Source organism: Blastomonas sp. 34TW (genome assembly GCF_059803595.1).
Window position 1 is genome coordinate 112,759 of record NZ_JAPFGW010000011.1, and the last position, 47,545, is coordinate 160,303.

Genomic DNA, 47,545 nt, shown 5'->3' on the forward strand with positions numbered 1-47,545 from the left:
CCCTATAGCGAGCTGCGCAGCGATGCGCTCGAGCATGCCCGGCGGCTGATCGCGCGCGGCGTCAAGCCCGAGGACCGGATCGCCATCGTCGCCGAAACCGGCGCGGAATTCGCCTCGCTGTTCTTCGGCGCGGTCTATGCCGGGGCCTGGCCTGTGCCGCTTCCCCTGCCCACCAGCTTCGGCGGCAAGGAAAGCTATGTCGAGCAATTGAGCGTCCAGCTGCGCTCGAGCGACCCCAAATTCCTGTTCTACCCCGCAGAACTCGCCGAAATGGGCGGCGAGGCGGCCAAGCGTTGCGGCGTCGAGGGGATCGATTGGGAGAGCTTCGCTGCCGAAGCTGCACCCGAAGCCGAGCTGCCCGCTGCGAGCCCCGAGGATATCTGCTATCTGCAATATTCGAGCGGATCGACCCGCTTCCCGCATGGCGTCGCGGTCACGCACGCCGCGCTGCTGAGCAATCTCGCCGCGCATTCGCACGGCATGCATGTGTGCGAGACCGACCGCTGCATCTCGTGGCTGCCCTGGTATCACGACATGGGCCTGGTCGGCTGCATGCTGTCGATGGTCGCGAATCAGGTGTCGACCGATTATCTCAAGACCGAGGATTTCGCGCGGCGTCCGCTCGCCTGGCTTGACCTGATCAGCCGCAATCCCGGCACCTCGTGCAGCTATTCGCCGACCTTCGGCTATGACATCTGCGCGCGCCGCATCGGCAGCCAGTCGCGCGTCGAGGAACGCTTCGACCTGTCGCGCTGGCGGCTCGCGGGCAATGGCGCGGACATGATTCGCCCTGACGTGATGCAGGCCTTTGTGAATGCGTTCGCACCGGCGGGCTTCAAGGCGAGCGCCTTCCTGCCCAGCTATGGCCTCGCCGAAGCGACGCTCGCCGTCACGCTGATGCCGCCGGGCGAGGGCATTGTCGTCGATCTGGTCGAGGAACAGCGCCTGTCGGGCGCGCCGGTCGATCCGTCCAAGCCCAAGCGCTACCGCTCGATCGTCAATTGCGGCAAGGCCTGCCGTGACATGAGCATCGAGATCCGCGACGCCGACGGCACGGTTCTGCCCGACCGCGAGATCGGCAAGGTCTGGACCGCAGGCCCGTCGATCATGCACAGCTATTTCCGCGATCCCGAAGCGACCGAGGCGTGCCTGGTCGATGGCTGGCTCGATACCGGCGACATGGGTTATATGGTCGATGGCTATCTCTATATCGTCGGCCGCGCCAAGGACATGATCATCATCAACGGCAAGAACCACTGGCCGCAGGATATAGAATGGGCAGTCGAACAGCTGCCCGGTTTCAAGTCCGGCGACATTGCCGCCTTTTCGATCACCACGCCTGCGGGCGAAGAGGCCCCGGCGGTGCTGGTCCAGTGCCGCACCACCGACGAGGCCGAACGCCGCCGCCTGCGCGACGAGATTCGCGAAAAGGTCCGCTCGATCACTGGCATGAACTGCGTGATCGAACTGGTGCCGCCGCGCACGCTGCCGCGCACCTCGTCGGGCAAATTGAGCCGCGCCAAGGCACGCAACCTGTATCTGTCGGGCGAGATCCAGCCTTACGAACTGGCGGCTTGAGCCGAAAACACCGCGCTGGGTGTTTCATTTTGAAACACCGGCTTTTGCCGATCGATCCCTAGCGAAGCAAGACCGGGCCGATGCCCGGCATGGCTGCATTGCGCTTGCATTCCCCGGCTGTATTGTTATCTTAACACAGTAACACTTATCACTTGCCCTTGGGGGCAAGTCGCCTCATTTTGAGGGTCGGGCCGAAACGGGAGCTGGAAAAGCCATGGCAACGCAAACTGCGATTGCGGACAAGAAACTGACGCTGGAGGCACCCGAGCCGGTGCCGATCGTCACCGCAGCCGAGGCGACGGGGCTCGTTCCGGTGTCCGAAGAGGTGCGCTCGAAGCTCGATGAGAAGGTCGACGGCTTCATCAGCGATCTCGTCGCGCAGGACGTCAACTCGCCCGAATTCGGCAAGCGCGTCGACCAGATCACCAATATGGGCCGCAAGGAAATCACCGATGCGGCGGGCCAGTCGAACCGCTTTCTCGACCGCCCCGTGCGCGCGATGGACAACGACAATTCGGTCGGCGCGAACCTGGCCCAGTTGCGTCGCACGGTCGAGGATCTCGACCCCGGCAAGAAGGGCGACCTGTTCACCCGCAAGAAGATTTTCGGCATCATCCCCTTCGGCAACAAGATGCGCGACTATTTCGACAGCTACAAGTCGAGCCAGGGACACATCCAGTCGATCCTCGCCAGTCTGCAGAGCGGCAAGGACGAGTTGCTGATGGACAATGCCGCGATCGATGTGGAGCGGCAGAATCTGTGGGCCGCCATGGGCAAGCTCGAGCAGATGATCCATGTGTCGAAGACGCTCGACGCGCGGCTCGAGGCCAAGGCGGCGGAACTGGAGATGACCGACCCGGCCAAGGCCAAGGCGATCAAGGAAACCGCGCTCTTCTATGTCCGCCAGCGCACGCAGGACCTGCTGACGCAGATGGCGGTGACGGTGCAGGGCTATCTCGCGCTCGACCTCGTCAAGAAGAACAATGTCGAACTGGTCAAGGGCGTGGATCGTGCCAGCACCACAACGGTCGCCGCGCTTCGCACCGCGGTGACCGTCGCGCAGGCTTTGGTCGGGCAGAAGCTGGTGCTCGATCAGATTACCGCGCTCAACACCACCACCGCGAACATCATCGATTCGACCGGCACGATGCTCAAGGACCAGACCGCCAAAATCCACGAACAGGCGGCATCGGCGACCATCCCGGTCGAAACGCTGCAGCGCGCCTTCCAGAACATCTACGACACGATGGACAATATCGACACGTTCAAGGTCAAGGCCTTGGACAGCATGAAGACTACGGTCGACACGCTGAGCAAGGAAGTCGAGAAATCCAAGGGCTATATCGCGCGCGCCGAAGGTGCATCGCAGGGCGGTGGCGGCACGACGTCCGGCCCCTCGCTGCTGAGCTCGCTGGAGGCTTGAGCCAGGCTTGCCCATGTCCAAATCGCTGACCAGCCAGTCCGACCAGATCATCGCCGATGCCGCTGCGGTCAAGCGCCGCGTCCAGATGGGCCCTTCGATCGGCAGCAAGTCGCGCGCGCTCAAGCGCGAGCATATGTGGAAGAAGATCGCGGCGATCGCGATCAGCATCGGCGTCATCCTGGTGGCGGCGGGCATTGTCGGCGCGATCATCGACGGCATCGGCTTTTATGGCGTGCTGCTCACGGTGCTCGCCGCCGTGGTCGCCACGGTGGTGCTGGGCAGCGGCATGAAGCTCAAGGTTCCGACGCCCGAACGGCTGGCCAAGGAACCCTTGAAGGTGCTCGCCGGGAAGACCGAAATCTGGCTGGAAAGCCAGCGCCCAGCCCTTCCCGCACCCGCCGTGACGCTGGTCGACCAGATCGGCGTGCAGCTCGACATGCTTGCGCCGCAATTGCAGACGCTGGAGGAAAACAGTGAGCCCGCGCGCGAAATCCGAAAGCTGGTGGGCGAGCATCTGCCGGAGCTGATCACCGGCTATCGCAAGATCCCGGCGAGCATGCGCCAGGAAAAGCGCGGCGAGCGCACGCCCGACGAGCAACTCATCCACGGCCTCGGCGTCATCGAACGCGAGATCGCCAGCGCCACCCGCACCATTGCCGAGGGCGATGCCGACAAGCTCGCGATCCGGGGCCGCTATCTCGAACTCAAATATGATGGTGTTGCCGACAGCAAGTGATCAGGCGCGTAGCCAGTCGCCGTCCGATATCCGTTCCAGCCCGCCTGTCGGCAGGTTCCAGACATAGACCATAGCGTCCACCGCGCCGGATGCTGTCATGACGCTCGCGATTTCGCGACGATAGTCGTGCGGGGGCGGGTCATCGGGGCCGCAGCTTTCGAAACTGTCGAGCCAGGGGAGGCTCGCGGCGGGATCGGTCAGGCGCAGCAGGTCGCCGGTCACGACATCGTCGCCCTCCAGCACCAGTGCCGGATGCCAGGTGACGCGAAAGAGCGTGCCGACCAGCGTGGCTGTGCCCAGCCATTCGCTTTCCGCAGCTATCCGCGCTGCATTGGCATGGTCACTGCCCCGGCGCAGCGTGCCGTAGACGAAGAGAAGCTCGGTATGGATCGCGGGCATGATCTGTGGCTATCATGGCGGCGGGAGACAATCGAGATGCAGCGTTACACGAGCTTCGCCGAATTTTGGCCCTATTACCTGTCCGAGCATAGCCGCCCGCTCACCCGCGCCTGGCATTATGTCGGCACGTCACTGGTTGTGCTGCTGGCGCTCGCGGCGCTTGTCACCGGCCATCTCCTGCTGTTCGCGATGATGCCGGTGGCGGGCTATTTCTTCGCCTGGATCAGCCATTGGCGGATCGAGCGCAACCGGCCGGCCACCTTTACCTATCCGCTCTGGTCGCTGGCGGCGGATTTCCGCATGTGGGCGCTGTGGCTGACCGGACGTCTGGGACCGGAACTCAAGCGCGCCGGCGTCGCCTGAGGGGAACCGCCTCGCGCGCCCCGGCGTAGTCCGGGCAGCAAGGAGAGTTCCCCGATGACCGAGACCCAGACCCCCAAGCCGACCGAACCCGTCGACTGCACCGAAGAGACCGCGCAGCGCGCAGGCGCCAAGACATCGAGCCTGGGCGCGCAGGCCGGGAGCGAAGACGACAAGCCCACCGAGCCCGATGTCGACAAGGACAATGTCAGCGAAGCCGAGCTGGACGACGCGCTCGACGATTCGATGGATGCCTCGGACCCGCCGTCGTTCACTCAGCCCTGATCGCCGCGCGCCCGACGAGCAGCGGAAGACAACCAAACACAATCTGACCCGCCAGTCCCGCTGCCCCCGGCGGGCTGGCAAGATCAGCCAGCCATTGGCGCGGCGATGTGCCCAGTGCCATGCCCAGTACAAACTCGCAAAACAACAAGAGCGTGAACCCGGTCACGCCCATGATCGCGCGCGCACCGACCAACATCACCTCTCGCGATCGCGCGACGATGCGATGCGCGCGCCAGGCCATCACGAACAGCATGACCGGAAGCTCGATCGCCACGGCGGTGAGAGCGCCGGTTACGGGCGCCACCAGCATGACCCTGAGCGTACCCAGCAGGAACCCCAGCGCAAAGGCCTCTGCCCCGTAACGCAGCCCCGCGCGGATCGCCGGGCCGCGCATCGCGTCAAACTGTAATCAGCAACCCGGCGAGCGCCGCGCTCATCAGGTTGGCGAGGCTGCCTGCGGCGAGCGCCTTGAGCCCCAGCCGCGCGATCATCGGTCGCTGGCTAGGCGCGAGGCCGCCGGTCACCGCCATCTGGATGGCGATCGACGAGAAATTGGCAAAGCCGCACAGGGCAAAGGTGATGATTGCGACCGTCCGCGCCGAAAGCCCTGCCTCGGGCTTGCTCAGTTCGATGAATGCGACGAATTCGTTGAGCACGATCTTCGTGCCGAACAGCCCGCCCGCGCGCAGCGCCTCGTCCCAGGGCACGCCGATGAGATACATGATCGGTGCGAAGACATAGCCGACGACCTGCTGGAACGAGAGATCGGGCTGGCCGAACCAGCCGCCGATACCGCCGAAAATGCCGTTGGCGAGCGCGACCAGCGCCACGAACGCCAACACCATCGCGCCCACGGCAACCGCGAGCTTCACGCCGGTCTGCGCGCCCATCGCGGCGGCCATGATGACATTGGCGGGGCGCTCTTCCTCATATTCGACATCGAGCGGCATCACCGCCTCGCTGCTGATATCCGCAGGATCATCGGGCATGATGATCTTCGCCATCAGGATGCCGCCCGGCGCGGACATGAAGGCCGCGGCGAGCAGATAGTCGATGCGGATGCCCATCGCGGCATAGGCGGCGAGGATCGTGCCGGCAACGCCCGCCATGCCGACGCTCATCACCGTGAACAGCTGCGCAGGCTTCAACGCGGCAAGATAGGGGCGGATGACCAGCGGCGATTCGCTCTGCCCGACAAAGATGTTTGCCGCCGCGCACAGGCTTTCGACCTTGGAAATGCCGATCAGCTTCTCGATGCCGCCGCCGACCCACTGGATCACGCGCTGCATGATGCCGAGATAATAGAGGATCGACACGAGCGCCGAGAAGAAGATGATCACCGGCAGCGCGGCGATGGCAAAGCTGTTGCCGCCGACTTCCGGGCTTGCGAGCGGCCCGAAGATGAAGTTGGTGCCCGCCTGCGCATAGCCGAGCAGGTTGGAAACGCCGCGCGACATCGCCTGGATGGCGGTGCGACCGGCGGGCACATAGAGCACCAGCACCGCGATGCCCGCCTGCAGCGCGAAGGCGGCGCCGACCACGCGCAGCCGGATGGCGCGGCGGTTGTTCGAGAGCAGCAATGCGATCGACAGGATCAGCGCAATGCCTGCCACCCCCAGCAAAATCCGTGTCATGCCCTGCGCCCGTGTCCCGTCTATCGAATTTGAAGATTGTCCCCGATTCTGCCTAGCCAGAATGGCGTGGCGGGGAAAGCGCGAACTGTCGCGTGCTGCGACGGGCCGTCAACTGGCCTGGCTCCGCGCGACCTGCCAGCAGCCGGTGACGATCAGCGCCGCGCCCGCCAGCGTGGTCCAGCCGATCGTCTCGTCGAAGATCAGCCAGCCGAACAGCGCACCCCAGATGAACATCGAATATTCGAGCGGCACCAGCGCCTGTGCCTCCGCGCGGGCATAGGCCCAGGAGAGCAGCGAGAGCGACAGGATCGCGAGCATCGCCGCGAGCGTGAGCAGCCCCCAGCCGATCGGCGCGGCCATGACGGCATCGCCCGGCATCGCTCCGGAAAAGGGCATGGCCAGGCCGAACCAGAAGCCCATGATGACATTCTGTACCAGAACGATTTCCTGCGGGCTGGCGATCTGTGCCTGCTGGCGCTGCAGGATCAGGTTCCACGCATAGAGTACCGCCGAGGCCATGATCGCCGCGATGCCCTGCCACCCGGCCTCGCCCTGGTCGGCGACCGCATCTCCGCCCAGCCAGCCGAGCCGGCCGGCTGCGATCACCAGCACGCCGCCAAAGCCCAGCACCGAAGCCAGCACCGCGCCGCGCCCGATCTTCTCCTTGAGCAGCACCGCGGCGAGGAACAGTGCGATGATCGGCGCGATGAAGGTGATCGCCACCGCTTCGGCCATCGGGGTGCGCGCAAGGCCCCAGAAGAACAGGACCGCCATCGCTGCCACCACCGTGCCGCGCAGCAGGTGCAGTCGCAGCGCCGCACCGCGCGGCAGCCTCCGGTTGCCCTTGATCAGGAACAACGCACCGGCGAGCGCCGACCCGATCAGGCAGCGCCAGAACAGGGCCGCGATCACGCCGATATCGATCGTCACCGCCTTCATCGCGCTGTCCATGGCGCCGAAGAACATCATGCCGCCCGCGCAGGCGACAAAGGCCAGCAGCGATGCGCGGGGCTGTTCGGTCAGGGGTGCGGGGGCAGAAGCCATGCCCCGCTATCGGGATGCAGGGCCGTGCTGTCCAGTCCCGTCAGCGATCCATCTGCGCGAGCGCGGCACGCGTCGCGTCGCGATAGGCGGTGCCGTCATGGCGGTGCGCGCCGACAAAATGCATGAACCGGCAATCGGCGTCCCAAGGCTCGGCCCAGTAATTGCCGTACTGCTTGTAGGGCAGCAACACGGGATCGGGATCGTTGGCGACGACGAAGCTCGAGGTCACCTGTTCGCTGCCCCATTCGGCCATCGCCTGATGGCCCAGCAGCCGCGCCATCTCGTCATGGAAGAAGCGCGCAGTCTCGCGCCCGTTGCCCCCCCGCGCAAAGCCGGCAAAGCCCGCGCAGCCGCGAATATAGCCATGGTGCCCGGCCCCTTCGATCTGGGCAAGCGCGCGTTCCATCCGCGACTGGATGTGCCGTGCCTCGCCCGGATTGTCGGGCGTGGGCGGGATATAGTCGGTGCAGGTCCTGACGCCGATGTCCCACTCGGGACCGCCAAGCAGGGTGAAGCTGCGATTGGCAGCAATGGCATCGGCCACGACATCGGGACGCCCCAGGGTCACCGTGTCGCTGTCGAGCTGGATGACATAGTCGTCAGACCGCCTGTCGAGAATCGACAGGAACCGCTCCCACGCACCGCCCGCCGGAAAGCCGTTGTGATCGACATCGGCGATATCGATGATCTCGGGGTTGCCGCAATGCCAGGCGAGCACTGCGCGGTCCTCGGTGGTCAGCGTACCATCGGACAGGATGACGATGCGCCCCCGCCGCAACTGCCCCCAGAAGGACTTGACCGCCACCAGATAGGGCAGCAGCACCGCCGTGCCCATCATCGAGAAGATGATGAGACCGTCCTGCTGCGGACGGATCGGCGCGGTTTCCAGCACCGGGCGACACGCACGATCGTGACGCCAGTTGTCCAGGCGCGTTTGCAGGCGATAGGGCAGGAAGCGGGTCAGCATGGCGGCAGGGCCTAGCACAGGCCGGTTAACCGGTGGCAAACAGGGTAGGAGCATCGCCCGGCTGCCACGGAGGCAGGCGCAGCATCGCAGACACGAACAGGTCCGACGCGATCAGCCCGGCCAGCCAGGCCTGCACATAAGGCAGCGACTGCGCATCGAACCAGGCCTGATCGGTCGCGGCGAACTGGCGGACGAAGGGGAAGAGCGCGATATCCGCGAGCGTGCGCGCGGGGCCGCACAGGAACGCGCTTGCAGCAAGACGCTGTTCGAGCAGCTGCAGATGCTCCAGACCCGCCGTGCGATGCTCGATCGCGTCGCTCCCATGCCGATTGGGATATTTGTACCGGTCGAGATGCTGCTTGAACGGGCCGTCGAAGCGCTCGATCAGCCCCGCGTCGTCGCCCTGTAGCCAGGTTTCGGGATCGTGCCGCGCGAGCGCCCAGCGCATGATGTCAAGGCTCTGGTCGATCACGCGGCCATCGGAAAGCACGAGCACAGGCACTGTGCCCTTGGGCGAGGCGTCGAGCATCGCCTGAGGCTTGGTGCGCAGCACGATCTCGCGCAGTTCGACCGTCTGGCCGCTGACCAGCAGCGCCATGCGCGCGCGCATCGCGAACGGGCAGCGGCGAAAGCTGTAGAGGATCGGCAGCGCCGCCATGGCTGCGGCTCAATCGAGCGAGCGGCCCGCGCGGCCCGCCAGTTCGGTGACATAATGCCAGGCGATCCGGCCAGAGCGCGCGCCACGCTGCCGCGCCCAGAGCAGCGCGTCCTCGGGGTCGAAATCGAGCCCATGCGCTTCGGCATAGCCGCCGATGATCGACAGATAGGCATTCTGATCGCAGGCGGGAAAGCCGAGGCTGAGCCCGAACCGGTCGGCGAGCGCCAGACGGTCGTCGACCGCGTCGCGCGGATTGATCGGATCGTCCTGCTCGCTCATGCTGCGCTCGATGATGGCGCGGCGGTTCGAGGTGACCGCGAGCCGCACATTGGCCGGTCGCGCCATCGCCCCGCCTTCGAGCAGCGAGCGCAGCGAACGCGCGGCGCTGGCGGCTTCGGGGCCGTCAAAGCCGATATCGTCGATGAACACCAGAAATCGGCGGTCCACCGCGCCCAGTTCGGCAAACAATTTGGGCAAATGGGTCAGCGCACCGGGCTCGCCCCCGGTCTGCACCAGCGCGAGCGGCGCGCCGACACCTTGCGCATCGGCCACCGCCGCCTTGACCAGAGCCGACTTGCCCATGCCGCGCGAGCCCCAGAGCAGCACGTCATGCGCGGGCACGCCTGCGGCATGGCGGCGGACGTTCTCGGTGAAGCTCGCCTTTTGCGCGTCGATGCCGCGCAGCCGGTCGAGCGGAACGGCCCTGAGCGTGGGCACCACCTGCGCGCCGAGCGCGCTCCAGACATAGGCCGGGTGCGCGCTCCAGTCCGCGACCTGCACCGGGGGTGGCGCGAGGCGCTCAAGCGCGGCCGCGATGCGGGCTAGCAGGTCAGTTTCGTCCATCACCTAGGCACCCCTACCCGTTTGTCCAGAGCGAAGCCGAGGACCGTGATCGGTACCGTTCGGACATACGTCCCTCGGCTTGAGTTTACCCTGAGCGGCTGGCTTGCCAACCAGTCGAAGGGCTCGGGACAAACGGAGGTGGAGGCTGCGCTCACCAACCGCTCAAGCCGCCAGCGCCTCGGCGTCGAGCGCGTAGAGCAGGTCCGCTCCCGCCATCGCGGCCGCCTTGAGGCCGCTCGCCTCGGGCACCATGCGCTCGAGATAGAAGCGCGTCGTCACCAGCTTGGCTTTCAGGAACTCGGCATTCCCCTCTCCGGCATCGAGCATCGCCTGCGCGGCGTGGCTCTGCTTGAGCATCAGCCAGCCTGCGGTCATCACCGCCATCATCGTGCAATAGGGATAGCTGCCCGCGAGCCGGTCGTCGACGCTTGCGCCGACCATATATTCGGTGACCTCTGCGACATCGCCGGCAAGCGCCGCCAGCGCGGGGTGGTTGCCCGCATCGGCCTGCACCTCGGCGATCAGGCCGCGCACGACATCGCCGCCTGCCATGCCGAGCTTGCGCCCGACCAGGTCCGCCGCCTGGATGCCGTTGGTGCCCTCATAGATCTGCGCGATGCGGATATCGCGATAATATTGCGCCGCGCCGGTCTCCTCGACATAGCCCATGCCGCCGTGAATCTGCACGCCCAATGAGGCGATCTCACTGCCGAGATCGGTGCCATAGGTCTTGGCGAGCGGGGTCAGCAGATCGACCATCTCGCGCGCGCCGGGCACGCCGAGGTTCGCGCGATCGACCTGACCCGAGGCAAAATAGAGCAGCGCGCGGATCGCCTCGGTCCCCGCCTTCATGCGCAGCAGCATGCGGCGCACGTCGGGATGCTCGATGATCGCGACCGGATCGCGGCCTGCGCCTGCGCGCGCCGACTGGACGCGTTCGCGCGCGAACCACAAGGCCTTTTGCGTCGCACCCTCGGCAATCTGCACGCCCTGCAGCCCGACATTGAGCCGCGCATTGTTCATCATCGTGAACATCGCGCGCATGCCGCCGAATTCGGGGCCGATCAGTTCGCCTATGCTCTCGCCTTCCTCGCCGAACTGCAGCACGCAGGTGGGCGAGGCGTTGATGCCCATCTTGTGCTCGATCGACACCGTCTTGATGCCGTTCGCCTCGCCCGGATTGCCGTCCGCATCGAGCCGGTATTTGGGCACTAGGAACAGCGAGATGCCCTTGGTTCCCGCAGGTGCATCGGGGGTGCGCGCCAGCACGAGGTGGATGATATTGTCGGCCATGTCATGGTCGCCGAACGAGATGTAGATCTTCTGCCCGCGGATCGCATAGGTGCCGTCGCCGCGCGGGGTGGCAGTGGCGCGGAGCGCGCCGACATCGCTGCCCGCCTGCGGTTCGGTGAGGTTCATCGTGCCGGTCCATTCGCCGGTGGAGAGCTTGGGCAGGTACAGTGCCTTCTGCTGGTCGCTGCCATGATGGTGCAGCGCCTCGATCGCACCAACGGTCAGGATCGGGCAAAGCGCGAAGGCCATGTTGGCTGCACCCAGCGAATCGAGCGCGACGGTGGCGAGCGAGAACGGCAGCCCCTGGCCGCCATGATCGGCGGGCGCGCTCAAGGCACTCCAGCCGGCTTCTACATAATGCTGATAAGCCTCGCGGTAGCCTTCGGGCATCTTGACCGATCCGTCGATCAGCCGCGCACCGACCGTGTCGCCGATGCGGTACAGCGGCGCGAATGCCCCGGCGGCAAATTCACCCACGCCCTCGACGATCGCCTCGACCAGATCGGGCGTCGCCTCGGCAAAGCGCTCATGCCCTGCGAGTTCTTCGATGCCGGTGATCGTCTTCAAGACAAACAGCTGTTCGGTGGTCGGTGCGGTGAAGGTCATGGTCTATTCCCTGCTGTCCCTTGCGTTCGAGCGCTGTATAGGCAGCAACATGCCAGCTTCCAAGCCTTCTGACCCGAGGATTGCGCCCGCCGACGCCGCCGGGATCGCGCGCGCGGCGGCGATGCTGCGCGAGGGCAGGCCCGTCGCACTGCCAACCGAAACGGTCTATGGCCTGGCCGCCGATGCCGCGCGCGCGGATGCCGTAGCGGCCATCTATCGCACCAAGGGCCGGCCTGATTTCAACCCGCTGATCGTGCATGTGCCCGACCTGGACGGCGCACGGGCGATTGCGATTTTTGATGCGCGCGCAGAAAAATTGGCCGCCGCCTTCTGGCCGGGTCCGCTGACACTCGTTCTGCCGCTGAAAGACGGGGCGGGAATCGCGCCTGCGGTGACCGCGGGGCTTTCGACCATCGCGCTGCGCTGTCCCGCGCACCCGGTGATGCGCGCGGTGCTGGAGGCAAGCGGCCTCAAGCTCGCCGCGCCGTCCGCCAACCGCTCGGGTGCGATCAGCCCGACCCGCGCCGAGCATGTCGCGGCGAGCCTGGGCGAGGGACTCGATCTCATCCTCGACGGCGGCGCAGCTCGGGCCGGGCTCGAATCGACCATAGTTGCGCTGCGCAACTTTGACGGCGCCCTGGCGGGCTGGCAGCTGCTGCGCCCCGGGCCGATCGATCCGGAGGCGATCGCCGCGCTGCTCGGCGAACCGCCGATCCCGCTCGCCGATCAGCGGATCGAGGCGCCGGGCCAGCTCGCCAGCCATTATGCGCCGGGCAAACCGCTGCGGCTTGGGGCGGTGTCCGCGCAACCTGACGAATGGCTGATCGGCTTTGGCGATGTGATGGGTGATGACACGCTCTCGGCCTCGGGCGATCTCGCCGAGGCGGCGGCGAACCTCTATGCCGCGCTCCACCGCGCCGATGCGAGCGACCGCGCGCGAATCGCCATCGCGCCGGTGCCGCTGGGCGGCATGGGCGATGCGATCAACGACCGGCTGGAGCGCGCGGCGGCCTAGAAGATTTCCCCTGCTTCACCCGTCCCCCCCGCGAAGGCGGGGGTCCCGCTTCTGCATGACGATTGCCAGGAAAGCGGGATTCCCGCGTTCGCGGGAATGACGAAAACCGGACGTCAGGATGCGCTGCCGAACCCCGCGCCGACCGGCCAGCCGGGGCCGCGATAGGCGATCACCTTGAACAGCGTCCCCATCTGCTCAGGCGAGACCAGCCGGTCGAGCGCGGTCATGACCTCCTGCGCCTTGGCGGGCTGACCCTTGGCGAGCACCGCCGCGCGCTGCGCGATGCCCAAAGCCATCAGCCAGTCGCCCTGCCCCACCGGGCCATGGCAATCGACATCGCCCGCCAGCGCGATGCGCTTCAGCTGCGGGAAATCGACCAGAGCGGTGAGATCGGCAAGGCCGGGATCGGCGAACGGATCGACCTTCCGGTGTGCGCGCACCGCCTGCAGCGTGCTGCCCGTCCGGGGCTCGGCATAGCCGTAATCGATAAACAGGGCCGCGCCGCCCTGCGCCTTCAGCCGCGCGGCGATCTCGTACGCCATGCCGGCGGCCGCCGGGCTGCTTTCCAGGATCGTACCCTCGGGGCTGTCGGCAAGCTCCGCCGGGACCGCCGAATCCATCGGCCGCGCGCCGGCGACCGGCAGGAAGCGCTCGCCATTGTGCACCACCACCCGCTCGCGCCAGCCGCTTTCGGTGCGCACGATCTGCCGCACTGGCAGTGCATCGAGAAATTCGTTGGCGACGATCAGCAGCGGCCCCTCGCGCGGGACGCTGTCGAGCCCGTCATGCCAGGTCGCGCCGGGCACGCTCAGCTTCTGCGCCATGCGCAGCGCGGTGCTGCCCTCGATCAGGTGCACCTTGGGACGAAAGCCGAACTGCTCCATCGCGCGCAGCGCATCGGCGGCGAGCGTGCCCCTGCCGGGTCCGAATTCGACATAATGGCACAGCGCAGGCTTGCCCGCCTGCTGCCATTGATCGGCCAGCCACAGCCCGATCATCTCGCCGAACATCTGGCTGATCTCGGGCGCGGTGATGAAATCGCCGGTGGTGCCGAGCGGATCGGCGCGGTTGTAATAATACGCGTTGGCCTCGGCCATGTAATGCGCCACGCTGATCGGCCCGGTCGCGCCGATCAGCCGCTTGAACACCGCCTCGAGCCCCTGCGGCGCGCCCCCCTCGCCCCCAGCCTCGCCTTCGGTCTCGTCCATCGGTTCAGGCGGTGGCGGGCAACGGCTTGGCCGTGCGTCCGCGCGAGGAGACCATCAGATACAGGCCGATCAGGATCATCGGCACGGTCAGCCATTGGCCCATGCTCATTCCCGTCTGTTCGGCAAATTCGATGAGGTGCGCATCGGGATTGCGGAAATATTCGACGATGAACCGCGCGGCGCCATAGCCCGCCAGGAACACGCCGCCCAGAAAACCGGGACGGTGGCGCACATCGGTCTTCCAGAAAAGGACCATCAGCACGAGGCCCAGCACCAGCCCTTCGAGCCCCGCCTCGTAGAGCTGGCTGGGATGGCGCGGAAGGCCATCGGGATCGGTGGGGAAGATGACCGCCCATGGCACATCGGTCGGGCGGCCCCAGAGCTCTGCATTGACGAAATTGGCGAGCCGTCCGAAGAACAGCCCTAGCGGCACGACGCACGAGACATAGTCGCCGACGCGCAGGTACGACAGCTTGTTGCGCCAGGTCAGGTAAGCGATCGCCAGCAGCACGCCGATGAGCCCGCCATGGAAGGACATCCCGCCCTCCCAGACCTTGAACACCTCGAGCGGAGTGGCGTAGAGATCCGGGCGGTAGAAGGTGACATAGCCCAGCCGTCCGCCCAAGATGATACCGAGCGTGCAATAGAGCATCAGGTCGTCGGCATGACGCTGCGCCATCGGCGCGCCGGGCTGTTTCAGCATCTTGCCCATGTACCAATAGCCGATCAGGATGCCGAACAGATAGGCCAGGCTGTACCATTTGAGCTGGAACGACCCGATCTGCAGCGCGACCGGCGACAGTCCCAGCTCCTCGAAGCGGATCGCGGACTTGGCGGCAGCAGCGCTCGCGCTGGCGGCAATGTTGGCGGCTAGCGCCGAAATGGGCAGGATCAAGGCTTTTCCCCAAGGGTTTTCCCCTTCATAAGGGCAGCCAAGCACAAGCGAAAGAGGAGAGATTTTGATGGCGACCGAGCTGGACCAGATGATGGATGAAGCCATCCAGGCGCTGACCGGCGAAGGAGGGATGCTCCCGCTGACGACATTCGAGAAATACGGCCAGAAACTGCCCATGATCGCGTCGGCCCCGCCTGCGCTGTCGCATTTCTTCGCCTATTTCTGCATGCAGCATGCCGATGCCGAGTTTCTGGTCGATGGCGACACGCGCCTGACCTTCGGCCAGAGCTATGCCGCTGCGCGCCAGGTCGCCGCAGCGCTGGTCGCGGGCCATGGCATCAAGAAGGGCGACCGGGTGGGCATTGCCGCGCGCAACTCGGCCAACTGGATCATCGCCTATATGGGCATATTGATGGCGGGCGGCGTCGCGACGCTCCTGAACGGCTGGTGGCAGGGCCCCGAACTGTGCGCCGGGATCACCGATGTCGATTGCACGCTGGTGCTCGCCGACGATCGCTGCGCGAAGCGGATCAGCGAATGCGGCGCCACCGGCAATGCCCGCGTGGTTGTGATCAGCCATGACGGTCCGCCCGAAAAGGGGCTGGCATCGGTGCTCGAGGCCGGCGGCGATGCCGCTACCGAACTGCCCGAGCTGACCGGCGACGATCTGGCCACCATATTGTTCACTTCGGGCTCGACCGGCCAGTCCAAGGGGGCCTATTCCGACCATCGCGGCGTGGTGCAGGGCGTGTTCAGCTATGTCGCGCAGACGCTGATGGCGCTCAACATCGTCACCCGCCAGGGCAAGCCGCCCGAAGGCCAGCCCGCCACCCTGCTCAACGTACCGCTCTTCCATGTTACCGCCGAGGTGCCGGTGCTGCTGCAGAGCTTCGTCATCGGCCGCAAGCTGGTCCTGATGCCCAAATGGGATGCCGAAGAGGCGATGCGGCTGATCGAGAAGGAGAAGATCAGCTATTTCGTCGGCGTTCCGCTGATGAGCTACGAGATCGCGCAGCACCCCAATCGCGACAAGTATGACCTCAAAACCTGCGTCACCTTTGCCGCAGGCGGCGCGCCGCGCCCGGTCGAGCATGTCAAACGCATCAAGGAGACGATGGACTGGGCCTTCCCGATCCTGGGCTATGGCCTGACAGAGACCAACGGCGTAGGCTGCGGCAATTTCAACGAGAATTACATGGCCAAGCCCGACAGCACCGGCCAGGCCTCGCGTCCGCTGGTGGACCTTGCGATCCTCGACGATAATGGCCACCCGCTGCCCCAGGGCCAAGTTGGCGAGGTCGCGATCCGCTCGGTCGCCAATTTCCTCGGTTACTGGAACAACGAGGCGGCCACCAGGGCCGCGATCATGCCCGATGGCTATTTCCGCACCGGGGATCTCGGCTATCTCGACGCCGATGGCTATCTGTTCATCGTCGACCGCAAGAAGGACATCATCATCCGCGGCGGCGAAAATATCAGCTGTGTCGAAGTGGAATCGGCGATCTACGCGCATCCCGACATTGCCGAGGCGAGCGTGTTCGGCATTCCCGATGAGCGCTTCGGCGAGATTGTCGGCGCGGTCTATGTCGTGCGTGATGGCGCGAGCCTGACCGACGAGCAGCTCACCGAGTTCCTTGCGGGCCAGCTCGCCGCGTTCAAGGTTCCCGCCCGCCTGTGGCAGAGCGCCGAGGCGCTGCCGCGGCTGGGCACGGCCAAGATCGACAAGGTCAGCTTGCGCAAATCCTATCAGGCCGCAGCCAGGGCCGAAGCGGGAGCCGCCACCTGACCTTAACCTTGCGCCTGTATCGCCGGTTGCCATGAATCCCGTTGCCAACCAGCGCGCGATCATCGATCGCCGTGCGCTTGATGCGCGCATAGCCGAGTTCGCCGCCGAACTGGGGGACAAGGCGCGCATGCCGGTCGTCACCATATTGCGCGAGGCACTGGCAGCGGGGCGCGCGGAAATCGCCGCACGCCTGCATGCCAATCCGGCGGCGGGGCATGATTGCGCAGCGGCCCAGTCGTTCCTGATCGACCAGATCGTGCGGCTGATCCACGATTATGTTGTGCGCTTCCAGTACCCGGTCGCCAATCACAGCGCGGGCGAGCATTTCTGCATCGCGGCGGTGGGCGGCTATGGCCGGGGCGAGATGGCCCCGCACAGCGATGTCGACATCGCCTTCCTCACCCCGCTGCGCAAGAACAGCTGGACCGAGCAGGCGATCGAGGCGATGCTCTACATGCTGTGGGACCTCGGCCTCAAGGTCGGGCATTCCAGCCGCTCGATCGACGAGATGGTCCGCCAGGCGCGCGGCGACCTCACCATCCGCACCGCGCTGCTCGAAGGGCGCTATGTCTGGGGCGACCAGGACATCTATCGCGAGGCCTCGGTGCGCTTCTGGAAGGATGTCGTTACCGGCACCGCGCGCGATTTCGTGGCGCAGAAGCTCGAGGAGCGCGATCAGCGGCACAAGCGCATGGGCGACAGCCGCTATGTCGTCGAGCCCAATGTCAAGGACGGCAAGGGAGGCCTGCGCGACCTGCACACGCTCTACTGGATCGGCAAGTATATCCACCAGGTGCGCTCGGCCGCCGAGCTGGTCGATGCGGGCCTCTTGACCATGACCGAATATCGCGGGTTTCGCCGCTCGGCCAATTTCCTCTGGGCGGTGCGCTGCCATCTGCACGACATTACCGGGCGCGCCGAAGACCGGCTCACCTTCGACCTGCAGCGTGAGGTGGCGACGCGGATGCGCTTTGCCGACCGGCCGGGCAAGTCGGCGGTCGAGCGGTTCATGCAGTATTTCTTCCTCAACGCCAAACGCGTGGGCGACCTGACCGGCGTGTTCCTGGCGCAGCTGGACGACCAGTTTGCCGCGCGCGACCGGCGCTTCATCCCCGCGATCCTGCGGCGGCGTCCGCGCAAGCTTTCGGGCTTCATTCTCGATCGCGGACGGCTCGCGCTGCCCCGGCCCGATTTCTTCCGCGAGGACCCGGTACGGCTGATCGAGATCTTCCAGCTCGCCGACCGCCACAAGGTCGAGATTCACCCCAGCGCAATGCGCCAGGCGAGCATGGATGCGCATCTGATCGACCGGCATGTCCGCGCCGATCCGCGCGCCAATGCGCTGTTCATGGACGTACTGTGCAGCCCGCGTGATCCCGAGCTGGTGCTGCGCTGGATGAACGAGGCGACGGTGTTCGGCCGGTTCGTGCCCGATTTCGGCCGCGTCGTCGCGCAGATGCAGTTCGACATGTACCACCATTATACGGTGGACGAACATTCGATCCGCGCGATCGGGCTGCTCGCCAAGATCGAATCGGGCGAGCTCAAGGACGATCACCCGCTCGCCTATGACGTGATGCAGAAACTGGTCAGCCGCCGGGTGCTGTTCGTCGCGACGCTGCTGCACGATATCGCCAAGGGGCGGCGCGGCGACCACAGCGTGCTGGGTGCCGAGGTCGCGATGAAGCTCTGCCCGCGGCTGGGCATGACCGAGGCGGAGACCGAGCAGGTCGCCTGGCTGGTGCGCTATCACTTGCTGATGTCGGCGACCGCCTTCAAGCGCGACCTTACCGATTACAAGACCATCGCCGATTTTGCCGCCATGGTGCAGAGCCCCGAGCGGCTGAAACTGCTGCTGGTGCTGACCGTGGTCGATATCCGCGCGGTCGGCCCCGGCATCTGGAACAGCTGGAAGCGCCAGTTGCTCGGCACCCTGTTCGAATCGACCGAGGAGGTGCTGCGGCTGGGCCACAAGCAGCATGGACGGCGAGAGCGCGTTATCGCCAAGCAGGAGGCCGCGCGCGCCGCGCTCGGCATCGACGAGGGCCGGTTCGTCCAGCTCGCACGCAAGCTCGACGACGCATACTGGATCGCCGAGCCCGAGGATATCATCGCGCAGAACCTGAAGCTGATCGATGCGCACGATACCGAACCGCTGACCGTGGCGGCGGAATTCTATCCCGCGCGCGGCGCGACGCTGGTGACCGTCAGCGCCGCCGACCATCCGGGCCTGTTCTATCGCATCGCCGGCGGCATTCACCTTGCCGGCGGCAACATCATCGACGCGCGCATCCACACCCGGCGCGACGGCATGGCGCTCGACAATTTCCTGGTGCAGGACCCGCTGGGGCGCCCGTTCATGGAGGAAAGCCAGATCGCGCGGCTCAAGACCGCGATCGCCGATGCGCTGGCCAACCGCGTTGCGCTGACGCCCCGGCTGATCGCACGGCCCGTCGCGCGGCCCCGCGCCGAAGCCTTCAGCATTGCCCCCAATGTGCTGGTCGACAACAAGGCGTCAAACCGCTTCACCGTGGTCGAGGTGAACGCGCTCGACCGGCCGGCGCTGCTCAACCGCCTCGCCTTTGCGCTGTTCGATCTGAAATGCATCGTCCATTCGGCGCATGTCGCCACTTATGGCGAGCGCGCGGTGGATACCTTCTATGTCACCGATCTGCTGGGCGACAAGATCGACAGCAAGTCGCGGCTGAAGACGCTGGAAAAACGGCTGCTGGCTGCGGCCTCGCCCGACAGCGAGCAGGCGGTCGCCGCATAAGGCGCAGGGCTTCAGATCTTGCCGGTGAGGATCGCCCAGCCGGCAAGGCCATTCATGCCGGTATAGACGATATAGGCCGGCAGCGCGATCGTGTAGCCCAGTGCCGCGAAGCTGAGCGCCGAGAGCAGGATCAGATATTCGAGCATATAGCTGCCATAGCCGCGCATGAAGCCCTGGAACAGCGCGCGCATCTGCACCGCCATGGGGTGCGCCGATTCCATCGTCGCGCGGTGGAGCGCGAAGTTGATGATGCCGCAAAAGACGATGAGAATGGTTGCCATGGCGTTAAACTAACGCCAATCGCGCTGCAGTGGGAAGCCCTCAAATCCGACTGGTCGATTTCGGGACGCCGCGCAGGCGACGCGTTAAATCGCGAGCCGGATGATCTCGGCGCCTGGCTGTTCCCTGGCCAGCCGGAAGACGGGCACTTCGCCGACGCCCTTGAGCGTGATCTTTTCGGGCAGATCGAAATGGCGGTCGCCGCGCCCGCGCAGCCAGGTGGTCTCGGACACCGCAATGCCATCGGGATGCGCGGTGCCCTCGATCCGGGCGGCGATGTTCATCGTCTCGCCCCAATAGTCATAGGCCATGCGCGTCTCGCCGATCACCCCGCCGACGACCGGGCCGGTATGGATGCCGACGCGGATGTGCAGGTCGATGCCGGTCGCGGCGCGCAGGGCGGGAAGCCCTGCGATCACCGCCTCGCCGAAGCGGATCGCAGCATCGGCGCTGTTGTGCGCAGGATTGTTGCCGCCGCTGATCGCGAGATACGCGTCGCCGATCGTCTTGACCTTTTCGACCCCGGTTTCGGCAGCGCATTTGTCGGCGAGCAGGAAGAAGGCGTTGAGCAGATCGACCAGATGCCCGGGGGAAATCCGCCGCGACAGGTCGGAAAAGCCGCAAACGTCGATGAACACCACCGACACATCGGGATAGGCATCGGCGACCACCTGCCCGGCCTTAAGCCGTTCGGCCACTGCAGGCGGCAGCACGTTGAACAGCAGTTCCTCGGTCTTGGCCTTTTCCGCCGAGAGCGCATCGGACAGCAGGAAGCTCTGCCGGTGCGCCTGGCCGACCGACCAGTTGAGCAGCACCATCACCGAAGCGCTGGTGAGATAGGTCATCGTGCCATAGATCACCGGGACCATCGAGCTGCCGGTTTCGATCATTACAGTGAAATAGACCGCGGCGTGCGCCGCGAGCCACGCGCCGAACCAGCGCGTCTGCCCGGCAAAGGCGATCGCGGCAAAGGCCATGACGATCAGGCCGTTGATGGCGATCGGCGCGTGCAGTTGCACGTGCTCGCGATGCATCTCCTCGAACAATAGCGCATTTTCCGCCATGATGAGGAACGCGACGCCCAGCAGGCTGGCAAAATCGATGATCGGCCTGGCCGCATAACCGCGCCAGAAGGTCGCGCCGGCAAAGCCCGCCAGGATCGCGAGCGTCGGCAGCAGCAGCACCGAGAACTTGAGCTCGTCCTCGCGCGAGAAATAGAGCGGATTGACCAGCGCATAGCCGATCAGCATCGCCGCGAGAAAACCCGCGAAAAGCCGCATATGCACTACGCGCGCCTGTCGCTCGGCCAGCACGAAGCGCGTTTCCAGCGCCGGGTCGAGGAAGCGCCCTGTCCCTGAGCGCGCCACTTCAAGCCTGTTCTGATCCTGCTGCATCGTGGGTCCCTCTGCCCTGGCGGCCCGGCCATCGCCCTTCCGATTAACATCGAGGAATTGACAAAGCGGTAACGGGCCCGGAATTTCGGCTGCAACGACACGAAGGGGAGGACGATTTGACCGATTTTGACAGCTGGCGCGCGCGCTCGCCTTTTTACGACGACAGCCATGAGGCGCTGGCGCAATCGGTCCGCCGCTTCGTCGCGCGCGAGATCGCGCCGTATATCGACCAGTGGGAGGCCGAAGGCGAGCTGCCGCGCGAGCTGCACCGCAAGGCAGCCGAGGCTGGCATATTGGGGCTGCGCTATCCCGAACAATATGGCGGCCATTCCGAAGGTTTCGACATCTTCCATGGCCTGACCCAGACCGAGGAGCTGGCGGCGGTTGGCGCGGGCGGGCTTTCTGCCTCGCTGATGACGCACGGCATCGGCCTGCCGCCGGTGCTGGCTTTGGGCAGCGAGGCGCTGAAGCAGCGCGTTGCTCCGCCGGTACTGGCAGGCGAAAAGATCATCGCGCTCGGCATTACCGAGCCTTCGGGCGGCTCGGATGTCGCGAACCTCAAGACCCGCGCCGAGCGCGTGGGCGACCATTATGTCGTCAATGGCTCCAAGATGTTCATCACCTCCGGCATGCGCGCCGACTGGCTGACCTGCGCGGTGCGCACCGGGGGTGCGGGCGCAGGCGGCATCTCGCTGCTGCTGATCGAGATGGATGCACCCGGTGTCACCCGCACCCGGCTCGACAAGATGGGCTGGCGCTGCTCGGACACCGCCGCCATCTATTTCGAGGATGTGCGCGTGCCGGCGGAGAACCTGATCGGGCCCGAGAATGGCGGGTTCATCGGCATCATGCGCAATTTCAACAGCGAGCGGCTCGGCATGGCGATGGGCTGCTGCGCCTATGCGCGGGTGTGCCTGAAGGAAGCGGCGGAATGGGCACAGAGCCGCGAGACCTTCGGCAAGGCACTGGTCAAGCATCAGTCGATCCGCATCAAGCTCGCCGATATGGCGCGCCGCATCGCCGCGACGCAGGCCTGGGTCGATCAATGTGCCTGGGCGGTCGAAAACGGGCGCGACCAGCCGGCGGATTTCGCGATGCTCAAGGTGCAGGCGACGCAGATGCTCGAAATCGTCGCGCGCGAGGCCGCGCAGATCCTGGGCGGGGCAAGCTATATCACCGGATCGAAGGTGGAGCGCATCTATCGCGAGGTCCGCGTCAACGCGATCGGCGGCGGATCGGAGGAGATCATGCTCGATCTGGCGGGGCGGCAGCTGTTCGGCGGGAAATGAACGAAAACGGAGGCAGTTTTTCCTGAAACCTCCGCAATCGAGCGGGTTGCGCTGGCTCCGCGCGGAACTTCATGGCCTGCTCGCTCCAATTTTGGGGCGGCAGTTCATGGATGGGATGGGCAGGGTCAGGCAGTTCGGCAAGATGGTCCGATCGGGCCTTGCCTTGCTATGGCGAAAATTTGTCGCGCTGTTCGCATGGGCACGCGAGGAAGCCTTTATCTCGCGCATCTATTATGAATCGATGCGCGACAATTTCGAAGGCTATGCCTGGGACAGCAACACCGCAAAGCAGAAAAAGACAAATGCGAACAAGGCGAAGCTGCTCAAGGCGCTCAAGCTGGAATTCGCCGCGCTCGATCCGCTGAAAGGTAACCGTGCGACGCTGGGCCAGCTGTTCAAGATCGAGCTCGCGCTGATCTGGGTGGTTCCAGAAGAAGCCTTGCGGGCACGGTTCTGGACGATCGAGGACCGATTCAACCGCGTCGTGCCGACCAGCGTGGCACGCTCGTATCGAAGCAGCTTCCAAACAGGACCGCAGGACAAGGTCCCCGAGAAGGTCCTGCGCCAGCGCGCTCGCAATCTGCTAGACGTCATTCACGCCAATTATCTCATCAACCTGGCGCGCGAGAAATCGATCAAGCGGATGATGGTGATCCTGTTTCTGGCTGCGGCCGGCATTGCCACGCTGGTCTATACCCAGGTCGCAACCACCAACGAGTTGGCAAAGCAGGGCCTGCTGGTGATTATGGCCGCAGGGATGGCAGGTGGCATGATTTCGATCGTGCAGCGCCTGCAAAAGGCCACCTCGCGCGATGCGACCGTCGATGACGGCATATTCGAGCTGATCGGCCTCAGGGTCGGATGGCTCAGCGTGCTCATGTCGATCGGCATTGGCGGGGTCTTCGCGCTGTTCCTCTATGTGCTTTCGGCGGCGCATCTGCTGGAAATTGTGCTGCCGGCCTTCAAGGAAACGCTCGGCGGCGGCATCAACGGGGCGATTGATCCCGCCAAAGCGGATGCGGTTGCAAAGGCAGCCGCCGATACCTCTGCAGCGGCGGCTGCCCCGCCGACTGCGCCAGTTGGTGGCAATGGGGCCTCACCCGATCAGAACGCCGGATGGCGCAAGCGCTGCGACATAGAGTTGTGCAACAGCTGGCTGGCCCAAGTCACTGCCGCGCTCGGCTTCAAGGATATCGGTCAGTATTACAAGATGGTCGCGCTGGCTTTTGTCGCGGGCTTTGCCGAGCGGTTCGTGCCCGACATCATCAACAAGCTGACCAAGGAACCACCGCTTTCCTGGGGTGGTTCGAGCGGCGGGTCGAGACCATCCTGAGCGCTCCCTATGACCCAGCGCACTGCGCGTAGGACTCCCTGAAACTACAGGATGATGCTATCAGGCGACTCGCCTGCATGTCCTTGTTTTACCGGGAGCCTGCCATGCCCTTGCCCGCGCGTCGTTCCGCCGTGTTCAGCCTGTCCGCCGCCGCGATCGCGGTCCTGGTCGCCAGTCCCGTCAGCAGCCAGCAGGCAGCCAGCCCCATCGCGCGGTACGACATGGATGTCGGCACCGTCACGGGCCTTGCCGCCATGGGCAGCGGCATGGGCGCAGGGCTTTCGATGATGTTTGGCGGCGGCGGCAACAAGCAGGCGCACGAGCTCGTCCTGCGGCTCGGATCGTCGAGAGCCCCCGCCGCCGGAGCGCCCAAGGCCGACCATTTCATGCCCGCCGTCGCCAAGCTCGGCGCATCGGTTCCGCTGGTCAGCCCCAAGCCCGGCACCCGCACCGACATGCCCGAAGAGCTGCCCAGGGATTTCCAGCGCCCCAAGGGTCGGTTGCTGATCTATTGGGGGTGCGGCGCCAAGGCAGGTCCCGGCCAGCCGGTGGTGATCGATTTCGCTAAGCTGACCGCAGGCCAGGTGCCTCCCGATCTGTTTGCAGGCGCGATGCCGGTCGATCGCAGCGTCACCGTCGACAACAGCAAGACCTATGGCGAATGGCCCAATGCCGAGACACGCAAGCTGCTCTCGTCCGACAGCTCGCTGCTCGGCGAGCACCGCGTCGCGGGCAATTATTCGCCCGAAATCAAGTTCGCGCTGGCGCAGGACTTCATGCCCGCGATTACCGGCAAATCCTCGCCGCTGGCGGGCGGCGCGACGCAGATCAGCTGGAATACCGTCGCCAGCGCCACCGGCTATTATGCCTGGGTGATGACCGCCAAGACCAACAGCAAGGGCGAGTTCCAGGACATGGTCTGGTGGTCGTCCTCGGCCTCGCGCCAGTTCGGCGGAGCACTGTGGGACTGGATCGCACCTGCCCAGGTGGCGAAGCTGATCCAGCAGCAGGTCGTCATGCCGCCGTCGCAGACCAGCTGCACCGTGCCTGCCGAGGTGACCGCAGCGGGCGGCGAGTTCGCGCTCGGCAACCTCTATGCCTATGGCCCGGAAGCGAATTTCGCCTATCCGCCGCGTCCGGCCAATGCCAAGACGCCATGGAAGCCCGAATGGACCGCGCGCGTGCGCTATCGCTCCAACTCGATGTGGCTGCTCAACGGCCCCGACATGGACGCGATGATGCGCGGCGGCGACAGCAGCGAAGCCGAACCGCCCAAGAAGAAGAAAAAGTGCAAGGGTGGCCTTGGCGGCCTGCTCGGCGCAGTGGTCACCGGTGAGGGCTGCTGACCCGGCTTGGAGCACGCCCATGTTCCTGCTATGTTCCCAGCGCGACCTCGAGTCGGAACAAAGGGGATGAAGCCATGAGCGAGTTGATATTCTACACCAACCCCATGTCGCGCGGGCAGATCGCCCGCTGGATGCTGGAAGAGGTGGGCGCGCCGTACGAGCAGCGCATCGTGCAATACGGGCCCGAGATGAAGGGGCCGGATTACCGGGCGATCAACCCGATGGGCAAGGTTCCCGCGATTGTCCACGATGGCAAGATCGTGACCGAATGCGCCGCGATCTGCGCCTATCTGGCCGAGGCCTTTCCCGAGGCCGGGCTGGCGCCGACGGCCGAGGAGCGCGCGGATTATTATCGCTGGATGTTCTTCGGCGCCGGACCGCTCGAACAGGCGATCATCAACCATGCGATGAAATGGGAGAGTCCCGAGGACAAGCAGGCGATGCTCGGCTATGGCAGCTACGAGCTTGCCGTCGAGACTCTCGTCGGGTGGCTGGCAGATCGCGACTATGTCTGCGGCGACCGGTTTACCGCAGCCGATGTCTATGTCGGCGCGCAGGTCGATTGGGGCCAGGCGTTCGGGACGCTTCCCCCTCATCCGGTATTCGCCGCCTATGCCGAACGGTTGCGCGCGCGCCCGGCCTATCAGCGGGGCAAGGCGATCGACAACGAACTGATCGCCAGGGCCAAGGCCGAAGCCGAAGCCGAAGGAGTCAGCGCATGACCCGGCAGGAAGGCGGATGCCATTGCGGCGCGGTGCGCTTTGCCGTCGACGCCCCGGGCGAGCAGGACGAACCTGCGCGCACCGCGCTGTGCCACTGCACCGATTGCCGCCGCTGCGCCGGAGCGCCTGCGGTCGGCTGGACCGCGGTGGCGAGCACGACCTTTCACCTGCTGAAGGGCACGCCGTCGGTCTATCATTCGTCCGAGCACGCCGAACGCAGCTTCTGCCCGGTCTGCGGGACGGGGCTGTTCTATGTCAACGAGGCGGTGCTGCCCGGTCTGGTCGATATCCAGACCGCGACCTTCGACGATCCCGATGCCTTTCCCGCCATGGCGCATATCCAGACCGCCGACCGCATCGGCTGGATGAAGAACGCGCACGACCTTCCCGAATTCGAGCGGTTTCCGGAAGGGTAGCGGTCATCAAAATCCTCCCACAGCTCGCTGGGGGAGGGGGACCGCCCGCGCAGCGGGGGGTGGAGGGGCAGCGGGTGCGCGCGTACAACGAGCCGCTATGCCATCCCGCTTCCCCTCCACCCCCGACCTCTGGTCGGCGGTCCCCCTCCCCGAGACGAGCTCGGGGAGGATTTTGGTTTACCCCGTCGGACCGAACACCTTGGGTGCGTCGGTGCCCGCCTTGCGGTCCTTGTCGCTCGACGTGATCGCCTCGAGGATCTGCGGGTTGCGGAAATCGCCATTGGCATAATCGCGCGCGGACTGGCCTGCGATCGTGTCCTGCTTGTCGGGATTGGCACCGTTCTTGAGCAGCAGGCGAACCATGGCGAGGTCGCGCAGCTGCACCGCGCGGATCAGCGCGGTCTCGCCCGAATTGTTGGTGGCATCGACCTGGGCCTTGCGGCCGAGCAGCGTTTCGGCACCGTCGACGAAGCGCAGATTGGTTGCCAGCATCAGCGGCGTCACCCCGTTCTTGTCGCGCGCATTGGGGTTCGCCCCGCGCTGCAGCAGAAACCCCATCCAGGTCAGGTCGCGCCGCGCGGTGACGATGTGCAGCGCGGTCTCGCCGCTGGTAATGTCCTTGGTGTTGACGATGGTGCTGCCCGGCTCGTTGAGCATCTGCGTCGCCTTGTCACCATCACGCTCGCGCACGGCCTTCAAGAAATTGTAGCTGTCCGAAAACTGGGCCTGGGCAGCAACGGGGAAGAGCAGCGCAAAGGCCAGAATTGCCGACCACAGGCGCGAAAAACGGTTCATTCGGGGTGTCACAGGGTCCATGATCCTTGATATGCTGGCATCGGGAACGCGGCCAGTGGAGCTGCCGACCGCAATGCCCCCTTGAAAGCGCCTGCATAGCAGAGCAGAGACGAACCTGTCATGAACAAATCCCTCTTTCCCGCCCTCGCCGCCGCGCTCGCCCTGGCGCTTCCGCTGTCCCTGACCGCGTGCGACAGCACCGCTACCAAGCCCGAAGCCCCGCTCGATGGCGCGAAGATCGGCGGACCGTTCACGCTGACCGATCAGGACGGCAAGACGGTGAAGGACAGCGATTTTGCGGGCAAATATCGCATCCTCTATTTCGGCTACAGCTATTGCCCGGATGTCTGCCCGGTCGACCTGCAGAAGATCGCCGCCGGTTTCGCGAAGTTCGAAAAGGCCCAGCCCGAGCGTGCGAAGGCGATCCAGCCGATCTTCATCACCATCGATCCCGAGCGCGATACGCCTGCGGTGCTCAAGCAATATGTCAGCGCCTTCCACCCGCGCCTGATCGGCCTCACCGGCACGCCTGAACAGATCAAGGCGGTCGCCGACGCCTATCTCGTCATGTACAAGGCGCAAAAGCCCGCCGGACCCGATCCCAAGGCCTATCTGGTCGATCACAGCCGTCAGGCCTATCTGATGGGCAAGCAGGGCGAACCGATCGCGCTGCTGCCCTATGACGAAAGCCCGGAAGCGATCGCTGCCGAAATCGACAAATGGACCAGCTGACCCCCTTCTGGGAAAGGCCACTGGCGAGCCTCGATCGCGCGCAATGGGAGGCCTTGTGCGACGGTTGCGGCAAATGCTGCCTGCACAAGGTTGAGGATGAGGATACGGGGCATATCTACCCCACCAATGTCGCCTGCCGCCTGCTCGACACGCGCACCGCGCGCTGTTCCGACTATCGCCATCGGCGCGCGCTGGTGCCCGATTGCCTGCGGCTGACCCAGGGCAATGTCGGCTCGATCGCCTGGCTACCCTCGACCTGCGCCTATCGCCTGCGCGCCGACGGCCTGCCGCTGCCCGACTGGCACCATCTGCGCACCGGCAGCGCTGCCGCGATGCACGCCGGCGGGCATTCGGTGATCGGCCGGGTGATTTCGGAGGTGCATGCAGGTCCCATCGAAAACCATATCATCGAGAGCGAATTGTGATCGGACCGATCACCCTCACCCTTCAGGCGCTTCGCGCCTCCCTCCCTCTCCCATCGGGAGAGGGAAGGGGCCCGCGCCGCCAGGCGTGGGAAGGGTGAGGGCGATCCGCCTATGCCCATAGCCCGCCTTCTCCTGCGAAAGCCCGCCGCGCCGCAAGCACCGCAACGCCTGACCATCAACGGCCGCGACTATGCGCTGGTCGTTCGCCGTCACCCCCGCGCGCGCGCCATCCGGCTGCGCACCGATCCGGCCAGGGGCGCACTGCTGCTGACGCTGCCTCGCCACGCCCGGCTCGGCGAGGGCATCGCCTTTGCCCGCACCCAGGCCGACTGGATCGAGGCGAGCTTTGCGCGCGCCGGCACCAGCACGCCGATCGAGCCCGGCGCGGTCATCCCCTATCGCGGGCAGCCACACAGGATCGATTGGGACGCCGCGCATGGCCGCACGGTCATCGCTTCCGACGGCACCATCCACGTCGGTGGTGCGCGCGAGACGCTCGAACCGCGCCTCACCCGCTGGCTCAAGGCCGAAGCCAAGCGCCTGTGCACCGCCGATCTCGCCGATTACTGCGCCCGCGCGGGCATCGCGACGCCATCGCTCGCGCTCAGCAGCGCCGCGCGCCGCTGGGGCAGCTGCTCGGCGAACGGCACCATCCGCATCAACTGGCGGCTGATCCTTGCGCCGGACATGGTCCGCCGCTCGGTCGTCGCGCACGAGGTCGCGCACCTCAAGCATATGAACCACAGCCCGGATTTCTACGCCTGGCTCGACCACCTGTTCGAAGGCGACCGCAAGTCCGCCGACCGCTGGCTGAAGGCGCATGGGCGCAGTCTTTATCTGGTAGGCGGGGGTTGAGGCTGCGACTTCTCGCGACCATCGGCGCACAGGTCCCTCGACGTCGCTCGGGAACTCGGAACGTTGGCAGGGTGCCTTGCCCCCGTCCGTTTGTCCCGAGCGAAGTCGAGGGACGCCATGGACAACCGCTACAAATTCCGTTCCACATCCTGGGCACCGTGCAGAACCCGAACGACGACGATCCTCTCGGCCTCGCTGTGGAAATAGATCATGTGCGATGCCATCCTGCATTTCAGCAATCCGGGACGAACATCGACCGGCCTGCCTGATCTATCGTCCCGCGCCAATGCCTCGCACAGCTCGCGGATATCATCGGTGTACCGATCCGCCTGATCTTCGCCCCAACGGTCTGCGCTATAGTCCCAAATGGCCTCGATATCGGCTTCCGCAGCAGGCAGGAAGACGAGCGATCTCACCGCGCGGCGCGCTCCGCCCGCTTGCGCGCCTTCAGAGACTCGAAGTCGATCGGGCGCGGCTCGCCGGATTGCTCTCCCTCGATCAGCGCCTCCTGCAAGGCACGCACCTTGGCCTCATGCTCTTCGAGCAATCGCAAACCGGCGCGGACCACGTCGCTGGCCGAGCCATAGCGACCGGTCCGAACCTGCTCGGCGATGAAGCCGGAGAAATGATCTCCGATCGTCACGGAGGTGTTGCGTGCCATGTTCAGCCTCGTGGTGGTACAGGGCTGCCACGATATACCAAAAAGTATTACACCACAATCACACCGTCATCGACGTGCCCCGGTAAATCCGCGCCCTGTACCGCGAATCCTGCGCATCGGGCAGCGGGGCGCCGACCAGCAGGACCGCGCGGGCGAAGCGCTTGAGCTCTTCCTGGTGCTCCACCGCGTTGCGCGGTTCTTCCGAACGCACCCGCCGCGTCAGGTTGATCTGGTTGGTCGGAACATCATGCACCAGCCGCTCGTTTTCCACCGCCAGTGTCGCGGTGAACGCGTGCAGCGTCGTCTTGACGAAATTGGCGAGCGCGAACGCCGGGCCGCTCTGGCCGAAGGGCACGTCGGGCGAGACCAGCACCAGCTGGCAACCGTCATAGAGCGAGGCCTTGCGCGAGACGCGGAAATGCTGGGTCAGGTTCTCCTCGCACAGCGTGCGGAATTCCTCTGGCTCGAGCATCGCGCCGTCCTCGAACAGCCGGTCGGGCAGGCCCGCCATCGGGGTCGAGACGACCGTGGTGGGGCGGCCGAAATCGGTGAGCGCCTGGTCCATCGCGCTTTCGACATCGCCGCCGCACACGCGCACGGTGACCTTGTCGGCGATCTCCTGGTCGAGCAGGGCGAGCACGCTCGCGCCGCCGGCCTCGCTGCGGGTGAGCAGCACCAGCTTTGCCACGCCCAGCCCGCCGATCAGATGGTTGGCGGTCTCGGCGATATAATCGGCGAGATGCTCGCCGATCACCCACACGGTCTTGCCCTTCATCTGCTCGAGCCGCTCCTGCTTCGGGCTGCCGAACATCTCGCGCTCGGTGTACGAGCGTTCGACGCTGAGCCCGCCCGAGGGCATGAAGGTCTCGCCGCTCACCGCGCGATCGGCAAGGTAGAAGACCGTCGCCTGCGCGACCTCGCTTTCCTTGGGCATTGCGCCCAGATGCAGCTGCGACAGTACGCCGCGCCCCACCTTGTCCGCCTCCTTGCCGATGCGCTCTTGCGGCAGGTACGGCATGTCGTCGGGCGGCAATGCCAGCAGCCAGCCGGTGCGGCCTTCGGCGCTCGCGCTGCGCTGCTGCCATTCGTCATGCGCGAGCAGATAGCCCGCAGAAGCGAGCCGCATCAGCAGACGGCCGGCAATATCGGGGGTGAGCAGATAGCGGTCCCAGGTGCAGATGCCGTCGCCCTCGCGCGCGAGTTCGAGGCAGAGCAGCCGCAGCGGATCGGGGGTCGAGCGGTCGTGGCTCAGATAGCCGGTATCGTTGCGCGCCAGACGACCAAGCACATGCGGTACCTCCGCGCCTTCGCGGATCGATTCGATCACCGCCGCATAGATCGCGTTCAGCCGCTTGTTCTCGAGGATCAGCCGCGCACGGCGCAGGAACAGGCCGGGCTTGCCGCCGGTGCCCGAGAGGCGATCACCATCGACCGGGCCGGGCGCGATCGCGTTGACCTGGATTTCGGGGCCTAGAAAGCGCGAGAAGCTTTCCACCATCGCGCGCTGGCCCGCCTTGGACACGGCATAGTCGGCACGGTTGGGATAGGCGACGGCGAGGAATTTCTCGCCGCCGAAATAGCTCGACACGTTGAGGATATAGCCCGAACCCTGCCGCTTCATGATCGGCACGACATAGTGCATCAGCAGATAGTTGCTGATCAGGTTCGCGTCCAACGTCCAGCGCCACATGTCGAGGCTCATGTCGATGACCATGTCCTCCGCGCCTGCGACGCCGGCATTGTTGATCAGGTAATCGATCCGCCCGAACTCGGCCATGGTCGCATCCGCCGCGCGGCGCAGCGAATCGAAATCGCTGACATCGACATCGGCCATGATCTTGACCCGGCGCTCGACGCCTGAGAAACCCACATCCTGCAGTTCGCCGACGATCCGTTCGCGCGCGGCCTCGAGCTCGCTGGCGCGGCGCGCGACCATCATCACCTTGGCGCCCGCAAGCGCGAGCAGCCGCGCGACCTGGCCGCCAATCCCCGCCGATCCGCCGGTGATCATCGCCACCTTGCCCAGATGCAGCCCGGTGATGTTCTCGGCAAAGCCCAGCATCGCCCGGCGGGCACCGGTCTCCTCGCCAATATTGGCGGGGAGATAGAGCGAGGTTTCGGTGATCTTCTGTTCCTTGAAGACGATCCGCGTCGCATGGCCCGCGGCAAAGCGCGTGTTCTCGTCCTCCTCGTTCGTGTAGCGCACGATCTGGTTGCCCCAGGCGGCGCGCTTCTGGCGGCCCTGCGCCAGATCGACGCGCGATTCATCGCGCCAGATGGTGATGAGCTGCGCGATCGCGGCGGTGAGGATGCGGCCCGCCTTGTTGCCCTTGCCGTCGCTGGGGCCGGACATGAACACGAAGCGCGGGTCCTGCATCAGATCGGTTCGGCCCTTCCAGTAGCGGCGCAGCGTGCGCGCGATGGCGATGGTGCCGGTGAGCTCGATATCGATCAGCGCATCGACCTCGGCATCGCTGGCCTCGACCAGCGAATTGCCGAAATGGCCGGCGGGCTTGACCGGCAGCACGATCGCGCTGTGGATCGCGCCATGCGCGTCCGAATAGGCGCGTATCGCCGCCTCCATGCCCTCGGGCTCGGCGCGGTTGAAGCGCATGATGGTAAGGCCTTCCTCTGCCCCCTGCGCCTTTACCCGTGCCTCGGCCTGCGCAACATCGACCTGGCGGGTCATGCCCAGCAGCACGCGCGCACCGCATGCCGCCTGGATCTTCGCCATTTCGAGCGCGTCTTCCCACGCCTCGCCCGCCGCGATCAGCACGGTGAGGCCCGCTCCGTCCAATGAGCGCATCGACGGGCGCGTCATATAGGTCGAGCGCGAATCCTTGCGCACCTGCATGCCGTGGGTCACGTCGATCTCGTTGCCGTTGAGCGCCGCCGATTCATCGCTGGCGAGGAACAGGCAGGCATCGGCAATATCGCCGGGCACGGGCAGCGTCTTTTGCTTCGCCGCGTCGCCGACCGCGCGTTCGAGCGTCATGCGGCCCATGAAATGGTTCGCGGTGGTGTTTTCCGGCTCGCCCTGCAGTGCGTCCATCGCGGCGAAGACGGTGCGGATGCGCTCGCTCTCGATTGGGCCGGGGAACACGGTGTTGACGCGGATGCCGGACGCGCCGAGCTCCTTGGCCAGCTCCTGGCTCAGCGCATTCAAGGCCGCCTTGGGCACGACATAGGCGGTACGGCCATAATAGCGGGTGTGCGAGAAGATGGTCGAGATGTTCACCACCGATCCGCCGACCGGCATGATCGGGGCTGCAGCGCGGGTGAGGTTCCAGCTGACGCCCAGCAAGTTGCGCATCGCATCGGCGACGGTTTCGGTATCACCGTTCGCGGTCATCTCCTCGCGGGTCAGCGGGACGTTCTCGAGCGTCTGGCGTGGGCCGGCAGAGCCCGCATTGTTGACCAGAACGTCGATCCGGCCGAGCGCCGCCTTGACCTGATCGATCCCGGCGCGCACCGAGTCCGGATCGGCCCCGTCGAGGACCACGGTAAAGACGCGCGCTTCGTCGACCCGGGTCTCGTCGAGCAGCGCCTGTTTCGCCGCTGCCAGCCGCTCTTCGGTGCGCCCGGTCATCACCAAAGTCGCGCCCTCGGCGATGAAGCGGCGGATGATCGCGCCGCCCAGATTGCCCGCAGCCCCGGTGACCAGGGCCACCTTGCCCGCGAGCCTGCCCGTCGCCGCCTTGCCGCCAGCGGGATCGACCTTCGCGCCCCTGCCCTTGCCTGCCGTCATGTCTTTATCTCCTGAAACGCCCGATCAGGGCGATTGGCTGGGGTCAATCCCTGGGGAGGGTGGATGTGCTGGCCCAATATTCGAGCAGTTCGTCGCGGCTGCGCAGGCCCATCGCGGGCAGCGCGTGGTTGACGACATAGGTCGCCCCGGTGTGCCGGTTGTCCCACATCGCCTGATGCGCCTCCGGCAGGCCGTCCCAGTCGACGACCAAAGGCTCGGTGACCGAGAGCAGTCCGCCCGCGATCATGGCGTTCATCACCGTCACCTCGTGCGCGTTGCACAGATGCGTGCCGAAGATATTGGCCGTCGGCATGATGATGCGGCGCTGCCGGGTCCAGACCTGCGGCGCGTAGAAGGTGTAGCGGCGGCCCGCCATCTCCTCGGCATAGACCACGCGTCCGCCAAAGGGTTTCACCAGCGAGGTCGAGACGCCGAGCGAATCCTGGCCGGCACGCTCGATCACCAGATCGGGCACGCCGCGCGGATTGCCGGGCGATCCCAGGATCTTGCCGATCGCCGTACCGAACGGCTTCATCGTGTGCTGCTGATAGCGGCGCACACCCTCCTTGAACCGCTCGATATCAGCGCGGGCATCGGGCAGGCGCGGCAGGCTGTCGGGCCAGACGAATTCGGCATCACGGCGCTTCAGCCCTTCCAGGCTGATGATCCCCTCGACCGATTCCTCGAGCCCCAGCGACTGCAGGAATTCGCGCTGCCCGTCGGTGGTGGTGACGATGACGGTGCGCGCCTTGTACAGCCGCGCCGCCTCGATCATCTCCAGCCCCAGCGGATCGGCGAGATCGCGGCTGCCGGGACCGTAATAGAGCAGCACCGATTCCCCACCACGCAGTTGTGCGCGCGCCAGCATGTCCGAAGGCGCGGCGCTGCCAGGCTTGCCCATGAAGCTGAAATGATAGCCCGAGGACGCGCCGTAAAAGGCAAGCGTGCCATGCTCCTCCAGCAGCTGGAAGCTGCGCGGAAAGGCGCTTTCGCCCGCATGGCTGACGACGAAATCGGCGAGCCTGCCGCCGTTCATCCGGCGATATTCCTCGAGGATGCCCTCGCCCTCGCGCTCCCAGGCCTTTGCGGCCTCGGGATCGTCCGGAACGGCAGTGAAGGCCCCGGCAAAGCGCGGATCCTTGCGGTTGATCGCCCCGACCGCGCCCTGTTCCTTGACGAACGCGGCGCGGCTCTCGCTCGAGACCATGCCGGTCGCCTTGAGCCCCGACTTGATGCTCGATTTTAGCGCATCGAGCCCGGTGCCGGTGGCCGATCCCTCGACGAAGATCGTCCTGCCCGGCACGATCTGCAGCGTGGTGAACAGGCAGCGGGTGATGGTGCCCAGGTTCAGCACATAGCTGCCCGCCTGTTCGAGCGTCAGGTCGGGCGGCACGCGGTGGAGCTGCGGCCCCTGCACGTTGAGGAACTGCGCATGGCTGCCGGTCTTGGTCTCATAGCCCTGGATGGCGAAGCCTGCGAACATCGGGTCGTCGCCTGCTTGGGGTGACAACAGGTCCGAGGTGCCCGAATAGACGACCACCATGTCGCCGACGCGCAAGCGGCCTTCGGCCTTCACCTCGCTGCCCAATGAGGCGACCAGCGCCAGCCCGCCCGATCCGGTGATCTGGACGTCCTCGTCATGCGCGTCGAAGGGGGAGACGGGAATGCCGGTGAGCGCCCAGATATCGTTGAAATTGACCTCGCTGGTCAGCATGTAGACCAGAGCCTCGTTCGGCTCGGGCGCGACCACGGGCACGATATGCTCGCGCTCATGGCTCGCCGGAGGCCCGAAGCGCGGTGCGCCGGTATCAGGGTCGCGGCTGATGCCGAAGGCGAGCTGTTTCGGCGGAATCGCGGTGACGCCCGGATAGAAGGGCGCACCGACGGCAAGCAGCTGTCCGCTCGCGATCATCGCCGCCTTGTTGCCCTCATGCTCGTCGTCGATCCACACGCCGTTGCGGCGGACGGGGAGCGGCGGCGACTGCTTGTCCATGAACTGGCGGATGCCGGTCTTGCCGCCTTCGGGATCGATGATCGCTTCGGCGAAATGCTCGCCCTCGCGTTTCAGCCCCGCGACCATGCCCTCGGTCCAGCCGGTGCGCACCGCATCGAGCGCGCGTCTTCCCGCCTCGCCCCGGCCTGCCCAATCGAGCTGTTTCATGATGCGTTGCAGAAAGGCGTCCTCGAGCACCGCGTCGAGATCGATATGCGCGGCATGGGCCCAGCGCTTGGTCATCGCCTTGCGGTCGGCAAAGGCCTTGCCCAGCGGGCTTTCCGCCCCGTGCCGGGCATATTCGCGCACCATCGCATGCGCCATGCTCAGCACATCGTCGCTGCCATCGGCAATCTGCTCGATCGCGCCCAGCTCCAGCGCTTCCTGCGCCCCGATCGCGCGCCCGCCGAGGATCAGGTCGAGCGCATCGCGCAGGCCTTCGGCAGCGCGGCGTTCGGCGAGCAGGCGCGGCAGGCGCTGCGTACCGCCATAGCCGGGCAGCAGCCTGAGGTTGATCTCCGGCTGGCCGAAGCGCGCCACCGGCTCTGCGATGCGATAATGGCAGGCGAGCGCGAACTCCATGCCGCCGCCCAAAGCCACGCCCTGGATCGCCGCGATGCACGGCTTGCCCATGTTCTCGATTCTAGCGAAGGCCAGCTGCGCGTTGTTGGGCAGCACACCCGCCTCTTCGACGCTGTTCACCTCTTCGAGCATCTGGCGGATATCCGCGCCGGCAACGAACGAGGCGGTGCCCTGGCCTGTAAATACCACCGCGATCACATCGTCCTTGCGCGCGAGATGCTCGACCACGATCACCAGCTCGTCGATCGCGCGTTCGTTGAGCGCATTGACCGGCGGATTGGTCACGGTGACCGTCGCGACCCGGCGCCCATCGCCCAGATCGTTGTACTGGATGAGGAAATAGCGATAGCGCTCGAACAGCGCCTGATCCTCGGCGAGCTGCTGCTTGCGCTGCCAGGCAGCGACGGCGGATTTGAGCGCGTCGATGCTCTCGGGATTGCGCAGCGTCGAGGTGTCGCCGATATCGCCGCCCTCGACGATCGCGCGCACCATGCGGCGCATGTACTTGCCCGATCGGGTTTCGGGAAATTCTGCGACCTCGAGAAAATCCTGCGGCACCGCGACCGCGCCCTTTTCGGTGCGAACGAGGTCGGTCAGGCGGCGGCGATCGTCCTGGGTCAGCCTGCGTCCGGCGATGGTGGTGACGAACGCGATCGGCGTCGCCCCCTTTTCGCGATGCGGTGCGCCGACGACCAGCACGTTGCCCACCGGAGAGCCTGGATCGAGCGTCTTGTCGCGCAGGATCGCGCCCTCGATCTCCTCGGTGCCGATGCGATGGCCCGAAACGTTGATGACATCGTCCGACCGGCCATGGAGCGAGAACGACCCGTCCTCGTGCCGGATCGCGAAATCGCCCTGGGTATACGCCCAGGTGCCCTTCCACCGGCCCCAATAGGTGGATGCGTAACGGACGGCATCCCCGCGCCAGAGCGGGTTGACGCGGATGCCGCCCGACGCCGGTTCCAGCGTGAACTGGTCGGTATCGCCCCAGATGGTCCGGGTGAGATAGGGATAGGGCAACGCGATGACGATTTCGCCCTTCTCGCCGTTCTTCGCGCGCCGCCAGGGCACGCCGCCCGGCTCCTCGCGCTCCAGCCCGAATTCGAGCGGCGGCGCGTCGGGGTCTTCGACCCAGACATCGCCGACGATCCAGGGCAGCGGATAGGTGTGCGCGTCGGGGCGCAGCGGGAAATCGCTATTGCCGTAGAAATGCGTCCAGGCGATGCCGCCATGTTCGGTCGCCCAATAGCTGTTGATATACCAGGGCGTGACATGCTCCATCGCGAAGGCCTGGACCGCAGGCGAGGTCGGCTCTGCGCAGAAGGTCGCGACCTTGAGCGAGGACATGTCGTAGGCCTGGATGTCCTTGAGATTCTCCGGGTCCTGCATCACGCTTTTCAGGAAGGTGACGCCGGCCTTGAAGATCTGCACCTTGTGCCGCTCGATGATCGAGGCGAAGCGGCCGGCATGCGGGAAGACGGGCGACCCTTCGGTGATGATCGTCGTCACCCGGCACAGCAAGGACCCTGCGATCAGATAGCTCTGCCCGGTGATCCAGCCCGGATCGGCGACGACGAACATGACATCGCCGGGCGCGGCGTCGAACGCCACCGGCATGGTCGCCGCAACACCCGCGCAATAGCCGCCATGCACGTGCACGACGCCCTTGGGCTTGCCGGTCGAACCCGAGGTGTAGATGATGAAATTGGGATATTCGGCATCGACCGGCAGCGGGCGCGACACCGCCCAGATGGCGGCCACGAAATCGGCATCGGGCAGCGCGAGCAATGCGGCCTCATCGGCGACATCGAGCCCGAGCGCGCGCGCAGCCTCGAGGATCTGCTCGCCCGCCTGGGCGGTCAGGTCATGGCTCCAGTGATCGCGGTGCGCGTTCCACACCAGATCGGGCTGCGCGGTATGGCGCACCACCACCACCGCCTCGACGCGCGGCGGCGAATCGACCAGGGCAGACGCGATCGCCATGCGCAGGTTCGCCGCCTGCGCGGCATTGAGCGCCGAGCCCTGGGCGAGATCGTCGAGCGCCCGGCCGACACCGCGCATCACGTCCGAGCGTTCGACCGTGACCTCGCCGTCGAGCAGTTCCATCACCGCGCCGGTAATCGCACCGCGCACCTTGTCATCGGCCTCGTTCGCCGGATCGGCCAGCGCGCCGGCGAGCAGCGCCATCGCGGTGCCGACGCCGATGAAATTGTCGAGCGCCGGATCGGTATAGCTCGTCTTGAACGGCACCATCTGCGCGTTGCGATAGCTGCCATCGGCGGTGATGACGATTCGCGCGCCTGCATCGGCGATGCGATCGGACAGGGTCTTGTCGCTGAACCCGCCGAATACCGGCGTGTAGATGATGCCTGCGCGCTTGGCGCCCTCGGTCCAGTAGATCTGCGCCGGGATCGAGGGCATGTTGAGCGCGATGCGATCGCCCGCCTTGAGGCCCAATGCGGCCAGCGCCAGCGAACATTTCGCAGCTTCGAGCATCAGCGCCTTGCGGCTGACCGGGTAGCAATCGACCGGGCCGCCGCGGCCGTTGTCCGACGACATGTTCCAGCGGTCGCCCTCGAAGATCAGCGCGGTCTCCGCACCGTGCCCGGCGAGCACGTGCCGGTCGACCTCGTTAAAGCCGCTATTGGTGAAGGCGCCCTCGAACCAGCGCCAGTTGGGAGGGTTGTCGGCATTGAGCCCGCGTTCCCAGGGGGTGTAGTCGGCGGGCAGGTCGAGACTGCACGGTTCGCCGGTCGCTGCATCCCATCCGGTCCAAGCACCGGCGTCGCGGTCAAAAAAACCCCAGGCCTGCTCATCAGGCAGATACCAGCAGATCGACGATCGCGCCTGATCGCCATGAAAGCCGCCCGGATCGGCGATGCACGCGTTGCGCATGGCGGTCCAGCTGGCCGAATCGGTCAGAGGATTGGCGCGCGGCGGAACGGCAGGTGATGCCACCATCTGGGGGGCGGTCAGAGGACGGGCCTGGACAGGCAGGTGGAATGGGGGAACGACATGAGTTCGCAGCTCTCCTGCCGTCCCGGTCTATCGCGATTCCCAAATCGCAAATGCCGGATGCGGCGAACGAAACAAATGTCTCCCGCCCTTCGGATAACACAATGTTTCGTGGAGCGGTAGCGCTGATTACCCCGCGCGCCGATCAGCGCTGGTGCCAGCGCCCTACCGCGCGCGACACCGCCTGCATCAGCTGCATGCGCGCCGGGATGCTTGCCGTGGTCTCGGCGAGCATGACCGCTACGGCATAGCGGGTTCCATCGGGCGCGGTCATGATGCCGACATCGTTATAGCCGGTCGAAACCGGGGGCAGATCCTGCCCGGTGCCGGTCTTGTGCAGGAACTGCCAGCCCGCAGGAACCCCCGCTTTCAGCCGGTTTGGGCCGCTGCGTGTACGGCCAAGCGTTTCGAGCATCAGCCGGGTGGAGCTCTGCGAGAGCAATTCGCCGCGTGCCAGCCGCGCGAGCGCATCGACAATGCCTTCGGGGCTCGCCCCGTCGATCGGATCGGCAACATAGGCCGACAGAAGATTGCGCCGCCGGTCGAGCGGGACGCGCTCGCGCGCCGCCTGGAAGGCACGCCCGGCCGAGAGTTCCTGCCGCCATTCGACCCCCGCGATCGAGCTCTGCAGCAGGCGCTCGCCGGGTCCGAAGCGGATATTGGCAAGGCCCTTGCGGCGCAGGAAATCCTGCACCGCGCCGGGGCCCCCGGCGGTGCGCAGCAGCGCATCGTTGGCGCTGTTGTCGCTCGCGGTGAGCGCCTCGTTGATCAGCGAGCGCACCGTTTCGCGCACCACACCCTCGCGCGACACGCGCGCGGCGAGCGGCTGGTGGAACAGCGTCAGGTCATTGGCGGTGATCGTGACTTCCTGATCGAGCGATACCTCGCCGCGATCGACCTTTTCGAGCACGGTCATCGTCACCCAGAGCTTCGAGACGCTCTGCTGCGGGAACAGCTCGCCGCCGCGCTGGCCGATCACCCAGTCGCCATCGATGCGGCGCACCGCGATGCCGGTCTTGCCGGGAAAGGTCCGCCACAGTTCCTGCAGCTCGTCGCGCAGCCCCTGCGGCACGACATTGGCCGCACGCGGCGCGAGCGGCGGCGGCACCGCCTGAACGCGCGCAGGCGCAGGCGGCGCGGGGCGCGGCTGCGCGACCTGTTTCGGCGTCGATACGCATGCCGACAAGGCAGCGGTGGCGAGGATCAGGACCAGCGGACGGGCGACCATGCAGGGCTTTCTAGCAGCATCTTCGGGTTTGGCGACCATGCGGACTGACAGATGTATCCGCGCTGAAGCGGTCTAGCCACGGGTTCCGCATGCCGGGCCGCTTTTGCGGCGAACCCGGCGCTGGGCGCGATGAGCAGTGCCAATCCCCGCGCAATGGGGAGATGTCGGCGCTCTCGCCTCTCCTTGGATAGGAGAGGCAGCGAAACTTGCCAGCTTGCTGGCTGGTCGCAGCGATGAGGGTGGTGGCGCGGCCAGGTGCCAAGTCGCAAGGACCGCACCATCCGGCCCGGTCACCCCCACCCAGCCCCCCATCAAGGGCGAGGGCATTGGGGTCAGGGAACCAGCACGGTATCTTCTGCGACCGGCAGCAGGCCGGGATAGTCGCTGTTATAGTGCAGCCCCCGGCTTTCCTTCCGTTCGAGCGCGGAGCGGACGATCAGGTCTGCGACCTCGATCAGGTTGCGCAACTCGACCAGGTCGGGGGTGACGCGGAAATTGCCGTAATATTCCTCGACCTCGCTGCGCAGCAGCTCGATCCGGTGCCGCGCGCGCTCGAGCCGCTTGGTGGTGCGGACGATGCCGACATAATCCCACATGAAGCGGCGGATCTCGCGCCAGTTGTGCTGGACGACGACCTCCTCGTCCGAATCGGTGACGCGGCTTTCGTCCCAGGGCAGGATCTGAGGTGCCGGGCCGAGCTCGTCCCAATGTTCGATAATGTCCTTCGCCGCCGCATCGCCGAAGACGAAACATTCGAGCAGGCTGTTGGACGCAAGCCGGTTCGCGCCGTGCAGCCCCGACTGGCTGACCTCGCCCGCCGCATAGAGTCCCGGCAGGTCGGTGCGGCCGTTGAGATCGATCAGCACGCCGCCGCAGGTATAATGCTGTGCGGGCACCACCGGGATCGGATCGCGGGTGATGTCGATGCCGAGGCCCAGCAGCTTGTCGTAGATCGTCGGGAAATGGCCCCGCACGAATTCGGGCGGCTGATGGCTGATGTCGAGATGCACGTAATCGAGCCCCAGCCGCTTGATCTCGTGGTCGATCGCACGCGCGACGACATCGCGCGGGGCGAGTTCCAGCCGCTCGTCGAAATCGCCCATGAAGCGATAGCCGGTCTCGGGGATCAGCAGATGCCCGCCTTCGCCGCGCACGGCTTCGGTGATCAGGAAGTTCTTGACGTCGAGATTGTACAGGCAGGTCGGGTGGAACTGCATGAATTCCATGTTCGAGACGCGCGCGCCCGCGCGCCATGCCATGGCGATGCCGTCGCCGGTCGCGCCCCTCGGCGCGGTCGAGAACAAATAGGTGCGCCCCGCCCCGCCGCTCGCCAGCAGCGTCGCACGCGCGGTCAGCGCCTCGACATGGCCAGTGGCGCGGTTGAGCGCATAGGCGCCCCAGATGCGCCGGTCACCCGCAGGCGAGACGCGGTGCCGGTCGGCGATCAGGTCGATCGCGACCATGTCGGGCAGCAATGTGATGTTCGGGTTGGCAAGCGCCGCGCGTTCGAGCGCCTGCTGTACCGCCCAGCCGGTGGCATCGTCGACATGCACGATGCGCCTATGGCTGTGCCCGCCCTCACGCGTGAGGTGCAGGTCGTCGGCATGGTCGCCGCTGCCGCCGTTGCGGTTGAACGGTACGCCGAGATCGACCAGATGCTGGATCGCTGCCGGAGCGTTCTCGACCACGAATTCGACCGTCTCGCGCCGGTTGAGCCCGGCGCCCGCGACCATCGTGTCCTCGATATGGCTTTCGAACGTGTCGCCCTCTTCGAGCACCGCCGCGATGCCGCCCTGCGCCCAGGCGGTCGATCCGCCCGAAATGTCGCCCTTGGCGAGCACCAGCACCCGGCAATGCCGCGCGAGGCTCAGCGCCGCGGTCAGCCCCGCCGCGCCCGATCCGATAATCAGGACATCGTGATCCTTGCCCCCCGCCATGGCCTAGGCCGCCGCCTTGGTGAGGTTGAGGAACACGTCCTCGAGATCGGGCTCGCGGGTCGAGACGTCGACTATATCATATCCGGCGGCGCGCACGCGGGTCATCACCTGGCCGGCGTTGAGCCGGTCCTTGCTGTAACCGATCTCGATCACCCGGTCGGTAATCCTGCTGACCTTGTCGAAATCCGGATCGGTCGGCAGCTCTGCCACATCCTGGTCGAGGGTCAGCACGATCAGCTTCTCGCGCGCCATTCCGACCAGCTCGGCCGTCGGCTTGTTTGCAATCAATTTGCCGTGGTTGATGATCGCGATGCGATCGCACAATTCCTCGGCTTCCTCGAGATAGTGCGTGGTCAGCACGATGGTGACCCCGGCGCGGTTCAATTCGCGCACATAGTCCCAGAGCTGCTGGCGCAGATCGATATCGACGCCCGCGGTCGGCTCGTCGAGCACCAGGATCGGCGGCGAATGCACCATGGCTTTTGCAACGAGCAGCCGCCGCTTCATCCCGCCGGAGAGCGTGCGGGCATAGGCATTGGCCTTGTCCTCCAGCCTTACCGCGCGCAGCAGCTCGGCGGTGCGCCGCTCCGCCTTGGGCACGCCGAACAATCCGGCCTGCAGCTCGAGCGCCTCGGCGGGGGTGAAAAAGGGATCGAACACGATTTCCTGCGGCACGATGCCGATCGAGGCCTTGGCGTTGCGCGGATCGGCATCGATGTCGAAGCCCCAGATGCGCGCCGACCCGGAGGTCTTGCGGACCATGCCCGACAATATGTTGATCAGCGTCGATTTGCCCGCGCCATTGGGGCCGAGCAGGCCGAAAATCTGCCCGCGCGGAACATCGAAGCTGACGCCGTCGAGCGCCAGCTTGTCGGGGGCCTTGCCTGCACCCGCATAGAGCTTGCGCAGATTGTCGATCGATATGGCAGCTTCCGTCACGAAAAGCGGATTAGCCGCACGGGCAACCGAGCGCAAAGGGAAAGGTGCACCTGCCCGTGATGTGTGCAGGTGCAGCACAAATGCTGCCTAAATTTTATGCACCGCTTCGCATGTGCACAAATTTTGAGCGCGCCTGCCTGTCACGCGGTTAGCGATTCATTAGGAAACGCCCGATTCCAGCATTTGGCACGTGGCTTGCGTAGCTTTGCTGCGGTGACGGGGCCAACCCCGCAATAAAATAACCAATGGGGGCGTAATGAAATTCATCATTGCCATTATCAAACCCTTCCGGCTCGACGAGGTGCGCGAAGCCCTCACCAGCCTGGGCGTCGCGGGCATGACCGTGACCGAAGTCAAGGGCTTCGGCCGCCAGAAGGGCCAGACCGAAATTTATCGCGGTGCCGAATATACCACCAACATGGTCCCCAAGCTGAAGCTGGAGATCGCGGTCAGCGACGATATCGCGCCGCAGGTGGTCGAAACCATTCAGGCAGCCGCCAACACGGATTCCATCGGTGACGGCAAGATCTTCGTTTTCGACCTGGCGGCAGCGACGCGCATCCGCACCGGCGAGACCGGCGACACGGCACTGTAAGGGGAAAGGGGAATGATGAAACCTTTGCACAAGATTGGCGCTGTGGTCGGAACGACAGCGCTTAGCGTATTCACCGCAGCCCAGGCCTGGGCTGCGACCACCGCCCCGGCTGCAGAAGTGGTCGAAGAGGCCGTCACGGCGGTTGCCGAAGGTCCGATCAAGGCTCCGACCGCCGAGCAGATGGCGGGCATGGTCGACAAGGGCGACACCACCTGGATGCTCGTTTCCGCCGTGCTGGTGCTGATGATGTCGATCCCCGGCCTCGCCCTCTTCTATGGCGGCCTGGTGCGTACCAAGAACATGCTTTCGGTGCTGATGCAGGTGCTGACCATCGTGTCAGTCGCCGCACTCGTCTGGGTGAGCTGGGGCTATTCCCTCGCCTTCACCAGCGGATCGCCCTATATCGGCGGCCTGTCCAAGGCCTTCCTGGCGGGGGTCGACGGCACCACCTTCGCCGCCACCTTCTCGAACAACGTCTATATTCCCGAGCTCGCCTTCGTGGTGTTCCAGATGACCTTCGCCTGCATTACGCCGGCGCTGATCGTCGGGGCCTTTGCCGAGCGCGTGAAGTTCACCCCGCTGATCATCTTCACGGTGCTGTGGCTGACGCTCGCCTATTTCCCGGTCGCGCACATGGTGTGGTACTGGGCTGGACCGGACTTCCTGCCGGATGCGCCGACCGATACCGGGCTGCTCTGGGGCATGGGTGCGCTCGACTTTGCCGGTGGCACGGTGGTGCACATCAACGCCGGTATCGCAGGGCTCGTCGGCTGCCTCGTGATCGGCAAGCGCCTGGGCTACAAGACCGAAGCCATGCCGCCGCACTCGCTGGTGATGACCATGATCGGTGCCTCGCTGCTGTGGGTGGGCTGGTTCGGCTTCAACGCCGGCTCCAACCTGGAAGCCAATGGCGTGACCGCCGTCGCCTTCATCAACACCTTCGTCGCCACCGCCGCCGCCACCGTCGCCTGGGCCGTGATCGAACAGATCGTCCACAAGAAGCCCTCGCTGCTGGGGGCTGCCACCGGCGCGGTTGCAGGGCTCGTCGCGATCACCCCTGCTTCGGGTCTGGCCGCACCGATGACCTCGATCCTGCTCGGCTTTGCCGCCTCGATCGTCTGCTTCTTCTTCGTCACCACGGTGAAGAACAAGCTCGGCTATGACGACTCGCTCGACGTGTTCGGCGTTCACTGCGTCGGCGGCATCATCGGTGCGATCGGCACCGGCATCGTCGCCGACCCCGCACTCGGTGGCCAGGGCTTTTTCGACTACACCGTCTTCCCGGCGGGCGTTGGCGAATATGACATGGCTGCGCAGGTCATTACCCAGATCAAGGCGGTGGGCATCACCATCATCTGGTCGGGTCTGGTCTCCGCCGTGCTCTTCTACGCACTCAAGTTCACCATCGGTCTGCGTCCCTCCGAAGAGGTCGAACAGGCCGGGCTCGACATCTCCGAACACGGAGAGCGCGCCTATAACTACTGATTTCACGAGCTTGGTCTGCGGCGGGACCAGCTAGCACCCGCCGCAGACCTCCAGAGGTTCCTCCTGCGAACTGACAACTCAAGGCCGGGATGGCGACATCCCGGCCGTTTTTTTGCGTTCGTCGCCATGGCCTTGCCGATGGCTCGCGGCGCCTTATCGGTTTCAGATCGAAACCCTATTGACAAAGCTGTCAGCAAGGTGAGACCTTCCGTCCGACAGACCGCGAGAAAGCGGCACCTGCCGGGACGTCGCAAACCCCGGTCCCGGACGACATTGCACCGGACCCTGACGGGCCGGGTTGCATCGAAGGAGAGAGCCATGGCCACCGTTTTGAAAGAACCCGCCGCCGCGCTGAATTACGACATGAGCGATGCCAGCTGGTATGTCGAAGACCGCTGGCAGGAGCCCTTCCGCCAGATGCGCGAACTCGATCCGATCCACTGGACCGAAAACGGCATGTTCGGCAATTTCTGGAACGTCACCAGCCACAAGGCGATCCAGCATGTCGAGGCGCTGCCCGAGATTTTTTCCTCGTCCTACGAATATGGCGGCATCACGCTGGCCGACCGGATCGACGACGGCACCGAACTGGTGATGCCGATGTTCATCGCGATGGACCGGCCCAAGCATACCGGCCAGCGCCGCACCGTCGCGCCGGCCTTCACGCCCACCGAGATGAAGCGCATGTCGGACGATATCCGCCGCCGCACCGCCGAAATTCTCGACGGCCTGCCCTGGGACCAGCCGTTCGACTGGGTCGACAAGGTCTCGATCGAGCTCACCACGCAGATGCTCGCGATCCTGTTCGACTTCCCGTGGGAGGACCGCCGCAAGCTCACCGAATGGTCCGACTGGGCGGGCGATATCGAGCTGGTCCATAGCGAGGAGCTGCGCCAGGAGCGGCTCAAACACCTTTACGAGATGGGCGCCTATTTCAAGAAGCTGTGGGATGCCAAGATCAACGCCGAGCCCACGCCCGACCTGATCTCGATGATGATCCATTCGGACGCGATGAGCGAGATGGACGAGTTCGAGTTCATGGGGAACCTCATCCTGCTGATCGTCGGCGGCAACGACACGACGCGCAACTCGATGTCGGGGCTGGTCTACGGTCTGCAGCAATTCCCCGACCAGCGCGAGAAGCTCGAGCAGAACCCCGAGCTGATCCCCAATGCGGTGCAGGAAATCATCCGCTGGCAGACCCCGCTCGCGCATATGCGCCGCACCGCGCTCGAGGATTACGACCTGTTCGGCAAAACCATCAAGAAGGGCGACAAGCTCGCCTTGTGGTACATCTCGGGCAATCGCGACGAGAGCGTGTTCGAAGATGCCGACAAGATCATCGTCGACCGCGAGAATGCGCGGCGGCACCTTGCGTTCGGCTATGGCATCCACCGCTGCGTCGGCGCGCGCCTCGCCGAGCTGCAGATCGCCATCCTGCTCGAGGAAATGGCCAAGCGCCGGATGCGGGTGAACGTGCTCGAGGAGCCGGTGCGCGTGCGCGCATGCTTCGTGCACGGCTATCGCTCGATGCAGGTGTCTTTAAGCAAATATTGAAGCCGCGTTGGCGGCGCGCGCGTAACTATGGCATCCTGACCGGCGTAACGGGCCGGACGATGACACGGGGACGTGACGATGCAACGACGCGAATTTCTGAACGCCGGACTGCTCGGGGCCGCCGGCCTCGGGCTGTTCGGTCTTGCGAACTTCTCCTTCGGCGCTGCCACCGCGCGCGCCAAGGGCAAGTTCGAGATCACGAAGACCGATGCGCAGTGGAAGCAGCAGCTGACGGCGGATCAATATTATGTGCTGCGCCAGGAAGGGACTGAACGGCCCTTCACCAGCCCGCTCAACAAGGAAAAGCGCGCCGGTACCTTCCTGTGCGCCGGATGCCAGCTGCCACTGTTCTCGTCGAAGACCAAATATGAAAGCGGCACCGGCTGGCCGAGCTTCTACGCGCCGTTGCCCAGGGCGGTGGGCACCAGCACCGACCGCCTACTCGGCTATCCGCGCACCGAAGTGCACTGCAGGCGGTGCGGCGGGCATCTCGGCCATGTGTTCGAGGACGGGCCCAAGCCCACGGGCCTGCGCTATTGCATGAACGGCGATGCAATGCTGTTCCGGGCGGGTGCGGCTTGAAGCCATCATGCTCTCTCCCCTTCAGGGGAGAGACGCGGAGCCTTATCAGCTTGCGGCCTAGGGTCAGGACCTATTAACCGCTTGCGCGCGGCGTGAACGGTTGATTCAATATGGCAGGAGGTAGCTGCCATGGC

General features: G+C 65.5%; 40 protein-coding genes (1 of these 40 cut by a window edge). 20 read left to right on the top strand and 20 right to left on the bottom strand.

All coding sequences use genetic code 11. The features are described 5' to 3' along the window. The 3 genes from OPU69_RS14805 to OPU69_RS14815 all read left to right on the top strand — a co-directional run. Positions 1-1,578: the 3' portion of a fatty acyl-AMP ligase gene (locus OPU69_RS14805; RefSeq protein ID WP_498512042.1), read on the top strand. The gene continues 150 nt to the left of window position 1, outside the view; the window shows 1,578 of its 1,728 coding nt (coding positions 151-1,728); the start codon falls outside the window, past its left edge; its stop codon occupies positions 1,576-1,578. A gap of 214 nt (positions 1,579-1,792) precedes the next feature. Then, positions 1,793-3,001, top strand: a complete 1,209-nt coding sequence (locus tag OPU69_RS14810) for a toxic anion resistance protein (protein WP_273301365.1) — start codon at positions 1,793-1,795, stop codon at positions 2,999-3,001. A 13-nt stretch (positions 3,002-3,014) separates the two neighbouring features. Further along, positions 3,015-3,737, top strand: a complete 723-nt coding sequence (locus OPU69_RS14815) for a hypothetical protein (RefSeq protein ID WP_060978390.1) — start codon at positions 3,015-3,017, stop codon at positions 3,735-3,737. Here the strand turns inward: OPU69_RS14815 and OPU69_RS14820 are convergent, their stop codons facing one another. Then, positions 3,738-4,136, bottom strand: coding sequence for a gamma-glutamylcyclotransferase family protein (locus OPU69_RS14820; protein ID WP_498512045.1), 399 nt, complete (start codon positions 4,134-4,136; stop codon positions 3,738-3,740). Positions 4,137-4,172: 36 nt separating this feature from the next. On the opposite strand from OPU69_RS14820, the gene OPU69_RS14825 reads away from it, so the two are divergent. Further along, positions 4,173-4,499, top strand: coding sequence for an Mpo1-like protein (locus OPU69_RS14825; RefSeq protein WP_060978388.1), 327 nt, complete (start codon positions 4,173-4,175; stop codon positions 4,497-4,499). 54 nt (positions 4,500-4,553) lie between these two features. Further along, a complete protein-coding gene (locus tag OPU69_RS14830; RefSeq protein WP_498512047.1) occupies positions 4,554-4,781 on the top strand; it encodes a hypothetical protein in 228 nt (75 codons plus the stop codon). Here OPU69_RS14830 and OPU69_RS14835 read toward each other — a convergent pair. From OPU69_RS14835 to OPU69_RS14865, 7 genes are all read right to left on the bottom strand, one after another. Next, positions 4,768-5,175, bottom strand: coding sequence for a hypothetical protein (locus OPU69_RS14835; RefSeq protein ID WP_498512049.1), 408 nt, complete (start codon positions 5,173-5,175; stop codon positions 4,768-4,770). The genes OPU69_RS14830 and OPU69_RS14835 overlap by 14 nt on opposite strands. A gap of 4 nt (positions 5,176-5,179) precedes the next feature. Then, positions 5,180-6,415, bottom strand: a complete 1,236-nt coding sequence (locus tag OPU69_RS14840; protein ID WP_060978385.1) for a NupC/NupG family nucleoside CNT transporter — start codon at positions 6,413-6,415, stop codon at positions 5,180-5,182. Positions 6,416-6,523: 108 nt separating this feature from the next. After that, entirely contained in the window at positions 6,524-7,459 is a 936-nt protein-coding gene (locus tag OPU69_RS14845) for a DMT family transporter (RefSeq protein WP_498512052.1), read from the bottom strand. A 40-nt stretch (positions 7,460-7,499) separates the two neighbouring features. Further along, complete coding sequence (locus tag OPU69_RS14850) at positions 7,500-8,426, bottom strand: hypothetical protein (protein WP_498512054.1); 927 nt, start codon at positions 8,424-8,426, stop codon at positions 7,500-7,502. 25 nt (positions 8,427-8,451) lie between these two features. Beyond that, positions 8,452-9,084, bottom strand: a complete 633-nt coding sequence (locus OPU69_RS14855; protein WP_498512056.1) for a glutathione S-transferase — start codon at positions 9,082-9,084, stop codon at positions 8,452-8,454. Between the two features lie 9 nt (positions 9,085-9,093). Beyond that, on the bottom strand, positions 9,094-9,927 hold the full coding sequence (locus tag OPU69_RS14860; protein ID WP_498512058.1) for an ATP-binding protein: 834 nt from the start codon (positions 9,925-9,927) through the stop codon (positions 9,094-9,096). A 162-nt stretch (positions 9,928-10,089) separates the two neighbouring features. Further along, positions 10,090-11,826 (bottom strand): acyl-CoA dehydrogenase family protein, encoded by a 1,737-nt coding sequence (locus OPU69_RS14865; RefSeq protein ID WP_498512060.1) that lies wholly within the window; start codon positions 11,824-11,826, stop codon positions 10,090-10,092. A 49-nt stretch (positions 11,827-11,875) separates the two neighbouring features. On the opposite strand from OPU69_RS14865, the gene OPU69_RS14870 reads away from it, so the two are divergent. Beyond that, positions 11,876-12,841, top strand: coding sequence for an L-threonylcarbamoyladenylate synthase (locus tag OPU69_RS14870; protein ID WP_498512062.1), 966 nt, complete (start codon positions 11,876-11,878; stop codon positions 12,839-12,841). Positions 12,842-12,954: 113 nt separating this feature from the next. Here OPU69_RS14870 and OPU69_RS14875 read toward each other — a convergent pair whose 3' ends face one another. Beyond that, the gene (locus OPU69_RS14875; RefSeq protein WP_498512064.1) at positions 12,955-14,049 is read right to left on the bottom strand and encodes a class I SAM-dependent methyltransferase; all 1,095 of its coding nucleotides are present in this window, start codon (positions 14,047-14,049) and stop codon (positions 12,955-12,957) included. Positions 14,050-14,053: 4 nt separating this feature from the next. After that, complete coding sequence (gene lgt / locus OPU69_RS14880) at positions 14,054-14,944, bottom strand: prolipoprotein diacylglyceryl transferase (protein WP_060980315.1); 891 nt, start codon at positions 14,942-14,944, stop codon at positions 14,054-14,056. A gap of 67 nt (positions 14,945-15,011) precedes the next feature. Between lgt and OPU69_RS14885 the strand changes: the two genes are divergently transcribed. Both OPU69_RS14885 and OPU69_RS14890 read left to right on the top strand, forming a co-directional pair. Beyond that, the gene (locus OPU69_RS14885; protein ID WP_060980314.1) at positions 15,012-16,730 is read left to right on the top strand and encodes a class I adenylate-forming enzyme family protein; all 1,719 of its coding nucleotides are present in this window, start codon (positions 15,012-15,014) and stop codon (positions 16,728-16,730) included. Between the two features lie 31 nt (positions 16,731-16,761). Then, positions 16,762-19,503 (top strand): [protein-PII] uridylyltransferase, encoded by a 2,742-nt coding sequence (locus OPU69_RS14890; protein ID WP_060980313.1) that lies wholly within the window; start codon positions 16,762-16,764, stop codon positions 19,501-19,503. An 11-nt stretch (positions 19,504-19,514) separates the two neighbouring features. Here OPU69_RS14890 and OPU69_RS14895 read toward each other — a convergent pair whose 3' ends face one another. Together OPU69_RS14895 and OPU69_RS14900 are read right to left on the bottom strand one after the other, a co-directional pair. Beyond that, the gene (locus tag OPU69_RS14895; RefSeq protein ID WP_060980312.1) at positions 19,515-19,784 is read right to left on the bottom strand and encodes a hypothetical protein; all 270 of its coding nucleotides are present in this window, start codon (positions 19,782-19,784) and stop codon (positions 19,515-19,517) included. Between the two features lie 84 nt (positions 19,785-19,868). Further along, positions 19,869-21,176 carry an adenylate/guanylate cyclase domain-containing protein gene (locus tag OPU69_RS14900; protein WP_498512068.1) on the bottom strand — a complete coding sequence of 436 codons (1,308 nt, stop codon included), beginning with the start codon at positions 21,174-21,176 and terminating at the stop codon, positions 19,869-19,871. A 116-nt stretch (positions 21,177-21,292) separates the two neighbouring features. Between OPU69_RS14900 and OPU69_RS14905 the strand changes: the two genes are divergently transcribed. The 5 genes from OPU69_RS14905 to OPU69_RS14925 all read left to right on the top strand — a co-directional run bounded on the left by OPU69_RS14905 (position 21,293) and on the right by OPU69_RS14925 (position 26,282). Continuing rightward, on the top strand, positions 21,293-22,465 hold the full coding sequence (locus OPU69_RS14905) for an acyl-CoA dehydrogenase family protein (protein WP_498512070.1): 1,173 nt from the start codon (positions 21,293-21,295) through the stop codon (positions 22,463-22,465). 115 nt (positions 22,466-22,580) lie between these two features. Then, on the top strand, positions 22,581-23,798 hold the full coding sequence (locus OPU69_RS14910; RefSeq protein WP_498512072.1) for a hypothetical protein: 1,218 nt from the start codon (positions 22,581-22,583) through the stop codon (positions 23,796-23,798). A 104-nt stretch (positions 23,799-23,902) separates the two neighbouring features. Continuing rightward, positions 23,903-25,144, top strand: a complete 1,242-nt coding sequence (locus OPU69_RS14915; RefSeq protein ID WP_060980308.1) for a hypothetical protein — start codon at positions 23,903-23,905, stop codon at positions 25,142-25,144. 74 nt (positions 25,145-25,218) lie between these two features. Beyond that, entirely contained in the window at positions 25,219-25,866 is a 648-nt protein-coding gene (locus OPU69_RS14920) for a glutathione S-transferase family protein (protein ID WP_498512074.1), read from the top strand. Beyond that, the gene (locus OPU69_RS14925) at positions 25,863-26,282 is read left to right on the top strand and encodes a GFA family protein (RefSeq protein ID WP_060980306.1); all 420 of its coding nucleotides are present in this window, start codon (positions 25,863-25,865) and stop codon (positions 26,280-26,282) included. Before OPU69_RS14920 ends, OPU69_RS14925 begins: the two co-directional genes overlap by 4 nt. 177 nt (positions 26,283-26,459) lie before the next feature. Here OPU69_RS14925 and OPU69_RS14930 read toward each other — a convergent pair whose 3' ends face one another. Next, entirely contained in the window at positions 26,460-27,077 is a 618-nt protein-coding gene (locus tag OPU69_RS14930) for an ankyrin repeat domain-containing protein (protein WP_498512076.1), read from the bottom strand. A gap of 120 nt (positions 27,078-27,197) precedes the next feature. On the opposite strand from OPU69_RS14930, the gene OPU69_RS14935 reads away from it, so the two are divergent. From OPU69_RS14935 to OPU69_RS14945, 3 genes are all read left to right on the top strand, one after another. After that, positions 27,198-27,809 (top strand): SCO family protein, encoded by a 612-nt coding sequence (locus OPU69_RS14935; protein ID WP_498512078.1) that lies wholly within the window; start codon positions 27,198-27,200, stop codon positions 27,807-27,809. Continuing rightward, the gene (locus tag OPU69_RS14940) at positions 27,797-28,234 is read left to right on the top strand and encodes a YcgN family cysteine cluster protein (protein ID WP_060979619.1); all 438 of its coding nucleotides are present in this window, start codon (positions 27,797-27,799) and stop codon (positions 28,232-28,234) included. The genes OPU69_RS14935 and OPU69_RS14940 overlap by 13 nt, the downstream gene beginning before the upstream one ends. A 111-nt stretch (positions 28,235-28,345) precedes the next feature. Then, positions 28,346-29,089, top strand: coding sequence for a M48 family metallopeptidase (locus OPU69_RS14945; RefSeq protein WP_498512081.1), 744 nt, complete (start codon positions 28,346-28,348; stop codon positions 29,087-29,089). Between the two features lie 128 nt (positions 29,090-29,217). On the opposite strand, the gene OPU69_RS14950 is transcribed toward OPU69_RS14945, so the two are convergent. The 7 genes from OPU69_RS14950 to OPU69_RS14980 all read right to left on the bottom strand — a co-directional run bounded on the left by OPU69_RS14950 (position 29,218) and on the right by OPU69_RS14980 (position 43,192). After that, positions 29,218-29,505, bottom strand: coding sequence for a type II toxin-antitoxin system RelE/ParE family toxin (locus tag OPU69_RS14950; protein ID WP_498512083.1), 288 nt, complete (start codon positions 29,503-29,505; stop codon positions 29,218-29,220). Next, entirely contained in the window at positions 29,502-29,750 is a 249-nt protein-coding gene (locus OPU69_RS14955; RefSeq protein ID WP_060979616.1) for a type II toxin-antitoxin system ParD family antitoxin, read from the bottom strand. The genes OPU69_RS14950 and OPU69_RS14955 overlap by 4 nt, the downstream gene beginning before the upstream one ends. A 58-nt stretch (positions 29,751-29,808) precedes the next feature. Then, positions 29,809-33,498, bottom strand: a complete 3,690-nt coding sequence (locus OPU69_RS14960; RefSeq protein ID WP_498512086.1) for an SDR family oxidoreductase — start codon at positions 33,496-33,498, stop codon at positions 29,809-29,811. 43 nt (positions 33,499-33,541) lie between these two features. Next, a complete protein-coding gene (locus OPU69_RS14965) occupies positions 33,542-39,034 on the bottom strand; it encodes an AMP-binding protein (RefSeq protein ID WP_498512088.1) in 5,493 nt (1,830 codons plus the stop codon). Between the two features lie 199 nt (positions 39,035-39,233). Beyond that, a complete protein-coding gene (locus tag OPU69_RS14970) occupies positions 39,234-40,316 on the bottom strand; it encodes a serine hydrolase (protein WP_060979622.1) in 1,083 nt (360 codons plus the stop codon). Between the two features lie 332 nt (positions 40,317-40,648). After that, the gene (gene nadB / locus OPU69_RS14975) at positions 40,649-42,253 is read right to left on the bottom strand and encodes an L-aspartate oxidase (RefSeq protein WP_498512090.1); all 1,605 of its coding nucleotides are present in this window, start codon (positions 42,251-42,253) and stop codon (positions 40,649-40,651) included. 3 nt (positions 42,254-42,256) lie between these two features. After that, positions 42,257-43,192 (bottom strand): ABC transporter ATP-binding protein, encoded by a 936-nt coding sequence (locus OPU69_RS14980; protein WP_060979351.1) that lies wholly within the window; start codon positions 43,190-43,192, stop codon positions 42,257-42,259. A gap of 256 nt (positions 43,193-43,448) precedes the next feature. Between OPU69_RS14980 and OPU69_RS14985 the strand changes: the two genes are divergently transcribed. From OPU69_RS14985 to msrB, 4 genes are all read left to right on the top strand, one after another. Continuing rightward, entirely contained in the window at positions 43,449-43,787 is a 339-nt protein-coding gene (locus OPU69_RS14985) for a P-II family nitrogen regulator (RefSeq protein WP_023839107.1), read from the top strand. Between the two features lie 15 nt (positions 43,788-43,802). Then, complete coding sequence (locus OPU69_RS14990) at positions 43,803-45,272, top strand: ammonium transporter (RefSeq protein ID WP_081096891.1); 1,470 nt, start codon at positions 43,803-43,805, stop codon at positions 45,270-45,272. Between the two features lie 318 nt (positions 45,273-45,590). Then, positions 45,591-46,829 (top strand): cytochrome P450, encoded by a 1,239-nt coding sequence (locus tag OPU69_RS14995; protein WP_498512093.1) that lies wholly within the window; start codon positions 45,591-45,593, stop codon positions 46,827-46,829. 78 nt (positions 46,830-46,907) lie between these two features. Continuing rightward, the gene (msrB, locus tag OPU69_RS15000; RefSeq protein ID WP_060979353.1) at positions 46,908-47,411 is read left to right on the top strand and encodes a peptide-methionine (R)-S-oxide reductase MsrB; all 504 of its coding nucleotides are present in this window, start codon (positions 46,908-46,910) and stop codon (positions 47,409-47,411) included. Positions 47,412-47,545 lie beyond the last annotated feature (134 nt).

Bases quoted from the DNA above. Each gene is read 5' to 3' on its own strand.
- OPU69_RS14810 (WP_273301365.1), top strand. From the start codon at position 1,793: ATGGCAACGCAAACTGCGATTGCGGACAAGAAACTGACGCTGGAGGCA.
- OPU69_RS14815 (WP_060978390.1), top strand. From the start codon at position 3,015: ATGTCCAAATCGCTGACCAGCCAGTCCGACCAGATCATCGCCGATGCC.
- OPU69_RS14820 (WP_498512045.1), bottom strand. From the start codon at position 4,136: ATGCCCGCGATCCATACCGAGCTTCTCTTCGTCTACGGCACGCTGCGC.
- OPU69_RS14825 (WP_060978388.1), top strand. From the start codon at position 4,173: ATGCAGCGTTACACGAGCTTCGCCGAATTTTGGCCCTATTACCTGTCC.
- OPU69_RS14830 (WP_498512047.1), top strand. From the start codon at position 4,554: ATGACCGAGACCCAGACCCCCAAGCCGACCGAACCCGTCGACTGCACC.
- OPU69_RS14835 (WP_498512049.1), bottom strand. From the start codon at position 5,175: ATGCGCGGCCCGGCGATCCGCGCGGGGCTGCGTTACGGGGCAGAGGCC.
- OPU69_RS14840 (WP_060978385.1), bottom strand. From the start codon at position 6,415: ATGACACGGATTTTGCTGGGGGTGGCAGGCATTGCGCTGATCCTGTCG.
- OPU69_RS14845 (WP_498512052.1), bottom strand. From the start codon at position 7,459: ATGGCTTCTGCCCCCGCACCCCTGACCGAACAGCCCCGCGCATCGCTG.
- OPU69_RS14850 (WP_498512054.1), bottom strand. From the start codon at position 8,426: ATGCTGACCCGCTTCCTGCCCTATCGCCTGCAAACGCGCCTGGACAAC.
- OPU69_RS14855 (WP_498512056.1), bottom strand. From the start codon at position 9,084: ATGGCGGCGCTGCCGATCCTCTACAGCTTTCGCCGCTGCCCGTTCGCG.
- OPU69_RS14860 (WP_498512058.1), bottom strand. From the start codon at position 9,927: ATGGACGAAACTGACCTGCTAGCCCGCATCGCGGCCGCGCTTGAGCGC.
- OPU69_RS14865 (WP_498512060.1), bottom strand. From the start codon at position 11,826: ATGACCTTCACCGCACCGACCACCGAACAGCTGTTTGTCTTGAAGACG.
- OPU69_RS14870 (WP_498512062.1), top strand. From the start codon at position 11,876: ATGCCAGCTTCCAAGCCTTCTGACCCGAGGATTGCGCCCGCCGACGCC.
- OPU69_RS14875 (WP_498512064.1), bottom strand. From the start codon at position 14,049: ATGGACGAGACCGAAGGCGAGGCTGGGGGCGAGGGGGGCGCGCCGCAG.
- OPU69_RS14885 (WP_060980314.1), top strand. From the start codon at position 15,012: ATGGCGACCGAGCTGGACCAGATGATGGATGAAGCCATCCAGGCGCTG.
- OPU69_RS14890 (WP_060980313.1), top strand. From the start codon at position 16,762: ATGAATCCCGTTGCCAACCAGCGCGCGATCATCGATCGCCGTGCGCTT.
- OPU69_RS14895 (WP_060980312.1), bottom strand. From the start codon at position 19,784: ATGGCAACCATTCTCATCGTCTTTTGCGGCATCATCAACTTCGCGCTC.
- OPU69_RS14900 (WP_498512068.1), bottom strand. From the start codon at position 21,176: ATGCAGCAGGATCAGAACAGGCTTGAAGTGGCGCGCTCAGGGACAGGG.
- OPU69_RS14910 (WP_498512072.1), top strand. From the start codon at position 22,581: ATGGGCAGGGTCAGGCAGTTCGGCAAGATGGTCCGATCGGGCCTTGCC.
- OPU69_RS14915 (WP_060980308.1), top strand. From the start codon at position 23,903: ATGCCCTTGCCCGCGCGTCGTTCCGCCGTGTTCAGCCTGTCCGCCGCC.
- OPU69_RS14920 (WP_498512074.1), top strand. From the start codon at position 25,219: ATGAGCGAGTTGATATTCTACACCAACCCCATGTCGCGCGGGCAGATC.
- OPU69_RS14925 (WP_060980306.1), top strand. From the start codon at position 25,863: ATGACCCGGCAGGAAGGCGGATGCCATTGCGGCGCGGTGCGCTTTGCC.
- OPU69_RS14930 (WP_498512076.1), bottom strand. From the start codon at position 27,077: ATGAACCGTTTTTCGCGCCTGTGGTCGGCAATTCTGGCCTTTGCGCTG.
- OPU69_RS14935 (WP_498512078.1), top strand. From the start codon at position 27,198: ATGAACAAATCCCTCTTTCCCGCCCTCGCCGCCGCGCTCGCCCTGGCG.
- OPU69_RS14940 (WP_060979619.1), top strand. From the start codon at position 27,797: ATGGACCAGCTGACCCCCTTCTGGGAAAGGCCACTGGCGAGCCTCGAT.
- OPU69_RS14945 (WP_498512081.1), top strand. From the start codon at position 28,346: ATGCCCATAGCCCGCCTTCTCCTGCGAAAGCCCGCCGCGCCGCAAGCA.
- OPU69_RS14955 (WP_060979616.1), bottom strand. From the start codon at position 29,750: ATGGCACGCAACACCTCCGTGACGATCGGAGATCATTTCTCCGGCTTC.
- OPU69_RS14960 (WP_498512086.1), bottom strand. From the start codon at position 33,498: ATGACGGCAGGCAAGGGCAGGGGCGCGAAGGTCGATCCCGCTGGCGGC.
- OPU69_RS14965 (WP_498512088.1), bottom strand. From the start codon at position 39,034: ATGGTGGCATCACCTGCCGTTCCGCCGCGCGCCAATCCTCTGACCGAT.
- OPU69_RS14970 (WP_060979622.1), bottom strand. From the start codon at position 40,316: ATGGTCGCCCGTCCGCTGGTCCTGATCCTCGCCACCGCTGCCTTGTCG.
- nadB (WP_498512090.1), bottom strand. From the start codon at position 42,253: ATGGCGGGGGGCAAGGATCACGATGTCCTGATTATCGGATCGGGCGCG.
- OPU69_RS14985 (WP_023839107.1), top strand. From the start codon at position 43,449: ATGAAATTCATCATTGCCATTATCAAACCCTTCCGGCTCGACGAGGTG.
- OPU69_RS14990 (WP_081096891.1), top strand. From the start codon at position 43,803: ATGAAACCTTTGCACAAGATTGGCGCTGTGGTCGGAACGACAGCGCTT.
- OPU69_RS14995 (WP_498512093.1), top strand. From the start codon at position 45,591: ATGGCCACCGTTTTGAAAGAACCCGCCGCCGCGCTGAATTACGACATG.
- msrB (WP_060979353.1), top strand. From the start codon at position 46,908: ATGCAACGACGCGAATTTCTGAACGCCGGACTGCTCGGGGCCGCCGGC.